This window comes from Hyunsoonleella sp. J2K-J805 (assembly GCF_057167125.1).
The window spans coordinates 230686-288356 of sequence record NZ_CM169901.1 but is presented as its reverse complement, the minus strand read 5'-3'; the positions used below and the strand labels follow the sequence as shown (position 1 = coordinate 288356).

Annotated in this window: 56 protein-coding genes and 1 tRNA gene (2 of these 57 only partly in view); 25 read left to right on the top strand and 32 right to left on the bottom strand. The window is 34.1% G+C overall.

Features of this window, described 5'->3' with window-relative positions:
* The 4 genes in view from AC1B0Z_RS01185 to ribB are tightly spaced (at most 21 nt apart) and all read left to right on the top strand, a layout consistent with a single transcriptional unit that may run on beyond the window.
* A protein-coding gene (locus AC1B0Z_RS01185) for a DNA translocase FtsK (protein ID WP_483793690.1) crosses the window boundary here: on the top strand, nucleotides 1-1882 show its 3' portion. 509 nt of this gene lie to the left of the window's left edge; only the last 1882 of its 2391 coding nucleotides appear in the window; its start codon lies off the left edge, out of view; it ends in the stop codon at nucleotides 1880-1882.
* A gap of 20 nt (nucleotides 1883-1902) precedes the next feature.
* Nucleotides 1903-2541: an outer membrane lipoprotein periplasmic chaperone LolA1 gene (gene lolA1, locus AC1B0Z_RS01180; protein WP_483793689.1), complete on the top strand. Its 639-nt coding sequence runs from the start codon at nucleotides 1903-1905 to the stop codon at nucleotides 2539-2541.
* Between the two features lie 14 nt (nucleotides 2542-2555).
* Nucleotides 2556-5021 (top strand): LptF/LptG family permease, encoded by a 2466-nt coding sequence (locus tag AC1B0Z_RS01175; protein ID WP_483793688.1) that lies wholly within the window; start codon nucleotides 2556-2558, stop codon nucleotides 5019-5021.
* Nucleotides 5022-5042: 21 nt separating this feature from the next.
* The gene (ribB, locus tag AC1B0Z_RS01170; protein ID WP_483793687.1) at nucleotides 5043-6203 is read left to right on the top strand and encodes a 3,4-dihydroxy-2-butanone-4-phosphate synthase; all 1161 of its coding nucleotides are present in this window, start codon (nucleotides 5043-5045) and stop codon (nucleotides 6201-6203) included.
* 64 nt (nucleotides 6204-6267) lie between these two features.
* Here the strand turns inward: ribB and AC1B0Z_RS01165 are convergent, their stop codons facing one another.
* The 6 genes from AC1B0Z_RS01165 to AC1B0Z_RS01140 form a co-directional block, all read right to left on the bottom strand.
* Nucleotides 6268-7392, bottom strand: coding sequence for a T9SS type A sorting domain-containing protein (locus AC1B0Z_RS01165; protein WP_483793686.1), 1125 nt, complete (start codon nucleotides 7390-7392; stop codon nucleotides 6268-6270).
* A 230-nt stretch (nucleotides 7393-7622) separates the two neighbouring features.
* Nucleotides 7623-9194, bottom strand: coding sequence for a glycoside hydrolase family 16 protein (locus tag AC1B0Z_RS01160; protein ID WP_483793685.1), 1572 nt, complete (start codon nucleotides 9192-9194; stop codon nucleotides 7623-7625).
* A gap of 88 nt (nucleotides 9195-9282) precedes the next feature.
* Nucleotides 9283-10191, bottom strand: coding sequence for a PorP/SprF family type IX secretion system membrane protein (locus AC1B0Z_RS01155; protein ID WP_483793684.1), 909 nt, complete (start codon nucleotides 10189-10191; stop codon nucleotides 9283-9285).
* A gap of 15 nt (nucleotides 10192-10206) precedes the next feature.
* Nucleotides 10207-12045 (bottom strand): T9SS type B sorting domain-containing protein, encoded by a 1839-nt coding sequence (locus AC1B0Z_RS01150; protein WP_483793683.1) that lies wholly within the window; start codon nucleotides 12043-12045, stop codon nucleotides 10207-10209.
* Between the two features lie 63 nt (nucleotides 12046-12108).
* On the bottom strand, nucleotides 12109-13305 hold the full coding sequence (locus AC1B0Z_RS01145) for a DegT/DnrJ/EryC1/StrS family aminotransferase (protein ID WP_483793681.1): 1197 nt from the start codon (nucleotides 13303-13305) through the stop codon (nucleotides 12109-12111).
* A gap of 165 nt (nucleotides 13306-13470) precedes the next feature.
* Complete coding sequence (locus AC1B0Z_RS01140; RefSeq protein WP_483793680.1) at nucleotides 13471-14103, bottom strand: NAD(P)H-dependent oxidoreductase; 633 nt, start codon at nucleotides 14101-14103, stop codon at nucleotides 13471-13473.
* Nucleotides 14104-14321: 218 nt separating this feature from the next.
* Here AC1B0Z_RS01140 and AC1B0Z_RS01135 point away from each other — a divergent pair.
* A tRNA-Ser gene (locus AC1B0Z_RS01135) sits at nucleotides 14322-14406 on the top strand.
* A 76-nt stretch (nucleotides 14407-14482) separates the two neighbouring features.
* On the opposite strand, the gene AC1B0Z_RS01130 is transcribed toward AC1B0Z_RS01135, so the two are convergent.
* The 5 genes from AC1B0Z_RS01130 to AC1B0Z_RS01110 all read right to left on the bottom strand — a co-directional run bounded on the left by AC1B0Z_RS01130 (nucleotide 14483) and on the right by AC1B0Z_RS01110 (nucleotide 18679).
* Nucleotides 14483-14758: a heavy-metal-associated domain-containing protein gene (locus tag AC1B0Z_RS01130; RefSeq protein ID WP_483793679.1), complete on the bottom strand. Its 276-nt coding sequence runs from the start codon at nucleotides 14756-14758 to the stop codon at nucleotides 14483-14485.
* A 95-nt stretch (nucleotides 14759-14853) separates the two neighbouring features.
* A complete protein-coding gene (locus tag AC1B0Z_RS01125) occupies nucleotides 14854-15558 on the bottom strand; it encodes a Crp/Fnr family transcriptional regulator (protein WP_483793678.1) in 705 nt (234 codons plus the stop codon).
* Between the two features lie 85 nt (nucleotides 15559-15643).
* On the bottom strand, nucleotides 15644-16333 hold the full coding sequence (locus tag AC1B0Z_RS01120; RefSeq protein ID WP_483793677.1) for a Crp/Fnr family transcriptional regulator: 690 nt from the start codon (nucleotides 16331-16333) through the stop codon (nucleotides 15644-15646).
* Between the two features lie 100 nt (nucleotides 16334-16433).
* Complete coding sequence (locus AC1B0Z_RS01115) at nucleotides 16434-17192, bottom strand: hypothetical protein (protein WP_483793675.1); 759 nt, start codon at nucleotides 17190-17192, stop codon at nucleotides 16434-16436.
* A gap of 272 nt (nucleotides 17193-17464) precedes the next feature.
* The gene (locus AC1B0Z_RS01110; RefSeq protein WP_483793673.1) at nucleotides 17465-18679 is read right to left on the bottom strand and encodes a peroxiredoxin family protein; all 1215 of its coding nucleotides are present in this window, start codon (nucleotides 18677-18679) and stop codon (nucleotides 17465-17467) included.
* A gap of 147 nt (nucleotides 18680-18826) precedes the next feature.
* Between AC1B0Z_RS01110 and pheT the strand changes: the two genes are divergently transcribed.
* The 3 genes from pheT to AC1B0Z_RS01095 all read left to right on the top strand — a co-directional run bounded on the left by pheT (nucleotide 18827) and on the right by AC1B0Z_RS01095 (nucleotide 22492).
* Nucleotides 18827-21256 (top strand): phenylalanine--tRNA ligase subunit beta, encoded by a 2430-nt coding sequence (gene pheT / locus AC1B0Z_RS01105; RefSeq protein ID WP_483793672.1) that lies wholly within the window; start codon nucleotides 18827-18829, stop codon nucleotides 21254-21256.
* 76 nt (nucleotides 21257-21332) lie between these two features.
* Nucleotides 21333-22193 (top strand): phosphatase PAP2 family protein, encoded by an 861-nt coding sequence (locus AC1B0Z_RS01100; protein ID WP_483793671.1) that lies wholly within the window; start codon nucleotides 21333-21335, stop codon nucleotides 22191-22193.
* 59 nt (nucleotides 22194-22252) lie between these two features.
* Entirely contained in the window at nucleotides 22253-22492 is a 240-nt protein-coding gene (locus AC1B0Z_RS01095) for a putative signal transducing protein (RefSeq protein WP_483793670.1), read from the top strand.
* On the opposite strand, the gene AC1B0Z_RS01090 is transcribed toward AC1B0Z_RS01095, so the two are convergent.
* Nucleotides 22493-24118 carry an ABC-F family ATP-binding cassette domain-containing protein gene (locus AC1B0Z_RS01090; RefSeq protein ID WP_483793668.1) on the bottom strand — a complete coding sequence of 542 codons (1626 nt, stop codon included), beginning with the start codon at nucleotides 24116-24118 and terminating at the stop codon, nucleotides 22493-22495.
* A 186-nt stretch (nucleotides 24119-24304) separates the two neighbouring features.
* Here AC1B0Z_RS01090 and AC1B0Z_RS01085 point away from each other — a divergent pair, with 186 nt between their 5' ends.
* The 3 genes from AC1B0Z_RS01085 (at nucleotide 24305) to trmD (ending at nucleotide 26780) form a co-directional block, all read left to right on the top strand.
* Nucleotides 24305-25714 carry a TlpA family protein disulfide reductase gene (locus AC1B0Z_RS01085; RefSeq protein WP_483793667.1) on the top strand — a complete coding sequence of 470 codons (1410 nt, stop codon included), beginning with the start codon at nucleotides 24305-24307 and terminating at the stop codon, nucleotides 25712-25714.
* 96 nt (nucleotides 25715-25810) lie between these two features.
* Nucleotides 25811-25993, top strand: a complete 183-nt coding sequence (locus AC1B0Z_RS01080; protein ID WP_483793666.1) for a hypothetical protein — start codon at nucleotides 25811-25813, stop codon at nucleotides 25991-25993.
* Nucleotides 25994-26102: 109 nt separating this feature from the next.
* Nucleotides 26103-26780, top strand: a complete 678-nt coding sequence (trmD, locus tag AC1B0Z_RS01075) for a tRNA (guanosine(37)-N1)-methyltransferase TrmD (RefSeq protein ID WP_483793665.1) — start codon at nucleotides 26103-26105, stop codon at nucleotides 26778-26780.
* Between the two features lie 63 nt (nucleotides 26781-26843).
* On the opposite strand, the gene AC1B0Z_RS01070 is transcribed toward trmD, so the two are convergent.
* Nucleotides 26844-28739 carry a M61 family metallopeptidase gene (locus AC1B0Z_RS01070; RefSeq protein WP_483793664.1) on the bottom strand — a complete coding sequence of 632 codons (1896 nt, stop codon included), beginning with the start codon at nucleotides 28737-28739 and terminating at the stop codon, nucleotides 26844-26846.
* Nucleotides 28740-28832: 93 nt separating this feature from the next.
* Between AC1B0Z_RS01070 and AC1B0Z_RS01065 the strand changes: the two genes are divergently transcribed.
* Genes AC1B0Z_RS01065 through AC1B0Z_RS01040 form a run of 6 tightly spaced genes read left to right on the top strand, consistent with a single transcriptional unit; the run spans nucleotide 28833 to nucleotide 34610 of the window.
* Nucleotides 28833-29840 carry a glycosyltransferase family 2 protein gene (locus AC1B0Z_RS01065; RefSeq protein ID WP_483793663.1) on the top strand — a complete coding sequence of 336 codons (1008 nt, stop codon included), beginning with the start codon at nucleotides 28833-28835 and terminating at the stop codon, nucleotides 29838-29840.
* 51 nt (nucleotides 29841-29891) lie between these two features.
* Complete coding sequence (locus AC1B0Z_RS01060; protein WP_483793661.1) at nucleotides 29892-31817, top strand: BatA domain-containing protein; 1926 nt, start codon at nucleotides 29892-29894, stop codon at nucleotides 31815-31817.
* Nucleotides 31814-33067 carry a dihydroorotase gene (locus AC1B0Z_RS01055; RefSeq protein ID WP_483793660.1) on the top strand — a complete coding sequence of 418 codons (1254 nt, stop codon included), beginning with the start codon at nucleotides 31814-31816 and terminating at the stop codon, nucleotides 33065-33067. Before AC1B0Z_RS01060 ends, AC1B0Z_RS01055 begins: the two co-directional genes overlap by 4 nt.
* A 1-nt stretch (nucleotide 33068) precedes the next feature.
* On the top strand, nucleotides 33069-33398 hold the full coding sequence (locus AC1B0Z_RS01050) for a hypothetical protein (protein ID WP_483793659.1): 330 nt from the start codon (nucleotides 33069-33071) through the stop codon (nucleotides 33396-33398).
* Nucleotides 33399-33403: 5 nt separating this feature from the next.
* Complete coding sequence (locus AC1B0Z_RS01045) at nucleotides 33404-34060, top strand: alpha/beta hydrolase (RefSeq protein ID WP_483793658.1); 657 nt, start codon at nucleotides 33404-33406, stop codon at nucleotides 34058-34060.
* 34 nt (nucleotides 34061-34094) lie between these two features.
* Nucleotides 34095-34610 carry a nuclear transport factor 2 family protein gene (locus AC1B0Z_RS01040; protein ID WP_483793657.1) on the top strand — a complete coding sequence of 172 codons (516 nt, stop codon included), beginning with the start codon at nucleotides 34095-34097 and terminating at the stop codon, nucleotides 34608-34610.
* A gap of 54 nt (nucleotides 34611-34664) precedes the next feature.
* Here AC1B0Z_RS01040 and AC1B0Z_RS01035 read toward each other — a convergent pair whose 3' ends face one another.
* The 13 genes from AC1B0Z_RS01035 to AC1B0Z_RS00975 form a co-directional block, all read right to left on the bottom strand.
* Nucleotides 34665-35369: a response regulator transcription factor gene (locus AC1B0Z_RS01035; protein WP_092580534.1), complete on the bottom strand. Its 705-nt coding sequence runs from the start codon at nucleotides 35367-35369 to the stop codon at nucleotides 34665-34667.
* Nucleotides 35370-35373: 4 nt separating this feature from the next.
* Complete coding sequence (locus AC1B0Z_RS01030; protein WP_483793656.1) at nucleotides 35374-36945, bottom strand: sensor histidine kinase; 1572 nt, start codon at nucleotides 36943-36945, stop codon at nucleotides 35374-35376.
* An 80-nt stretch (nucleotides 36946-37025) separates the two neighbouring features.
* Nucleotides 37026-37610: a dephospho-CoA kinase gene (coaE, locus tag AC1B0Z_RS01025; RefSeq protein ID WP_483793654.1), complete on the bottom strand. Its 585-nt coding sequence runs from the start codon at nucleotides 37608-37610 to the stop codon at nucleotides 37026-37028.
* Nucleotides 37607-38572 carry a CdaR family protein gene (locus AC1B0Z_RS01020; protein ID WP_483793653.1) on the bottom strand — a complete coding sequence of 322 codons (966 nt, stop codon included), beginning with the start codon at nucleotides 38570-38572 and terminating at the stop codon, nucleotides 37607-37609. Before AC1B0Z_RS01020 ends, coaE begins: the two co-directional genes overlap by 4 nt.
* Nucleotides 38569-39576, bottom strand: coding sequence for a glycosyltransferase family 2 protein (locus tag AC1B0Z_RS01015; RefSeq protein WP_483793652.1), 1008 nt, complete (start codon nucleotides 39574-39576; stop codon nucleotides 38569-38571). Before AC1B0Z_RS01015 ends, AC1B0Z_RS01020 begins: the two co-directional genes overlap by 4 nt.
* 83 nt (nucleotides 39577-39659) lie before the next feature.
* The gene (locus AC1B0Z_RS01010) at nucleotides 39660-40478 is read right to left on the bottom strand and encodes an enoyl-ACP reductase FabI (RefSeq protein WP_483793651.1); all 819 of its coding nucleotides are present in this window, start codon (nucleotides 40476-40478) and stop codon (nucleotides 39660-39662) included.
* A 74-nt stretch (nucleotides 40479-40552) separates the two neighbouring features.
* Nucleotides 40553-42205, bottom strand: coding sequence for a DNA repair protein RecN (gene recN / locus AC1B0Z_RS01005; protein ID WP_483793650.1), 1653 nt, complete (start codon nucleotides 42203-42205; stop codon nucleotides 40553-40555).
* Between the two features lie 54 nt (nucleotides 42206-42259).
* A complete protein-coding gene (porD, locus tag AC1B0Z_RS01000) occupies nucleotides 42260-43147 on the bottom strand; it encodes a type IX secretion system protein PorD (protein WP_483793649.1) in 888 nt (295 codons plus the stop codon).
* Nucleotides 43140-44351: a bifunctional phosphopantothenoylcysteine decarboxylase/phosphopantothenate--cysteine ligase CoaBC gene (gene coaBC / locus AC1B0Z_RS00995; RefSeq protein ID WP_483793648.1), complete on the bottom strand. Its 1212-nt coding sequence runs from the start codon at nucleotides 44349-44351 to the stop codon at nucleotides 43140-43142. Before coaBC ends, porD begins: the two co-directional genes overlap by 8 nt.
* Before the next feature lie 9 nt (nucleotides 44352-44360).
* Nucleotides 44361-44690, bottom strand: coding sequence for a DNA-directed RNA polymerase subunit omega (locus AC1B0Z_RS00990; RefSeq protein ID WP_207303298.1), 330 nt, complete (start codon nucleotides 44688-44690; stop codon nucleotides 44361-44363).
* A 9-nt stretch (nucleotides 44691-44699) separates the two neighbouring features.
* Nucleotides 44700-45527, bottom strand: coding sequence for an outer membrane protein assembly factor BamD (locus tag AC1B0Z_RS00985; RefSeq protein WP_483793647.1), 828 nt, complete (start codon nucleotides 45525-45527; stop codon nucleotides 44700-44702).
* A 132-nt stretch (nucleotides 45528-45659) separates the two neighbouring features.
* Entirely contained in the window at nucleotides 45660-46538 is an 879-nt protein-coding gene (dapA, locus tag AC1B0Z_RS00980; RefSeq protein ID WP_483793645.1) for a 4-hydroxy-tetrahydrodipicolinate synthase, read from the bottom strand.
* Between the two features lie 2 nt (nucleotides 46539-46540).
* On the bottom strand, nucleotides 46541-47059 hold the full coding sequence (locus AC1B0Z_RS00975; protein ID WP_483793643.1) for a DUF6913 domain-containing protein: 519 nt from the start codon (nucleotides 47057-47059) through the stop codon (nucleotides 46541-46543).
* A 168-nt stretch (nucleotides 47060-47227) separates the two neighbouring features.
* Between AC1B0Z_RS00975 and AC1B0Z_RS00970 the strand changes: the two genes are divergently transcribed.
* The 3 genes from AC1B0Z_RS00970 (at nucleotide 47228) to AC1B0Z_RS00960 (ending at nucleotide 49255) form a co-directional block, all read left to right on the top strand.
* Complete coding sequence (locus tag AC1B0Z_RS00970; protein ID WP_483793641.1) at nucleotides 47228-47887, top strand: 5'-nucleotidase C-terminal domain-containing protein; 660 nt, start codon at nucleotides 47228-47230, stop codon at nucleotides 47885-47887.
* 4 nt (nucleotides 47888-47891) lie between these two features.
* Nucleotides 47892-48806 carry a bifunctional metallophosphatase/5'-nucleotidase gene (locus AC1B0Z_RS00965; protein ID WP_483793639.1) on the top strand — a complete coding sequence of 305 codons (915 nt, stop codon included), beginning with the start codon at nucleotides 47892-47894 and terminating at the stop codon, nucleotides 48804-48806.
* A gap of 68 nt (nucleotides 48807-48874) precedes the next feature.
* The gene (locus AC1B0Z_RS00960) at nucleotides 48875-49255 is read left to right on the top strand and encodes a DoxX family membrane protein (protein WP_483793638.1); all 381 of its coding nucleotides are present in this window, start codon (nucleotides 48875-48877) and stop codon (nucleotides 49253-49255) included.
* Here the strand turns inward: AC1B0Z_RS00960 and AC1B0Z_RS00955 are convergent.
* The 4 genes from AC1B0Z_RS00955 to AC1B0Z_RS00940 all read right to left on the bottom strand — a co-directional run bounded on the left by AC1B0Z_RS00955 (nucleotide 49252) and on the right by AC1B0Z_RS00940 (nucleotide 53398).
* Nucleotides 49252-49956: a hypothetical protein gene (locus tag AC1B0Z_RS00955; protein ID WP_483793636.1), complete on the bottom strand. Its 705-nt coding sequence runs from the start codon at nucleotides 49954-49956 to the stop codon at nucleotides 49252-49254. The two genes, AC1B0Z_RS00960 and AC1B0Z_RS00955, sit on opposite strands and share 4 nt — an antisense overlap.
* An 81-nt stretch (nucleotides 49957-50037) precedes the next feature.
* The gene (gene ligA, locus AC1B0Z_RS00950) at nucleotides 50038-52041 is read right to left on the bottom strand and encodes an NAD-dependent DNA ligase LigA (RefSeq protein WP_483793635.1); all 2004 of its coding nucleotides are present in this window, start codon (nucleotides 52039-52041) and stop codon (nucleotides 50038-50040) included.
* Nucleotides 52041-52910 (bottom strand): peptide chain release factor N(5)-glutamine methyltransferase, encoded by an 870-nt coding sequence (prmC, locus tag AC1B0Z_RS00945; protein WP_483793634.1) that lies wholly within the window; start codon nucleotides 52908-52910, stop codon nucleotides 52041-52043. The genes ligA and prmC overlap by 1 nt, the downstream gene beginning before the upstream one ends.
* Nucleotides 52907-53398, bottom strand: a complete 492-nt coding sequence (locus AC1B0Z_RS00940) for a GNAT family N-acetyltransferase (protein WP_483793632.1) — start codon at nucleotides 53396-53398, stop codon at nucleotides 52907-52909. Before AC1B0Z_RS00940 ends, prmC begins: the two co-directional genes overlap by 4 nt.
* Nucleotides 53399-53450: 52 nt before the next feature.
* Between AC1B0Z_RS00940 and AC1B0Z_RS00935 the strand changes: the two genes are divergently transcribed.
* A complete protein-coding gene (locus AC1B0Z_RS00935; protein ID WP_483793630.1) occupies nucleotides 53451-53906 on the top strand; it encodes an LEA type 2 family protein in 456 nt (151 codons plus the stop codon).
* Here AC1B0Z_RS00935 and AC1B0Z_RS00930 read toward each other — a convergent pair.
* Nucleotides 53903-54052 carry a hypothetical protein gene (locus AC1B0Z_RS00930; RefSeq protein WP_483793629.1) on the bottom strand — a complete coding sequence of 50 codons (150 nt, stop codon included), beginning with the start codon at nucleotides 54050-54052 and terminating at the stop codon, nucleotides 53903-53905. The two genes, AC1B0Z_RS00935 and AC1B0Z_RS00930, sit on opposite strands and share 4 nt — an antisense overlap.
* Before the next feature lie 104 nt (nucleotides 54053-54156).
* Between AC1B0Z_RS00930 and ribD the strand changes: the two genes are divergently transcribed.
* From ribD to AC1B0Z_RS00915, 3 genes are read left to right on the top strand one after another with little or no spacing between them, the layout of a single operon-like run.
* Nucleotides 54157-55161, top strand: a complete 1005-nt coding sequence (gene ribD / locus AC1B0Z_RS00925; protein ID WP_483793628.1) for a bifunctional diaminohydroxyphosphoribosylaminopyrimidine deaminase/5-amino-6-(5-phosphoribosylamino)uracil reductase RibD — start codon at nucleotides 54157-54159, stop codon at nucleotides 55159-55161.
* Nucleotides 55154-55765: an HAD family hydrolase gene (locus tag AC1B0Z_RS00920; protein WP_483793627.1), complete on the top strand. Its 612-nt coding sequence runs from the start codon at nucleotides 55154-55156 to the stop codon at nucleotides 55763-55765. The genes ribD and AC1B0Z_RS00920 overlap by 8 nt, the downstream gene beginning before the upstream one ends.
* A 1-nt stretch (nucleotide 55766) precedes the next feature.
* Nucleotides 55767-56384, top strand: coding sequence for an IMPACT family protein (locus AC1B0Z_RS00915; protein WP_483793626.1), 618 nt, complete (start codon nucleotides 55767-55769; stop codon nucleotides 56382-56384).
* On the opposite strand, the gene AC1B0Z_RS00910 is transcribed toward AC1B0Z_RS00915, so the two are convergent.
* The gene (locus AC1B0Z_RS00910) at nucleotides 56381-56776 is read right to left on the bottom strand and encodes an acyl-CoA thioesterase (RefSeq protein ID WP_483793625.1); all 396 of its coding nucleotides are present in this window, start codon (nucleotides 56774-56776) and stop codon (nucleotides 56381-56383) included. The two genes, AC1B0Z_RS00915 and AC1B0Z_RS00910, sit on opposite strands and share 4 nt — an antisense overlap.
* 192 nt (nucleotides 56777-56968) lie before the next feature.
* On the opposite strand from AC1B0Z_RS00910, the gene dnaA reads away from it, so the two are divergent.
* Nucleotides 56969-57671, top strand: the 5' end (the start) of a protein-coding gene (gene dnaA, locus AC1B0Z_RS00905; RefSeq protein WP_483793624.1) for a chromosomal replication initiator protein DnaA. Its footprint extends 725 nt past the window's final position; 703 of the gene's 1428 nt are visible here — the first part of the coding sequence; it begins with the start codon at nucleotides 56969-56971; its stop codon lies off the right edge, out of view.

The following is a 57671-nucleotide window of genomic DNA, read 5'->3' as shown; positions in this document are numbered from 1 at the left end:
TTTAGGTTTTATCACTTATCTCGCCATGCGATTTAAGGTAACTTTTGAAAGTTTCAAACGTTTATTTTCATCTGCGAAAAAAGATATTAAGAATGAATTTTCAGGTATAAAAGAAGACACATTTGCGGTAGACAATAACCTATCGGATGAAGCAGAAGCTTTTAAAACAGCTTTTGATATTCAGATGGATGAGGCTCCAAAAGGCGAGCCTATAAAGAAGAAAGAGACGGCTGTAAAAGAAACTGCTCCTATGGAAGTAAAAGTTTCTAAACCAGAACCTGAAGAAGATCCAGAACTTGAAATAAAAGTTGAAACAGTTAAAGAAGAAATTACAGAAACAGATAATTTAGCGAATAAACTTGTTGAAGACTTTGGTTTATACGACCCAACTCTAGAATTAGGCAATTACCAATTCCCTCACATTGACTTATTAAAGAAGTATGATACTGAAGGTATTACTATAAATCAAGAAGAACTCGAAGAGAATAAGAATCGTATTGTTGATACGCTTAATAACTACAAAATAGGTATTGCCAGCATAAAAGCTACAATTGGACCAACGGTTACACTTTACGAAATAGTACCTGAAGCCGGTATCCGTATTTCAAAAATCAAAAATCTGGAAGACGATATTGCCCTTTCACTTTCGGCTTTAGGCATACGTATCATTGCACCCATTCCTGGAAAAGGCACCATTGGTATCGAAGTACCAAACAAAAATGCAACTATAGTTTCTATGCGCTCTGTAATCGCATCAAAGAAATTTCAGAATTCTGAAATGCAACTACCTATTGCATTAGGAAAAACAATTAGCAATGAAACGCTTGTTGTAGATTTAGCAAAAATGCCACACTTATTGATGGCAGGTGCAACGGGACAAGGTAAGTCTGTTGGTTTAAATGCCGTATTAACCTCATTGCTATATAAAAAGCACCCTGCAGAAGTAAAGTTCATTCTGGTAGATCCGAAAAAGGTGGAATTGACATTGTTCAATAAGATTGAACGTCATTATCTAGCAAAATTACCTGATAGCGAAGAGGCCATAATCACTGATAACACAAAGGTTATCAATACATTAAATTCGTTGTGTATTGAAATGGACAACCGTTATGAACTTCTTAAGAACGCTATGTGTAGAAATATTGCGGAGTACAACAAGAAGTTCAAAGCTCGTAAGTTAAACCCCAACGATGGGCATCAGTTCTTGCCTTACATCGTTTTGGTGGTAGATGAATTTGCCGATTTGATTATGACTGCTGGAAAAGAAGTGGAAACACCTATTGCACGTTTAGCACAATTGGCACGTGCTATTGGTATTCATTTAATTATAGCAACGCAACGACCCTCGGTAAATGTAATTACGGGTATTATCAAAGCGAATTTCCCTGCGCGAATTGCTTTTAGGGTAACTTCTAAGATAGATTCTAGAACTATTTTGGATGGTTCGGGAGCAGATCAATTGATTGGTCGCGGAGACATGTTATATACCCAAGGCAATGACATTACCCGTGTACAATGTGCTTTTGTTGATACACCCGAAGTAGAAAAAATAACGGATTATATTGGGTCTCAAAAAGCATATCCTGAAGCATATATGTTACCAGAGTATATTGGCGAAGAAAGTGGCACAAGTCTTGATATAGACATTGAAGACAGAGATAAATTGTTTAAAGATGCTGCTATTGTTATCGTTACTGCACAACAAGGTTCCGCTTCTTTATTACAGCGAAAACTAAAATTAGGGTATAATAGAGCAGGTCGTTTGATTGATCAGCTAGAAGCTGCAGGTATTGTAGGCCCTTTTGAAGGTAGCAAAGCACGACAAGTGCTAGTACCAGATTTAGCATCTCTTGATGAGCTATTAGAAAATGAAAATATGTAATTTTGTATTAAAGTAAAAAAATGAAAAAGTTAATCACCATAGTATGTATTGCATTTATCACCTTCGCTGGGTTTTCTCAAAACAAGGGGAAGATCTTGTTGAATGAAGTGTCTCAAAAGGTTAAAAACTATGATAATATTTCTATAGACTTTAAGTATATATTAGAAAATACGGATGAAAATATAAAGCAAGAAACTCGCGGAGATGTGGTTCTTGAAGACGAAAAATATAAATTAAACATTCTAGGTATTACACGTCTTTACGATGGAAAAACACTATACACCATTAGTCCAGAAGACGAAGAAGTAACTATAACAACACAAGCTGAAGATGATATAGATGCCATTACACCAAGTAAGATGTTGTCTTTTTATGAAGATGGTTATACCTACGCCATGGATATCGTTCAAAACATCAAAGGCAGAAAAATTCAATATGTCAAATTGACGCCTATCGATTCAAACTCTGAAATTGATTACATCCTTTTAGGCGTTGACGCTACAACTAAACACATCTACAATTTAATTCAAATAGGAAAAAATGGTACTAGAACGACTTTAATCGTTAATTCTTTCAAAACGAATGAACCATTATCGGAAACCTTATTTACCTTTGATGCAGATAAATATCAAGATTATTACATCAATAAAATTGATTAGGTAGTCGCATCCTTGTGAAAATTCTAGACCGCTACATACTAACAACATATCTTAGAACTTTTTTAAGTGTATTTGCAATTTTGCTGTTAATTTTTGTACTGCAAATGATATGGTTGTACATTAAAGAACTTGCAGGAAAAGATTTGGACTTAAGCACCATTATGAAGTTCATTGTATATGGGCTACCAAAACTAATACCGCTTGTATTACCGCTTACTATATTGCTTACCTCTATAATGGTGTTCGGAAATTTTGCTGAAAACTATGAGTTTGCCGCAATGAAATCTACCGGTATTTCTTTACAGCGTGCCATGGCCAGCCTAGGAGTATTTATCGTAGCACTTGGATTTGTAACGTTCTGGTTTTCAAATAATGTGATTCCGTGGGGAGAGTTTAATTTTTTTAATCTAAGAAAAAATTTAGCTAAGGTAAAACCGTCAATGGCAATAGCCGAAGGACAGTTTAACGAAATAGAATCTACACCTTATAACATTAAAGTAGCCAAGAAAACTGGAGATAAAGGTCAGTTTCTGGAAGATGTAATCATTCACAAAAAAGCTAGAGATGGTAGGCGGAATGCCACTACAATCACAGCAAAAACTGGTGAATTAATCAGTAGAGAAGATTCCAATGTCTTAAAACTAGTGCTGCACGACGGTAATTTTTACGAGGATGTATATCCTAAAAAGTTAAAAGACCGAAAAAAGTATCCTTTCGCCAAAAGCAGCTTTGAAGTTTACACCATGAATATCGATTTATCCAACCTTCAAACTGTTGATATTGACGATAAAAGCTATTCCAATAAATATAGTATGCTAAATGTTTCTGAACTGGACTATACTATTGATTCCCTTACCATAAAACATGAAAAAACCATGCAGGACTTCGGCGAAGTTATGTATCAAAGATCCACCATTAATAAATCTTTAAAACCTGCTGTAGAGGTTCCTGCTACTGATGAATTGAAAGAAAAAGGTAAAAGTGCAACCAAAATAGTAAAAGACAGTACCAAAATTCAAAAAAACACCGTTCCTATAGATTCTATCTACACTGGCAAATTGCAGGATTTATTTAGTACGAAGAAAAACTCTCAATTTGTAAATAGTGCCATCAGTTATATTAATAGCATAGATCAACTTATTAAAAATAAAAAATCCTCACTTGAACCAAGAAAAAAATTGTATAACAGGCATATTATTTCATTTCATGAAAAACTAGCACTTCCATTTGCTTGTATCATTCTGTTTTTTGTTGGAGCTCCACTTGGAGCATTAATTCGTAAAGGAGGCATAGGTTTACCGATGGTAATTGCCATTTTGTTGTTTTTAACCTATCATTTTATTGGCATTTTTGCGATGAACAGTGCTAAAAATGGAAGTTTCAACCCTATTTTGGCTAGTTGGTTTTCTACGTTAATCATGTTGCCTCTTGGTGTTTATTTAACCAAAAAAGCAACGGCAGATAGAGGCTTATTCGAAACGGAAGGTGTTTTAGAGCCTATTAAGAAACTATTTGGTATCAAGAAGAAGGATATTGAAATTGACACGTCCATTTTTGAAGATGAAACTGAGGAATACAAAACGTTACGATCCTATGATGAGAAAGAGTTAATAAAAGTTATTAAGAACTACAGGCAATATGGATATTCTAGGACACATAGAAACACTGCGGTTTCAATTTTAAATTCTAGGGGAATTTCAAACCAGCAGCTTAAATTTAGCGGAAACTTTGATAATCAAAAATTTGAGGAGGGTATTCGTCTTAAATATAAATTTGATGAGGATTCTAAATTAGCGTTTATACTATACGCCATTGCTTTCCCTTTAATTATTAGTGGATTAATCTTAGAAAATAATAAGTACCCTTTGGTTGGTAAAACATTATTTATAGTTGGTATTGTAGTTGGTATTATTTATTTGTTTGCACTTGTTAAATCCTTTATAAGCAGTTCTAACTTAAATAAGCATCTTAGAAAGGAATCAGGAACAAATGCCATTGTATACCTACTATTCGGTTTACCATTATATTTCATTTTTTATCTCTATCAGAAAAAAGCGACCAGTGAAGCCTTGTATTTAAATCCAAAAAAGACGTTTAACATTGCAACTGAAAATGAGGTTGCAGTACCTCATTTTGATTTAGAAAAAGTCTCTCCGAAACTAAAAGATTACAAAGACCATTCTTCATTTGCAATTATTTTATTTACCGCAGGAGCTATTCTGCTCTTATTAAATTTCGTCTTTAAAAACAACAAATTACCTTCTCTGGAGTCGGCATCAATTCAACTATGTATAGTTGCCTTTTCGCTTTATGTTATTTACTACATCAAGTCCATCCTAAATATTTATGCTTTATATAAAGCCGCTGAATTAGATGATAAAAAACCAAACATCATTCTACTTACACTAGGAATGCCAATTTATATGATTACCTACTTTTTTCTAAAAGGAAAGATCAAAAAAGATATAACGCATATATAAATTAAGCAATATCTTTGCAATATGATAGCAGAATCTATGTCTACAGAAAATACTACCAAGTTTAAGTTAAATACCATCCATGATACTATTGAAGATATTAGAAATGGAAAGGTTATTATTGTTGTAGATGACCAAAACAGAGAAAATGAAGGCGATTTTGTAGCCGCAGCTGAAAAGGTAACTCCAGAAATGATAAACTTCATGGCTACCCACGGAAGAGGTTTAATTTGCGCCCCACTTACGGAAAACAGATGCAAGGATCTTGAGTTAAACATGATGGTAAATAATAATACCGACCCAATGGAAACTGCATTTACAGTATCTGTGGATTTAAGGGGCAATGGCGTTACCACAGGGATTTCTGCAAGTGACAGAGCAAAAACCATAAAGGCTCTTATAGATAATGAAACAAAGCCCTTTGAACTGGCAAGACCAGGGCATATTTTCCCGCTAGTTGCTAAAGAAGGGGGTGTTTTGCGACGAACGGGACATACTGAAGCAGCTATTGATTTTGCAAGATTGGCTGGTTTAGAGCCTGCTGGAGTAATTGTTGAAATTATGAACGAAGATGGTTCTATGGCGCGTTTACCCCAACTTATTGAGGTAGCAAAAAAGTTTGATCTTAAGATTGTTTCTATTGAAGATTTAGTGGCCTATCGTATGCAACATGACTCCCTAATCGAAAAAATGGAAGATTTTGAAATTCATACCCGATTTGGGGATTTCAGGCTACGTGCATACAAGCAAACCACCAATAATCAAATACATATTGCACTTACCAAAGGGCAATGGAAAAATAACGAACCTGTGTTAACAAGGATAAATTCAACCCTAATAAATAATGATATCCTAGGCACACTTACCAATAGCGTTGACGAACAATTAAACGCTATGTTTAAAACTGTAAACGATTTTGGAAAAGGCGCCATCATTTTTATTAATCAAGAAATACAGGCTACTAATATTTTAAATCGTTTAGATTTTTTAAAGAACAATCAAAAAGAAAATGAAGTTTTAAAAGCCCCAAGAATAAACATGGATACTCGAGATTTTGGTATTGGCGCACAAATTCTTCATGATTTAGATATACATAAGCTTAGGCTAATTTCTAATAGTGAAAAAACAAAACGTGTTGGTATGATTGGTTATGGATTGGAGATTGTGGAATACGTAACATATTAAAAAGAGGAGCGTAAACTATAGTTGACAACTCCCCTTTTCTCCCGATTAATAGCCTCTTTAATTTTTATTCAACAACTATACGTTTGGTTGTTGTAGCTTTATTACCATAAGCCTTCAATAGATAAATACCACCACTTAGGCTTTCTACATTCAATTGTTCGGTATTTGAGGTTTCCAAAACTTTATAACCTAAAACATTGTACAATTCAAATTTGTCTATCGAAATATTCGATGAAATATTAATAATTTCAGTTGCTGGGTTTGGATACACCCTAAAACTTTCATTTTCAAACGATTCTGTACTTAAAGATTCCGCTACTGAAAACGACCTTTCTTCTTTATAATATGGTTCCCATTCATTGGAGGGTACATCCCATGACTCCAAAGTATAAACATTCCTATTTCCATTTGCATCATAATCGCTTGTATCCCTGTCTTCGTTTATCCAATCCATTCCGGATTTAATTTGGGTAAGCAATTCCGTTTCTAATCCATTTTCATAAGTAAAAAAACTTCTTTCTGATTCTTCCCAGGTACTACCATTGTACTCTTCAGATAAAGTTTCAGAAATCATCCCCATGTTATACGTCGCTTGTACCCTTTCATAAGCACTCCAGCCGCCATTATCCCATTCATAAAATGTGGCATTTTCAGGGTTTCCGGGAGACATATACACGATAACCAATTGCTCATCGTTCACCCATTGATTTGTATTTGTATCCCAATTTTGGCTAGTTTGTTTACCGAAATCAGAACCAGAATACTCAGAGTACACCTCCTTAAAACTATTTACATAATCATTCTGTATAGAATTGAAGGTTTTATGGGTTTCCTCAGTAAGATTACCTGATGTATCATAAGCATATTCTACTAATGTAGAGTTTAGCCATTGGCTGGTAACACTATTCCATGCTTGTCTCTCATCAGAAATTATATCATTATTACCGTTATACATCTTTATATTTTGATAGGTTAAAATCATTCCAGGCACGGCATAACCTGTAATCTTAGTTTCTTTGGCGCCTCCATTGTCATAGGTGTAAACCTCATGTAATTCCAGCTCCCAGCCGTCTGCAGCAATATTCCATGTGAAAATATCTTTTGTATCAGTCTTGTATGTTTGGGCAATACCTTTAAAAGTATGGCAAAACATTAAAATAAAAAGTGTAGCATGTAAAATTCGTTTCATAGTTAATAGCTTTTAAGTTATACATTGACATCGTTCACCTAACGATATGTCATCATTGTTTTGTACTAAAAATGAACTTTTGATTCCTTTTAGCTAGCTATTAATCAAAAAGAGAGAAAATAACATTGTAGAAAATGAAACAGTATTACTGTTTTAAGACTTGAGACAGTGAAAATTAAACATTTTATTTAAGAAAGTGCCTTTACATATTCACTTTTTTAAAAGTACATCTATTGTTTAATAATTCTTTTGGATACAAAGCCTTTGTCAGAATATAATTTTAAGAAATACATACCTGTTTTTAAACTAGACATATCCAATGTGTTATTTACATTTTGCTTTTCCAAAATAATTTTCCCTAAACTATCAAATACTTTTACATCTTTAATATTTATCTTGGAATTGATAAACAATGTATCCCTTACTGGATTTGGGTAAATCTGTAGGCTATTGATATTGTGCTCTTCAAGACTTAAAGAAGTATTTTGAAAAATCCTTACATAATCAATTACCATACTGCTTTCGATAAAGCTGGGATCAATGCCTCCAGAAACACCCCCCATAGCTACATTTAGTAGTAAATATTGCTCTAAACCAAAAGGCCAAGTACTAGCATTTTTCACTGGCGGATTATACGTGTAATAAGCGACATTATCAACTAAAAATGTTATTTGATTTGGGGACCAATTCACTGAGAATACATGAAAATTGGTAGTAACATCACTCAACAATTGTTTTGCGGTATTTACAGTTGCCCCAAAACTGGAAGGTGTGTGTATAGCACACGATGTTTCATTTGTAACATCGTACAAGCCATGTTCCATTATATCAATTTCCCCACAATTTGGCCATGTCGTGGTACCGACCCCTTGCGTTTGCCAATAGCCGCCGGTTTCATTAATATTTTTTCCTAGTGTCCAAATGGCAGGCCATGTGCCATCAGTTCCTGCGGGTAATTTTGCTCTAACATCTACTCTACCATATGTAAAAGCAAATTTAGAATTTAGTCTTGCAGAAGTATAGGGCAATGTGACCCCATTTTGTGTAAAATTTTCCTTTTTGGCAACAATATTTAAAAATCCGTTTTCAATATAAGTGTTGTCTATCCTATCTGTATAATGCTGTTCTTCATTATTGTACCATCTGCCTCCATTAGGCCCAAAGGTTTGATGATGCCATTTTGAAGCATCTATCGCTTCGGGAGTTGTACTATCAAATTCATCGGACCATACCAAATCTGAATAAACTACGTCCAGCGCATTTGGATCTGTAGGTGTGGAACCATCATCTATATCATCAAGAAAATAGGTTCCTGAAGAAGTAATCCCTCCATCTATAAAAATTGCAACCCTGTTGTAAGTACCAGAAGCATTTATAGATGTACCATCCGAACTTAAGAGCGCATTTGAAAAATCAAAAACAATATCATTTTTCCAACCAGAATTTACGGTATTCATGCGAACTTCTACATCTGGATTAGCCCCCATTTCTAGCTTCAAGGTGATTTGATGTGAATTCGCGTCGAATTGATAAAAATCTAAAGTTATTGCCTTTTGAACATCCAAGTCTATAGGATTAGATAGGTCTAAATAAAACCCTTCCCAAATATCTGAACCAGTATTGGTAAACTCACCAACCGCATTAGAAGCATCAACAGGATCCTGTTGTTTAGCAAAACTACTACTGCCAAATGGCACGAAATTATCTTGACCAGCAGAAAAATCTAAAGGCATTTGTTGCGAAAACGCATATTGAGAAATAAAAAAAATTATACTAAATGAAATAAAAGTAAAATAGCGCATAGTTTTAATTTAAAAACCAAAGCTATTGCTTAATTGAGTCAACACATAAAATTATGCCACTACAAAAACCATACAGGTATCTAAACCACTAAAAAAATCTTGGTGAGAGTATTTTTCGGCTAAAATTCAAATCGAATTGAAGAAAAATTTCATGTGATGAAGGCCCTGAATAACTAATATCCGAGACCACATAATCATAAGCATACCCCATTCTGATATTTGGAAGTATAGGGAAGTTAACTAATGCGCTTACTGCATCTTGATATCTGTAAGACGCACCTAACTCCAACTTATCAAAAAATAAAAAATTAGCATTGATATCAAAAGATACTGGCGACTCCAATGTTGATTTTACCATAAATGATGGCTTGAATTTAGTTGTATTAGCAATTTGAAAAACGTATCCTGCTGTAACGAAATAATGCAACGCTTCAGAGCCCAATTGTACGCCATTTTCATCCAAATGCACACTTCTAATCATATTTGGCATCGAAACACCTACATAATAATCTCTACTATATAAAAATGCCCCAGCCCCCAAATTCAATGTGTTTTCATTTATGTTTTCGGAGAAAAAAGGATCGTTGGCATCCTGAACACCAATAGTCGCTAATCCTATATCATGCACCGTAACACCTCCTTTTACTCCTAAGGCTAAATTAAGATTGTCATTTACATATATTGTGTACGATATATCTGTATAAACATTATTCTCCTTCACGGGGCCATGTTGGTCTGATATTGCAGAAACGCCTAATCCAATTTGATTTCCAATAAGACCATGACCAGAAATAGTAAATGTTTTGGGCGCTCCTGGAAATCCGGCCCATTGGTTTCTATACAGCGTTGTGATTTGAAGAAATTCTTTTGATCCGGTATATGCAGGATTAATTATGGCTTGATTATACATATATTGCGTATACTGAGGATCTTGTTGCGCATTTATAGTTTTTATACCAACTACAAAAAAGACAAGGAAAATAGCAATATATTTCATTCTGCGGTTAGATTACTAATAGTTTAAGTAAAGCCAACCCGTAACTGGATCGGAATATTTAGGATCGTTTAGGTGCAGTACATAATAATACGTTCCTACTGGAAGCAGGCTTCCTTTATTTATGCCTCTGTTTGCAACACCATCCCAAGGATTTTCATTACGCCCTTCGAAAACTAATGTTCCGTTTCTATTGAAAATTTTAATTTCTAAATTCTCAAAAATATCATAGACTTCATCTGGCGAAAAATCATCGTTCTTTCCATCATCGTTGGGTGAAACACCTTCTTGGTCTATACTAGTAAAACAATTATTTATAGTTAAGGGTATTTCAATTGGTTCTATACAAATCCCATTATCAAGAGTAACATAAACAGATTGGGGATATGTTATATTAGTATAACTTTCAGGATTAGAAATAGGATTGATAAAGGCGTCTAAATCCTCTAAGGTCTCGTAGTAAGTGTATAAAATATTTGGTTCTTCGCTAATTACGCCTTCAACTGAGGTTAAATCAAAACTAGAAGTATTATTACCTTCATCACATGCGTCTAGAACCGGTATATTAGTTATAACTGGGGCATTAATTAGTGCTACTGATTCAACAGTTTCATTATTAGCTTCATTGGTTTCCTGCACGATTCCGTTGCCCGTGCCATCGTCATCCACCACTACAAATAATTCAAAATTATTGGGTACTACATCAGGAACTGTTAAGCGAATAACATCGCTTTCTGATGCTCCAATATCCAGTACAGTTCTTGTTGCACTTTGTCCTATTAGCGTTTCATTAGCGTAAAACGCAATTGGCGTTCCTGAAGGTAAAACTTCCGTAGCATTAAAATTATTGATAGCATATGCGACAAAAATGTCTCTAGCGTCACAAGTGACAGATATATTATTTATTGTTGGTGTCGCATCTGGCAATTGACTATTTAATACCGTAACAATATTATTTATTATGATTAAATCTGCTCTGAACACCCCGTTCAATGGATCATTGGCTCCTGTGGTTAATGTAATTGTGGCCTCTGTATCTCCAATATTTATAATATCTTCTATGTTATAAACATCTAAATCCATGTTATACAATGTATCAGACCCTGTATACGAGTTTGTACCATTAAACGCATTATCTCTTGGATTCAAGGGTAAATCTTCTAACACTGTACCTTGAAAAATGAGTGATTCTCCAAAATTTAAACTTCTATCGCCTTCCCAAGCTAAAAATCCAATTTTGGCATTGTCATTATCAATAACATTTAAATTAGTAATATTTATATCAATACGCTGCTTTTGCCGGTTAATAATCTCCAAACCATGAAATAAGTTCACTTGATTAAGAGGTAATGCTTCCTCTTCGTAAATAATAAAAATAGACCAGCCCGCAAAATTTGTTCTGTTATTACAGTAGCCTGGATTTGACGCTAAAACATCGATAATACTTAAGTTTTCAACGGTATAACTTCCATTTCCAGTCATCATTACCTGTTCAGTTATGTTCTTAAAGCATGAAAAATAAATAAGGTCGCCGTTAAGCGCATCGTCATAAATAACGTTGAGTGTGTCATCTGCTTCAATGTCTACGCCGTTAAGTGTTATTGATGTGTCTCCACTTCCAGAACCAGCCCAATATATAAAGGCTTCTTTTATTTTTTGAGTAGCGGGCATATTTAAATCTGCACTAGAAGAAGGCAATATATTACAAAATGTCTCTGGATTATTTTCTGCAGGATTTAAAGTATTACCAATAGCCGTGTAACTAAAACGACCATAGTATTGCTGAAATACATCAATATTTTGGGTAAATACTCTAGTTACACTAAATAATACAACTAAAATATACCACTTTTTCATTACAATACTATTTGTCCATCTGAGATTTGAATACTACAATTTAGTGAAAAAAGAATATTACAATTAAGAAATAGCACTCTTAATAATAGCTGTCATCTTGTCTGCTCGTTCCCTAACCTGTTCTTCCGTCCAAGACAATTTAATCAAACAAGATATATTTCTACCTATGTAGTAATCAGATTTTGAAAAATCTTGATGTTTTAAATTTGATAATCCTTCTTTAATGGCATCGCTTATTGGATATAGCGATTTTAATTCTTTAAGATGTTCCCATCTTTTAACGTAATGCCAGTTATTATTGTAATAATTCCAACAGGCATCTACACCATTTTCGCCAAACGCTTTACTTACCTTTGTTGCGATTTCCAAATTTGGTAAAAAGAAATTTAAAAAAGCACAGCTTTCCACACCACCTTCTGGGACAGTTCTAAAGGTGACTTCAGGAATTTGGGATAACGCTTCCCTAAGGATATTGAAGTTTTTTCTTTGAATCCTTAAAAACTCCGGTAACCGTTTTGCTTGTGCCAAACCAACGGCCGCATGCAGTTCTGAAATCCTAAAATTATACCCCAAAAACGGATGTTTTTCTGCGCCTCTATCATTCCCAATGTGATCGTGACCATGATCACTATAGTGGTCGGCATTCAAATAATAATCTTCATTATTTGTTATTACTGCTCCTCCTTCTCCGCAGGTAATGGTTTTTACAAAATCGAATGAAAAACAACCCAAATCACCAATACTGCCTAAAGGTTTTCCTTTATATGTGCCTCCTATAGCCTGACATGCGTCTTCTACGACTAGTAAGTTATGCTTATCTGCAACAGTTTGGATAGACTCCATATTTGCCATGCTACCACACATTTGCACTACCATAATGGCCTTTGTTTTTGGAGTTATTGCCTTTTCGATAGCTTCTGCATTTAAACACAATGTATCATCTACATCTACCAAAACAGGAATGGCCCCAAGCATCATTATCGCCTCAAAACTGGCTACAAATGTAAAAGATGGCATTAAAACCTCATCTCCCGCTCCAACACCAGCAGATGCCAATGCTACTGAGACAGCTGCAGTTCCGCTAGAAACCAATTGCACATATTTAGTCTCAAATGTATTTTGAAGTTCTTTTTCGAGTTCTTTAGCTTTCCAATGGCCGTTTCGCATACCATCAAAACCATAGCGCATAATAACGCCATTATCTAATACATCATTTACTTCTTTTCTTTCTAGATCTCCGAATAATTCAAATCCTGGCATATGAGTTTATTTTATCTGTTTGGGTTTCGCGTTAGGGATTGTGCTTCGAGAACCTCAGCAACCAAGTCATTTGTTGAAGCTCCTCCACGAAGGAGAGAGCGACTGCCGAAAGCCCGACCCACTTGCCCTGAGCAACTCGAAGGGTGTGGGTAACGCCCAAATAATTTATAATTCTATTACGGCTTCGTCAATAGGTTTTCTAACTTTTTTTAACTCTGAAAACATATCATCCCCGGCTCTATAACCTACCGGCAGTAGCAATACTGTTTTTAGTCGTTGTTGTTTTAACTCTAAAATCTCATCGTATTTTGGAGGTATAAAGCCTTCCATTGGACATGCATCTATAGCTTCCATGGCGCACACGGTCATTAAGTTTCCAAGTGCAATGTATGCTTGGTTGGTAGACCACTTTTGGCGTTCCACTATTGACATTTTGGCCATCATATCAATCAATCCATCACGATAAGGTTTTAATATGGTTTCAGGGGTTTCCCTGATATCTTTTATGTTGTCGTAATATTGGTTAACATCAATGTTTAAAATATTTTCCTGTATGCAAATGACCAAAAGATGCGATGCATCCAGTACTTGTTTTTGTTTGTATGAGTGCTCTACAAGCTTAGATCTTAAAACTCTATCCTTGATAATCAGCATTTTTATGGTTTGCAAACCGTAAGAGGTAGCCGTTAAATTAAATGCTTGTTTAAGAATATTGAGCTTGTCCTCTGGCAATGTTTTATTGCTATCAAACTTCTTGGTAGCATATCGCCATTGTAACTGTTTAATTGTATTTGACATCAACAATTTATTTTGTGCAAAAATAAGGTTTGTAATGCTTTTTTTTATAAAATGCTTAATAAAATAAATAGATTGAGGCGCGGTTGCCATCTAAATGAAAAAATTGATGTTTTATTTGAAAGAATTAAAAAAGGGTTCTATATTTGCACCCGCCTACGCAATGCCTTTGGCATCGTTTCGGCGGGCAAGCCTGCTTAAAGGCACAAGCATTAAACACTGGAGAAATGGCAGAGTGGTCGAATGCGGCAGTCTTGAAAACTGTTGAGGGTCACACCTCCGGGGGTTCGAATCCCTCTTTCTCCGCAACAAAAAAACCTTCGCTTTCGGTGAAGGTTTTTTTATTCCAAAAATTAATTGTGACAAAATTACATAAGTGATATCACTTATCTGCCATAGACATTTCTTCTAAAGAGACTTTCACACATTTCAAACCTTGTTCAATAATACTGGGGTCTTTAGTGATTGGATAGCCCAGTTTTTTCAGTTTCATGCGCAAACCCTCAATGGCATTATGGGTTTTAAAATCAAAACTTATACTTCTTGTTTCTAAATCGACTTCTAAATTTGAGATACCTTCCACTTTTTGGATCTCTTCATCCAAAAAACTTTTACAATTTTCACATTGTAGACTATCAATAACCACAGTGGTTCTCATAAGTATAAACCTTTTTACGATGTAAACTTATGAAGTAATTAAAAGAAAGAATGTGATATTTATCAGGTTTTGAAAAAAAGATAAAAATCTAAACATCAAAAATCATCTATAAACCGTTCTAGAGCATTAACATCTATGATTCCAACTTTTTTTCCAGATAGTTTTAGGAAGCCTTCCCGCTTTAGCCATGATAAATTTCGAATGCAGGACTCTAGCGCAGTACCCACAACACTTGCCAAGTCCTCTCTAGTTAAGTTTAGGTTTAAATACCCTTCTTCATCCTCACCATAATGCTCGCTTAGATATAATAAAGCTTGTGCTATTCGTTGTTTTACGTTTTTTTGGGAAAGACTTAAAATAATATTGTTGGAATCTTTGAGATCGTTAACCATAGTTTTTAGTACATCCATAGTAAACTTTGGGTTAGACTTTAATGGTTTAACAATACGCTCTTTTGGAATAAAACAAACTTCCATATCGTTAACTGCGGTAGCCTTTACATCTACTTGCTCCTCTGCAATAACTGAGCGCTGACCTATCACCTCGCCTTTTGCGGCCAACTTTACAATTTGGTCTTTACCATTAGAGCTTAACTTAGAGAGTTTTGAAACACCGTCACGAATACAGAATACACCATTTAGCTTTTCGCCTTCCTCAAAAATAGTTTCTCCTTTTTTTATTTTTTTGGTGATTTTGGCATCAGATACCTCTTTAAGCTCTTGCTTACTCATGGCGCGCAAATTATTAAACTGTCTAACGATACAGTTTTCACAACGTTTTTCTCTGTTGTCGTATGCCATGTTGGGTAGTATACTTATGATTTAGATGTATAAATATACACGATGGAAAAAAAATACAACCTATAAAATTATAGGTTCTTTGAAGTTATGAGGCTTTTACAATGGTATTCAATTGCTTAAGGGATAATATTTTTATTTTTTCCCTGTCGACTTTCAAGTACTTTTTTTGTTTGAACTTTGACAGAAGGGTGATTACGTACTCGCTTGTAGTGCCTAATATATTTGCAAAATCTTGACGTTTTAACGAAACCTTAATCCAACCATCATTATCCACACCATATTTTTTGGCAAGATATAGCAATAATCCTGCTAGTTGTCTTTGTACTGATTTATAGTTTTGAAAATATTGAATTTTCTCTATATCCTCTGCCATTTCGTTTACGAACCCCCTTATCACATCATTGGAAAACTTAATATTATCTTGCATAGTATCAATTACGGTTATTCTATCCAAGGAGCATAATACAGTATCCGTAATTGCCGTTGCCGTAACCAAAGCGCCCTTGTTGGCAATAATAGCATGCCTACCCATTAGATCGCCTTTTCCTAATAGTTTGGTAATATGTTCTTTTCCGTTTTCATCAATTAAAGAGAATTTGCAGGCTCCTTTGCAAATACAAAACAGTTTATGCAACTTCTCATCTTGATAAAAAACAATATCCCCTTTGGAAATATTAAACATATTACCTGTTTTTTTAAATGCTTCATTCTCTTTAGAGGTTACACTTTTAAGAAAATTAAACTGCTTTCCAACACAAAGGTCGTTCTTGGACATGATATGAGTATTTATCTCACACAAAGATACCCTTAATTATTGGCTTAAAAAGTGATATTTATCACGTTTTCAAGACGTTTTATTATCGGTGTTAAAACGGTTATTTACTTTTAAAAAAAGCTTCCCCTTTTACCAACCAAGAAAACCCAAAGGCTTCAACAGCTATGGCTTCCATCCAAAAGGTTAAATTATTCGCGTCGTAAATAGGTTTAAAGTCTGTATCAAAAGACCCTGCCAGAATTGCAAGTAAACTAAACACCATAATTACACCACAAATTCTGTATACCACATTTTGGTTTTTTACCTTGTTTGGTGTACAACTTTCTGGTTTAAATTCCAGCTTATCTTTATTTTCTTTGGTAAAAATAAATAAACTCATAATGGCCAAACTCCCTAAAAATATAGCGGCACTGATATAGTGAAAAACATTTCTAAATGAATTGTCTTCTATGTGGGCGATATTTACAGAATCACATATATCACAACAATTTTGAGTTATGGGATTGGTAGGAAAAAGCAATAGCAGTAACGCGCCAATAGCTGCAGTCGTAGACCAAAAGAAACCGCCTTTTCCTTTTTTGTAGACCAGAAGAAAAATTGCTATAAGGCTTACCACGATTATAAATATGACATTGGAACGTGTAAAATAATAATGACTAATTGAGGGTAACACTTTAAAGTGTTGATTTACAATTATTAAAAATAGCCATAGTAACAATGGCAACAGCATTCCTAAAACACCTATTATTCTGCTCAGGGTTTTTGCACTTTGCAACCAAATATTGTCCTCGGGTTCCTGAAAATCTATATGAAACATCTTGGATATTTTATCCATTATATTCATCTCTTGCTTTTCCATGCACTATAAATTAACTACGACAAGTTAATAAATTGGTCTTAATAATATCGCAGGGGTTTTCTGGAGAAGTGCAGATTTAAAGACAAAAAACTCAACCTTAGTCTTAGATTGAGCTTAATTACTGATAGTTTGGTTTGATTGATGAAGAAAAAACCTATAGTTTTAATTATTAGCAAATTACAGGCTATTTCAATATGCTAATGTTAGCGCTTTGTTAAATAAACGGTAAATAATGTTAATTAACAGTTTTAACATTTACTAGTGAATTGAAACTATTCAGCTAATAGTTCATTAATAAAAAGATTAAATTCTTCCTTAAACTCAATGAATTTTTGTCCAGTGGCAGGTCCGTTAAACCCTGTATGAATTTTTCTGACCTTACCATTCTTATCAACAAAAATTGTAGTAGGGTAAGACAACACATGGTTAAGCATAGGTAACTTTTCTTGTGCTCTTGCTTTACTGGAAGAACCATATTGTGCTAATAAAACGGGGTAATTAATTCCTGTTTTGTCCTTCAGCCGTTTTATGTTGTTAAATGCCTTTTCCTTGGAATTCACATATTCAAAAGCTAAAGCAATAATCTCTAAGTCTTTATCCTCATTGGCGTTATAATATTCTGCATAAAACTCGCTTTCATCCAAACAATTGGGGCACCATGTGCCCATAATTTGAATTATAACTACTTTATCCTTAAACCTTTCGTCATCTAAGGAAACCATATTTCCGCTGTTATCAGGAAATGAAAACTCTATCTTCTCGTATCCTTCTTTCAAATAAGTTAGCGTATTGGCATCAGGTAGCTCATAATCATCATTACGCTTTGCTACAAAAGATTCTTTCCAATGATTCCCGGAATAGAACATTCCCGCCATTGTGCTGTCATTTACTTTAGCTGTAAACAAAAAGGCATGCGCACCATCAAATGTAGATAACCTTAGCTGATTACCATTTAAAACACCTTCCAGATAACGATAATCTCCGGTTGTAGTTCGAAATGTACCTGTCACCTTATTAGCATACTGTTTAAAAACACCTTTGGCTATATATTTATCTTCTTCAGAATTTGGACTGAAAACAGTCTCCCATCCGCCTTCAATATTGTATCTGGAAATGCTATCAACTGCATCAAACCTAGTGTCATTCTTTTTTGCACTAAAATCCATCACCCTGTTCAAATTTTCCTTAATGAAACTTCCCCGTAACGCACTGTCCTTGATTTCAGCTACTATATAACCTTCAAAAACTGGCGTTTGTATGTACACTGAATCATTATTATATGTAACATTATTTACTTCAATAATCTCCTCAGCATTGAAAATTCTCAATTCATTTTCAGACACAACTTCAAAAACAAAAGGCAGGTTCAAAGTATCATTAACTTTCAGTTCGGCCCTATATTTCGAAGGTTCCAATTTTTTAATGCTCACCTCTTCTTTACAAGAAAAAACAAGGATTATAAGTAAGGATATATATTTATATTTCATTTGGAAGTATGGCTACGAATTAGAACAATTTTTGGCAAGATACTGAACAACTTTCAAACAATTATTTTCGCCATACAAAATAAGGGGCATTATTTGAATACTAGCTTCAAAGAATTATCTTTGCCTCCTCTAATAGGATAACGATTTATGAAGATTTCTTATAACTGGTTGAAGCAATTTATTGATATTGAATGGACGCCAGAACAAACCAGCGAGCTATTAACCGATTTAGGATTAGAAGTTGAAGGATTGGAAAAATACCAATCTGTAAAGGGCGGTTTAGATGGCGTTGTTGTTGGGAAGGTTTTAACTTGTGAGAAACACCCAAATGCCGATAAACTGAAAGTAACCACAGTAGATTTAGGTGGTGATACTCCATTGCAAATAGTTTGTGGCGCACCCAATGTAGCAGCAGGCCAAAAAGTACCAGTTGCCACGATTGGCACAACTTTATATACCGAAGAAGGAGAGGCATGGAAAATTAAGAAAGGAAAAATTAGAGGAGAAGAGAGTCATGGGATGATTTGTGCTGAAGACGAACTTGGTCTTGGCACATCACATGATGGTATTATGGTTTTAGATGAAAAACTAAAAGTTGGCACGCCTGCTGCCGACGTTTTTGAAATAGAAAATGATACGGTTTTTGAAATTGGCTTAACCCCAAACAGAGCGGATGCCATGAGCCATTACGGTACCGCACGCGATCTTAAAGCAGGGTTACTTCAAAAAGAAGTGAAAGTAGAGTTGATAACACCATCCGTTAGTGCTTTTAACGTTGAAAACAGAACATTAAAAATAGATGTCGATGTTATCGATAAAGAACTGGCACCTCGCTATTGTGGTGTTACCATTTCTGGAATTAAAGTGACGGATTCTCCGCAATGGTTACAACATAGGCTTAAAGCTATTGGACTTAGCCCAATAAACAATGTGGTAGATGCCACAAATTATGTATTACACGAACTGGGGCAACCCTTACACGCCTTTGATGCTGGCAAGATTGAAGGTGATAAAATTGAAGTAAAAACATTAAAAAAAGGCACTAAGTTTATAACTCTTGACGGTGTTGAAAGAGAATTACACGACGAAGATTTAATGATTTGCGATGCTGAAAAACCAATGTGTATTGCAGGTGTTTTTGGTGGTATTGAATCTGGTGTAACTGAAAAAACAAGGAGTATATTTTTAGAAAGCGCATATTTTGACCCTGTAAGCATAAGAAAAACGGCCAAACACCATGGTTTGAATACAGACGCATCATTCCGTTTTGAGCGGGGCATTGATCCAAATATTACTGAATATGCATTAAAACGTGCTGCACTTTTAATTCAAGAATTAGCGGGTGGAGATATTACAAGTGACATTGTGGATATCTACCCAAAAAAGATTGAAGATTTTCAAGTACGCCTGAGTTTCGAAAACGCTAAAAAAATAATAGGTGAGGAAATTCCAAAAGAAACTATTAAACGCATACTAACGTCTCTTGACATTAAAGTAAACAATGTCACAGAAACTGGTTTAGGACTGACCGTACCTGCTTTTAGGAATGATGTACTAAGGGAAGCAGATGTTATTGAGGAGATACTTAGGGTTTATGGTTATAACAATATCAACATCTCTAACAAACTAAATGCCTCAATATCCAGTATGTCTCGTTTTGAGGATTTTAAAGTCCAGAATACTATTGGCAACCAATTGGCCGGACAAGGTTTTTTCGAAATTCTATCAAACTCATTGACTACTCCTGATTATACTAGCTTAAGTGAGCAACTAAAAACCGATCATAATATCGAAATGCTTAACCCGTTGAGCAATGAACTTTCAGTTTTAAGACAATCCTTAGTATTTTCAGGGCTTGAAGCAATATCATATAACATCAATAGAAAACGACACGATTTAAAGCTCTTTGAATTCGGAAAAACATACCATAACTTTTCCGAAGACAAAGAGGAACATAAACATTTAACTGTTTTCGCAACTGGCAATCAGTACGCTGAAAGCTGGAATACTAATTCAAAACTTAAAAGTGACTTTTTCTTTCTAAAAGGGTTTGTAAGTGCTATTCTTGAACGCTTGGGTATTGCAAGATATAACGAATCGCCTATTAAAAATGATTTATTCAGTGAAGGTGTTTCGTTTAGTTTAGGAAAAATAAAGCTTGTGGACTTTGGTTTAATAACCAAAACTGTGCTAAAGCATTTTGACATTTCTCAGGAAGTGGTTTGCGCTGATTTTAATTGGGATACCATTTTAGATATAATTAAGAGAAATAAAATTGTATTTAAATCCATACCCAAATATCCTAAAGTACGCAGAGACTTTGCATTATTGATAGATGATAATATTTTATTCAAAGATTTATATAAAATAGCAAAACAAACTGAAAGACAATTACTTAAAGAAGTAAATCTATTTGATGTTTATCAAGGTAAAAACTTACCAAAAGGCAAAAAAAGTTATGCGGTTAGTTTTATTCTTCAAGATGAAAATAAAACACTTACCGATAAGCAAATTGACAAAATAATGGCAAAGCTTCAAATTAATTTCGAGAAACAGTTTGGGGCTGAATTGAGATAAAATAATCTTGCCAAATTGATACTTTTGCTTACGAGTTCTTTTTTTGATTCCTTTTAATTTTTTTACTGTAAGAGCCATGAGTTTTTTGAAGCCTTTTGTCTATTTTTTTATAGTAGGTATATTTACTAGCATTAGTGCTCAATCTCCTAGAGGTAATGATGCTTTAACCCTTAAGGATGACCAATCTATACCACAACTTTTAAAACACGACATTAAACAAACACTAAAAAGTGTTGGGCACAGTTTTACAAGGCCGTTGCATTGGAAGGGTAAAGACTTTGGTAAACTAGGTGGCTTTATCGTTGGTACGGTAGCCTTATCTAGCTTAGATAAAGAGACAAACCGTTTTTTTGCTAGAAATAAAGAAGATTTTCCAAAGGGTATAAGAGATTTTGGTTGGTATTTTGGGAGTCCACAAAACTATTTTATTGCAAATGCAGGATTGTATGGCTTTGGTTTAGCTACTAAAAATGAAAAAATCAGAAAAACAAGTGTACTTATCATTTCATCATCTATTACTAGTGGGGCTATAAACAGCTTATTAAAAGGGAGTGTTGGGCGTTCAAGACCAAATCATACAGGCGACCCTTTTAATTTTAGACTGTTCTCTTCTGAGCCAGGATACCACTCTTTTCCATCAGGACATACCACTTTATCTATTACCATGTCTCATGCTATTGCTAAACAGTTTAATAATACGTGGGTAAAAGTTGGTATATACAGTATTGGCGCCATTGCTCCTATTTCTCGATTAGTTGATGGCGCTCATTGGCTTACGGATATTTCTTTTTCCGCCGCATTAAGTATTATCGTGGTAGATGGTATTGATAAATTTCTCTTCAACTCTAAAGCCTACAATTATAGCAAAGCACATGCTAAAATATCTTGGAATTTAAAGCTATCTAATAACCAAATCGGTATTGTCGGAACGTTTTAAACCTTTTAAATCTCGATTTTTTTTTGTAACTTTAAGTGAAATCTTTTAACCTTTTGGCTATGGAAGTATCTAATTATATTAAAGTTTTTTCTGGAAACTTCATTCAAGTTCAACGTGTTTTTAACGCATTAGAACAAGAAAATATTTGTGCCATAATTAAAGACGAGTCTGAATCTGGAAGACTAGCAGGCTTTGGTGCCAGTATTCAAGGCTTTCAAGAAATTCATGTGCATAAGGATGAATTGGATAAAGTTACGCCAATTCTAAATCGTCTTCTCTCTGAAATAGAAGAAGCATAATTAAGCGGTTACCGCATACATTTTATCGCGTAACTCCTTTATTTTAGCATCCTGCATGTAATCATCAAATGTTGTGTATCGATCGATAACACCGTTTGGTGTCAACTCCACAACGCGGTTTGCAACCGTTTGCGCAAACTCATGATCGTGCGTAGTAAACAATACGGTTCCTTTAAAGTTTTTTAATGAATTATTAAAAGCCGTAATACTTTCAAGATCTAAATGGTTAGTTGGTTCATCTAGCATCAACACATTGGCTCTTATCATCATCATTCTACTTAACATACAGCGTACTTTTTCTCCCCCAGAAAGCACATTACACTTTTTTAAGGCCTCTTCCCCACTAAAAATCATTTTACCTAAAAACCCACGAATATAGACTTCCTCTCGTTCTTCTTCGGTTTGTGCCCATTGACGTAACCAATCTACAAGTGATAAATCGCTTTGAAAATATTCACCGTTATCCAATGGCAAGTAAGATTGTGTAGTAGTTACACCCCAAGCATATTTCCCCGCATCTGCTGATTCTTTACCATTTATAATTTGATAAAATGCCGTAGTGGCTCTGGAATCTCTTGAAAACACAACAACCTTATCTCCTTTTGCTAAATTTAAATCTATGTTGTTAAATAAAGTTTCGCCATCTAACGAAGCAGTTAAACCTTCAATATTTAAAATTTGGTCCCCAGCCTCACGTTCACGCTCAAAAATTATGGCCGGATAGCGACGGCTTGAAGGTTTAATATCAGAGATGTTCAATTTATCAATCATCTTTTTTCTACTTGTAGCCTGCTTACTCTTGGCAACGTTGGCAGAAAAACGGCGGATAAATTCCTCTAACTCCTTTTTCTTCTCCTCAGCTTTTTTATTCTGTTGTGCGCGTTGTTTGGCGGCTAATTGAGAAGACTCATACCAAAACGTATAGTTCCCAGAATAGTGCGTAATCTTTCCAAAATCAATATCAGAAATATGTGTACAAACAGCATCTAAAAAGTGACGGTCGTGAGATACAACAATCACACAATTTTCATAATTAGCCAAGAAATTCTCTAACCAAGAAATGGTTTCATAATCGAGGTCGTTGGTTGGCTCATCCATAATGAGCACATCAGGATTCCCAAAAAGTGCCTGCGCCAAAAGCACTCGAACTTTTTGCTTGCCATCTAAATCGGCCATTAGGCTATAATGTAAATCTTCTTTAATCCCTAAATTAGATAGTAATGCAGCGGCATCACTTTCAGCATTCCAACCATTCATTTCCTCAAACTGCACCTGCAATTCTCCAATTTTTTCAGCATTCTCATCTGAGTAGTCCGCGTAAAGCGCATCTATTTCAGTCTTAATTTTAAACAATGGCTTATTACCCATTAAAACCGTTTCTAAAACGTTATGCGTATCATACAAATTATGATTTTGCTCTAGAACCGACATACGCTTGCCTGTTTCCAAACTTACATTACCTGAAGTTGGCTCTTGCTTTCTGGAAAGGATCCTTAAAAATGTAGATTTCCCAGAACCATTGGCACCAATAATACCATAGCAATTACCAGTAGTAAACGATGTATTTACCTCATCAAATAAAACACGTTTTCCAAATTGCACCGAGAGGTTTGAAACTGATAGCATAACCTTATCTTAAAATTTTTGCAAAAGTAAAAAAATCTAAGCGTTAGTAAAGTATAATAAATTTAATTTTTAGCGCTTCACTAGAGATATGGTAACATTTAACAACGCCTTAACAGCCTGTTACTAGTGCAAAACATATTTTTGTATTGGCAGATTATTACGTCTGCTTTTTTTGAAGAGGGATTTATGAAAATATACTTATACATAGTATGTATTGCTTTTGCTTTAATTAGTTGTGGTACGGATTCTTGTAACTACGCGATACTTGGAGGCGAAATAATTAATAAGAACACAGACTATGTGGTTCTTTATGATTCCAAGGAGGTTTTAGATACTGTAAAACTTGACGGCAACAGTCGTTTTTCATACAAAATAGAAGGCTTGACTTCTGGATTTTATACATTCCGTCATGGTGGTGAAATTCAGATGGTACTTTTGGAACCCGGAGACAGCCTTATGTTTCGTTTAAACACTTTTGATTTTGACGAATCGCTAGTATATACTGGTAAAGGTGCCAAAAAGAACAATTATTTAATCAATGATTTTCTTCAGAGTGAAAAAGAGGAAAAGGAGGTTTTTAAATTATGCCAATTAGAACCGAAATCCTTCGAAAAGGAAATAGATTCTATCAGATCAAAAAAAATAAAGAAGCTTAAACAATTTCAGGAAAAGCATAATACCTCTGAGCTGTTTAACAAAATAGCCCAGGCTAATATTGATTACGATTATTATTCCAGTAAAGAGGTATATCCATTTGTGCATTATGGGAGGAATAAGAAAAAAATAATTGAGGCTTTACCTTCAGATTTTTACAGTTATCGTGAACACATAAACTATAATGACGATTTTTTTAAGGATTATTTTAATTACACTTCATTCCTTAAACGAAGCTTTAATAATATAGCTCTGGAAACCCATGTTAAGCATGCAAAATCGCCTTACCAAATTTGGACAAACTATTGCTACAATCTTGAAAAAATGAAGGTGGTAGACAGTTTGGTACAAAATAAAGATATCAAAAATCAATTGCTCTATCATTATGCTATGTCTTTCTTATCAAAGAGTAGAAAAGTTGAAGATAACGAGAAAGTGATAAATTATTTCCTTTCAAAAAGCTCAGATAAAAATCATAATGATTTGATTGTTGCTTACAACTCCTCTATGAACAAGCTTAAACCAGGAGAGTTATTTCCAGATATTCATGTGCGAAACCTAAGAAATGATCTGGTCAACATGAATTCGATAATTAACAAACCTACTGTTGTTTATTTTTGGTCTCATCTATATAAAGATTATTTTGATACCACACACAAACGTGTAAGAGAACTAACTTTAAAATATCCTGAAGTGGAATTTATCTCTGTGAATATTGACGATTACAGCAAAGAACGGTGGGCATCAACCATAAAAAATAAAAGGAATGCGCTGCAACACGAATATATTTTTGAAGAGCCCGAAATATCCAGACAAAAATTAGCTGTTTATCCACTTACGAAGGTAATTTTAGTCAGTGACGAAAGTAAGATCGTTAATGGTCATGCCAACATGTTTTCTAATGGGTTTGAAGAAGAAATTCTGGGTTTATTAAATCTTTAAACTGACAAATTTTCATTCGTTTAGTCAAACTTTGTTTGGAATATTTTTTGATACAGAACATTCAGTTTTATAGTTTAATCTTAAATATTTTAAATTATGGAAGGAACATCTGTTAAGGTCAATTTTATTGGCAAAGAAGGAAACAAGTACTTCATTAAGTTTCCTGATCTAAAAATTCCTGTTTCAGTAAACAAAAACTTGTACCAAAAAATGTTAAACAGCGATATGTATGAGTTTGTGAATTTACCAAGCCAACACTCTAAAGTAAATTCAGCATAGTTTTCAATATTTAAACAGAGATTAAAAGTAGAAGGTTGTCTCATTACAAGGCAACCTTTAGTGTTTTATTAAGGAACAATTCAATTATATTTGCTGTAACATTTAAATTATGCGCATAGATATTATTACCGTATTACCAGAACTGCTAAAAAGTCCGTTTGAAGCATCTATTTTAAAGCGCGCTATAACAGCAAATTTGGTAGAAATTCATTTTCACAATCTTCGCGATTATGCCACTGATAATTATAAATCGATAGACGATACACAATTTGGTGGTGGAGCAGGTATGGTAATGATGGTAGAACCTATACATAAATGTATTTCAAACCTCAAATCGCTACGCGATTATGATGAAGTAATTTATATGACACCTGATGGAGCAACCCTTAATCAGGGTATAGCGAATCAAATTAGCATTAAAGAGAACATTATCATTCTTTGTGGGCATTATAAAGGTGTAGACCAACGTGTTCGTGATCATTTAATTACCAAAGAAATTTCCATAGGAGATTTTGTACTTTCTGGTGGAGAACTTGCAGCAGCGGTATTGTGTGATGCTATAATTCGATTGATCCCTGGTGTTTTAGGCAATGAAACTTCGGCCCTAACCGACTCGTTTCAGGATAATCTATTAGCACCTCCTATCTATACAAAACCTAGAGAATATAATGGCTGGAAAGTTCCAGAACTATTGTTTAGCGGCAACTTACCTAAAATTGAGGAATGGCGTGAGGAACAGGCGTATAAGCGCACTAAAGAGCGTCGTCCTGATCTCCTAGAGGATTAGTGAAAACAAAAAAGCGATTAAATCAAAATGAAATAATCGCTTTTTGTATAATTTAAAATAAATCTATCCTTTCATCCATGCTTTTCTAAGAGCAACCTGCTTCTCGGTAGCATCTTCTTTTTCAATTAAACCTATACCAGTTGTATAACCCTGAGTTGTAGTAGTTTTAATTACAATTTCTTCACCGTTTCTGTTCAGTTTTACCTCAATGTCCTTTCCTGGTTTCCACATAAACACTTCTTGGAGTACTTGATTAGCATTCATCAAGGTTAGTTGGGTACCATTGATGGTTTCAATAACGTCATTAGCTTGTATACCTTGCTCCGCCCAAAAACTGTTTTGTAACGCTACTGCAGTAAAAAAAATAGTGCCTTTTTGTCCGTCACCGCTAACTATAGGCATATTGTTCATCATAATGTAGTTGGCCTTGATTTTTGTGTCTCCTATTTCCAGCCCTACTTTTTCAAAAAAGTCCTCATACTTTATTGGTAAATCACCAACAACATGTGTATTTAAAAACTCTCCAACTGATGGGTATGTCATTTCTGTTATTTCAGAAATTAATTTATCATCTTCAAAAGGTTTGTTTTTTCCGTACTTATTTGACAATTCCTTCATTAGTGATAAAATACCTCTATTGCCATTACTTACTTCACGCATCAAAATATCAATACACATTCCAATTAATGCTCCTTTTTGATATACATTAATATATTGATCTTTATATGGCGCTTTAAGCACATTTTCACTCATAATGGTAAAACTCATAGCGTCATCATAAGCCTTTGATGCCTGTATTTTACCCATGATCTTATTATAAAAATCTTCTTTTTCAACGAGACCTTGATCTATTTGGAATAATGTTGCGAAATACTCTGTAACACCTTCATACATCCACAGATGCTTAGAAAAGGTTGGATTGTTATAATCGAAATAATGTACATCCTCAGAGTGCACACTCAAAGGTGTTACAATGTGAAAAAACTCATGAGACACCACATCAATCATACTTTCAGCCAAAGCAGATTCGTCCATTGCTTCTGGTAAAACTACAACAGTTGATGTATGGTGCTCCAACGCCCCAAACCCTTTTGGGGAGTCTTCCTTTCCTTCTGATAGGTACAGATAAATATCATATCGGGGCGTAGCATTAATATCTCCCAAATATGCTTTTTGAGCTTTCATCATCTTAAAAACAGTTTCTTTTAATGATGCCGCCGTATGGACTTTGTTTGGCGAATACACGCTTAAAACTATTTTTATATCTCCAACTTGAAATTCCTCAACATCCAAGTTACCGTACATCATTGGGTTATCTGTAATATCAAAATATCGTGGGGCTATATAGCTAGATGTCATATACTTACCATCATCACTTGTGCTTGAAGATGTATTCTGCAATGCAGAAGTACGCGCAAAATCTGCAGGAGCAGTAACATCCAATTTATATTGATTGCTCTTAAGTGAATCGAAATACCCAATAAAACCATGTAAATTCAACACATAATTTTCTGGCTCAATGTTAGTGCCTGATGGAGAAAATGGCTGTTCCTCTCCTATGCCTCCTCTGGTCTCAATATCATAGGTATCGTTAACCATGTAAGTAATTTTATCAAGTGATTTTGCGTTTTGTATCGTCCAAGAATTATCGTCAACTTTATTGGCTGGAATTTCATTTCCATCGTAATCAATAGCTTTGAAGTCTTCAACATATTTTCCAAAATCGCTTACGGAATACGTACCTTGAACTACCCGCGGCAATCTGTAGGTTACGGTTTCAACAGTAAAACGCCCAGGGTTTATTACAACAGGGGCTTTATCATCCACAACATTTGATAAATCAATCTGCGCATCAATTGGTAAATTAACAGCCAAATCATTTACCTTACCTTTTCCTGCACCACAACCAAATAGCATTGCACTTAGGCAAATTGACGCTATAAAAACTCTAATATTCATTTGTAAATTTTTAAATTAAAAAGTGAATCCAAAAATAATATTATGTGCTACCATGTTTTCCCAAGGTTTTGTTAAAAGATACTATATTCGCTCATGCAACAGCCACTAGTAAGCATATTAACACCATTTAAGAATACTGAAAACTTTTTAGCAGAATGCTTAAATTCTATTCTAGAGCAGACCTATACGAACTGGGAATTACTCATAATAGACGACCATTCTACGGACGATAGTTATAGTTTAGTTGAAACATTTGCAACAGCAGATCGCCGCATAAAACTTTTAAAAAATAATGGAAACGGTATTATTGATGCTTTGAAACTGGCTTTTAAAAACAGTTCTGGCGCTTTGATAACACGCATGGATAGTGATGATATTATGTTGCCAAATAAGCTTGAAGTTTTAGCTTATAATTTATTGACCCATGGAAAAAACCATGTGGCTATTGGCTTGGTTGAATATTTTAATGATAATGGTGTTGGCCCTGGTTACAAAAGCTATGAAGTTTGGCTTAATACGCTTACCAAATTAGGCAATAACTACAGCGAAATATATAAAGAATGTGTTATTCCCTCACCGTGTTGGATGCTATACAGAGAAGATCTTGAAGCCTGTGGTGCATTTTATCCTGATATTTATCCAGAGGATTATGACCTAACATTCCGATTTTATAAAAATGATTATTCATGTATCCCTTGTAACACTGTAATCCACAAATGGCGTGATTACAGTACCAGAACTTCTAGAACCCATATACATTATGCTCAAAATCATTTTACAGCTTTAAAAGTGAAACATTTCTTAGATATTGATTACAATCCTTCTAAAAACCTAGTGATTTGGGGCGCAGGTACAAAAGGGAAACTAATGGCTAGTATATTTATTGTGCGTCATATTCCTTTTGAATGGATTTGCGATAACCCAAATAAAATTGGAAAAGAAATTTATGGCAAGCGTATGCTTAATTTTGATGCATTAGCCGAGATTGAAAATCCACAAAGTTTGATAACAGTTGCTAATAAGGACGCCCAAAAAGAAATCAAAACATATTTAAATAAATTGGATTTAGAACCGTTTAAGGACTATATTTTCTTTTGTTAGACATAATTAGAATCAAAAAAAATACGTAGGTTTGATAAACTAAAAAAATAAATGCAGTTTAAATACCCCGAACTTCTTTACGCTTTATTTTTACTGGTTATTCCTATAATAGTTCATTTATTTCAACTTCGAAAATTTAAAAAAGTACCCTTCACAAATGTCGCTTTTTTAAAGAATGTAGTGATACAAACCCGTAAAAGTTCACAGTTAAAAAAGTGGTTAACGCTTATAACCAGATTGTTGCTATTTGCTGCTATTATTTTTGCTTTTGCACAACCTTTTTATTCTAAAAACAACACCCTCAACAAAAAGACCGAAACAGTTGTATATTTAGATAACTCCTTTAGTATGCAGGCAAAAGGCGACAGAGGTGTTCTATTAAAACGAGCGATTCAAGACTTGCTACTCAATGTGCCAGAAGATGAAAATTTATCCATTTTCACAAATTCTGAAACCTATAAAAATACAACCTTAGGGGCTATCAAAAATAGCTTATTGCAACTGGAATATGCCCCTAAAAGCGTGTCTTTTAAAACTGCGCTATTAAAAAGTAAAAATTTATTTAGCAAAGACGTAAAAACTGCAAAAAACCTGATTTTTATTTCAGATTTTCAGAATCAAGATGAAATGTTCAATCCTGAAAAAGATTCCCTAATAACGTTACATGCTGTAAAATTAGAGCCTATTAATACTCAAAACGTTGCAATAGACTCCGCTTATATCTCAAAATCAAATCCAGTCAAATTAGAGCTAACCGTTATTGTAACAAATAGCGGAAATCCTATTGAAAATCTACCGGTTTCACTTCTTAATAATACTAGTTTAATTGCGAAAACCTCTACACAAATTGACAAAGAAGCAAAAGTTACATTTGATTTACCTATAAACGAACTCATCAATGGTGAAATAAAAATTAATGATACACACTTATCGTTTGACAATAGGCTCTTCTTTAACATCAATACTCCAGAAAAGATTAATGTTTTAGCAATCAGTAATACAGATTCAAATTTTCTAGAACGTATTTATACCGAAGATGAATTTGTATTGATGACTTATAGTTTAAAAAACTTGGACTATAATCGGATAAACAATCAAAACCTAATTATACTTAACGAGCTTAAAACTATACCAAATTCCCTTAGTACAGTTTTAAGCACCTTTACCAATAATGGCGGTACAGTTTTAATTATTCCTGCTAAAAATGCAACTATCGATTCTTACAATGAATTTTTGTCTAATTATAGGCAAGGTTTTAAAAACGAAGTGACATCAGCAAAGCGTATTACCACCATAAATTATAGCCATCCACTATACAATAATGGTGTTTTTGAAAAACGAGTTACTAACTTTCAATATCCAAAAATTAATTCCTTTTACAGTTTAAATTCTAGGGCTGCAGCTCCCATTCTCTCCTTTGAAGATGGAACGCCTTTTTTAATAAGCAGTAATAAAATGTATCTTTTTACGGGACCATTAAATACTCAAAATTCAAATTTTAAAAGTTCACCCTTAATCGTCCCAACCTTATACAACATTGCGAAGCGCAGCTTTAAAATCCCTAAATTATATTACAATATTGGAGCACAAAATAGCTTTGAGGTAAAAGTGAGTTTACAGCAGGACGAAGTACTAACCTTACATCTCAATAGTGAGAGCATCATCCCGAGACAACAAAACTTTAATAATAAAGTAATGGTAACCACTGATGAACTTCCAAAACGTGATGGTATCTATCAGGTTAAAAACAATGAGTCTATTGTTAAGAATGTAAGCTTTAATTTCAACAGAAAGGAAAGTGGGTTAACGTATCAAAATGTTAATAATCTAGAATTTGTTGAAACCAGCAGTACCATAAGCGAGTTGTTTGATACTTTAAAAAGTGAGACCAAAGTTAATGCCTTGTGGAAATGGTTTGTTATTTTTGCACTAATTCTGTTACTTACAGAAATGCTCATCTTAAAATATTTTGAATGAACATACTCATAAAATCCGCCACAATACTTGATGCGAAAAGTGATTTTCATAACACAACTCAAGATATTTTAATTGAAGACGGATTAATTACCAAAATAGATTCTAAACTAAAAAATCCAGAAAACTATCAGGAAATTGCTTTTGAAAACCTCCATGTTTCCCAAGGGTGGTTTGATAGCAGTGTGTCTTTTGCAGAACCAGGTTTTGAAGAGCGGGAAAATATTGCCAATGGAATTAAAACTGCGGCGCTATCTGGGTTTACTGCGGTAGCACTAAATCCAAATACAAATCCGATAATCGATACTAGTGCTGATGTATCCTTTATCATATCGAAAAGTGCAAACAGCGCGGTTAATGTCTTACCAATTGGTGCATTAACAAGACATAGCAAAGGCGAAGATTTAGCTGAATTATATGATATGATGAATGCTGGCGCCGTGGCATTTTACGATTACAAATCGCCTATTTCAAATCCTAATCTTTTAAAGATTGCTTTGCAATACGCTAGCAATTTTGGAGGCTTGGTTTGTTCATTTCCTCAGGAAAGTAAGATTTCTGGACTTGGTGTTATGAACGAAAATATTACAAGTACAGCATTAGGATTAAAGGGAAATCCTGCGCTTGCAGAAGAGCTACAAGTAGCAAGAGATTTATTTTTATTGGAATATACAGGAGGAAAATTACATATTCCTACGATTTCTACCGCAAAAAGTGTAACATTAATTAGAGAAGCCAAAGCGAAAGGACTAGATATAAGCTGTAGTGTTGCCATACATAACCTTTATTTTACAGATGACGCGTTAAAAGGTTTTGATACTAATTTTAAAGTGAAACCACCATTACGCCTTCAAGAAGATATAGATGCTTTGATAGATGCTGTGAAAGATGGCACCATTGATATGGTAACAAGCGATCATAATCCTTTGGATATTGAGTTAAAAAAGATTGAATTTGATCACGCAGAATATGGCACCATTGGTTTAGAAAGTGCTTTTGGCGCATTACAACAAAAATTCACCTTAAAAAAGACCATAGACATCCTTACCAAAGGAAAACAAAGATTTGGCTTAGACCAATCGCCAATACAAATTGGAAACAAAATAAATGCTACGTTATTCAATCCAAATATAAAATATACATTTTCAAAAGAACATATACTTTCAAAATCGCACAATTCAATTTTTAAAGGAGAACGTTTAAAGGGAAGTGTTTATGGCGTTATTTCTAATAATATTTTAGCTTTAAAGTAAAATGACACAACAAGATATTCAAGAAGGTAAAGTGCTCTCAGTTGTTAGCTATTTAGGAATTATCGGTATCATTATCGCTTATTTTATGAATAACGATAAGAAAAATCCTTTTATAAGCTTCAATGTAAGACAATCTTTAGGATTATGGATTGTATTCCATCTATTTGCATTTGTTGCCAGTTCTTTTGATAGCTGGATGGTTACTTCGGCATTCTATTTATGTTTTGCTATTCTTATCATATACGCCTTAATTAATGCAGTTGGTGGTAAAGTGCAAACAGTGCCATTGGTTGGCGACTTTTTTCAAAGAATTTTTTCAAGCGTAGGTTAATAAATATGCTACACACATCCTTGTCTTTAGATTACGTTATGCGTCCTTCAAATATAGAAGAAAGGGCACCTTTACTCATCATGTTACATGGTTATGGAAGTGATGAAAACGACTTGTTCTCTTTTGCTAATGAATTACCTGAGGAAATTTTAATAGTTTCCGCCAAAGCGCCTTACAGCATGCAACCTTTTGGCAACGCTTGGTACGCCATTAATTTTGATGCCGAAAAAGGAAAATGGAATGACAACTTGCAAGCTAAACAATCGGTGGACTTGATTGCTAGATTTATTGATGAAATCGTTGCAAAATATGGTGCTGCAAAAAATAACGTTACACTTTTAGGTTTTAGCCAAGGCTCAATTTTGAGCTATGCAGTGGCTTTAACTTATCCTCAGAAGGTTAAAAACGTAGTAGCTCTAAGCGGTTATATTAATCAAGATATTTTACCTGAAGATTTAAATAAACAGGACTTCTCGCATTTAAACTTTTATTGTTCCCATGGCAGTGTAGATCAGGTAATCCCACCTGACTGGGCGAGACAAACACAACCTTTTCTAAACGCATTGCAAATAAAAAATGTGTATTCTGAGTTTCCTGTTGGGCATGGCGTTGCACCACAAAACTTTTACGAGTTTAAGGAATGGCTTCAAAAGCGCATCTAAAATTTTCTTACCTTTTATTTTTATTACGCTTGGCATGAAGCCTTTATATTCTTTTTTTGTGTGTCTTTTTTTGCTTGCAACACATGCTGTTAAAGCGCAAAATCATGAAACTCTAAAATCCATAAATTCAGAAGCCTGGAGTAGTTTCACAAAGGCTTATGAAACTCTTGACTTTAATTTATTTGCTAGTATTCATAGTGATAGCTTAATTCGCATTAGTGGGAATTCAAAGCACGTTAAAAACAAAAAAGAATACATTGAAGGCTATAAAAGTTGGTGGAAAGATGCATCATTAAATCAAACTATTTCATTTCGGTTTTTTGAACGCATTCAAAATGGAGAGAAAGCATCAGAGCGCGGGATTTATAAATTAACCCAAAATGCTAAAACGTCAGAAGAAAAGTCGTATTACGGTAAATTTCATGTCATTCATGTAAAAGAAAATGGCGTATGGAAGATTTTAGTGGATTATGATTCAAATGAAAATGACTCGATTAATAGCAGTTCCTATCAAAGTGCTTTCTCAATAGATGATTTTTCTAAGTTTTAAAAACAAAAAAATCCAGCTTTTGCTGGATTTCTATTTATCAATTATAGAATCTTTCTAGCTATTCACCACTAATCTGAAGCCTTCACCGTGAATATTTAAAATTTCAACTTTTTCATCTGGCTTTAAATACTTACGTAACTTCGCAATATACACATCCATACTTCTAGATGTGAAATAGTTGTCATCTCGCCATATTTTTGTCAGAGCCAATTCTCGTGGCATTAAATCATTTTCATGTAACGCCAATAAACGCAACAATTCATTCTCTTTTGGGGACAATTTTACTGGCTCTCCCCCATCAAATCTTAAAAAACGCAATTTAGAGTTTAAGTGAAAACGTCCTATTTCGAATTCAAATTGTTTACTGTCTGCGATGGTCTCAGTAGCTTTACGCTGCATGATAGCCTTTATCTTCATTAGCAATACTTCGCTGTCAAAAGGTTTGTTTAAATAATCATCCGCTCCAACTTTGTAACCTTTTAGTACATCTTCCTTCATGGCCTTTGCAGTTAAAAATACAATAGGCACATCTGTATTCTTTTCACGTATTTCTTTAGCAAGCGTAAACCCGTCTTTATAAGGCATCATCACATCTAAAATGCATAAATCGTAATCGTCCTTCTTAAATTTTTCAAAGCCCTCCATACCATTCTTTGCATGCACCACGTCATAATCATTCATCATTAAATAATCCCTTAGAACAGTCCCAAAATTTGGGTCATCTTCTACTAATAAAATTTTCTTATTTTGTTCTTCCATAATTTTATGATATTACCGGAAGTTTTATTGTAAATGTACTTCCTTTACCTTTTTCACTTTCTACTGATACAAAGCCTTGGTGATCATCAACGATTCGCTTTACATAAGCTAAACCTAAACCATGACCTTTTACGTTATGTATATCTCCCGTATGTTCCCGATAAAATTTTTCGAAAACACGTTTGGCAGCAGTCTTACTCATGCCACTACCCTGATCTTGTATTTTTAATATAATATTAGTGCCAACATTTTCTGTAAAAACGTCTATTTTAGGTGCGTCCGGTGAATATTTAATGGCATTGTCCAACATATTCACTATTACATTTGTAAAATGCGTGTCATTTGCTAAAACCGATGTCCGTTCTGCCTCTAAATGTATTTTTATATACCCTTGCCTATCTTCTACAATCAATTCTACATGAGTTACTGCATCTTCTATTAGGTCGTGCAAATCAACCCTATCCTTACTAATATTTAGTTCATTTTTCTCTAGTTTAGATATTCTCAATACGTTTTCAACCTGAGCGTGCATTCGCTTATTTTCCTCCCTTATCATATCAAGATAACGTATTACTTTATCCTTACTATCAATGATTTTAGGATTTTTTATCGCATCTAACGCTAAATTAATTGTGGCGATAGGCGTTTTAAACTCATGTGTCATATTATTGATAAAATCTGTTTTAATCTGTGAAATTTTACGTTGTTTTATCAATTGAAATAGAGCACTTGAATATGCTATAATTATGATAGATGTAAACACAATTGATAATAAAACCATTCCTAATATTGAGGAAAAGATAAACTTATTATCCCCTGGAAAATTTACTAAAAGCTTGTAATTACTCTGATTGTTCTCATCGTAAAAAATAGGCACACTAAAGGTTGATGCTTCCGTTCTTTCAAATTCGTCACTGTAAAGTTTGGTTGCCAAATCTCTACTGTAAACTGCAAATTCAAAATCGATATCAATACTATTTTGTTGCAGTTTTGACCTTAGCATTTCTTCTAATTCATCTGTAGAAACACGCTCATAAACTGGCCTTTGTTTTGCTAACGCTCTAAAATTCTTTTCGAAAGAATTTCTTTGAGCTTCACTTAGCACACCACTGTGCACAATATTTAAAATAGGAGATTTGTCAATATCGATATCTGAAGATTCAGAACCCTCGATAACTTGCATCTCAGAATTTCCTATAATTCGTTTGATATCAATACTATCTAAACCAATGTCAAAGAGCGAAGAAGATAACTTATAGTTCTCTTCTAAAACATCACTTTTATAAATAAGCATGTCTTTCGTGCTGTTATTTCTTTGATAAATAAACAACTGTGAAACAGCAGCTGAGTCTATCTTTTTTTCACTGTCCAACTTTTGAAAACGCTCAAAATAATTATCAAGTTCTTTCTTCTCAATAGCATTGGACACATAACTTAAAGCACTTTTTACATTAAATTTAAAACGCTCCTTTTCGTTTTCGTAAGCATCATTTATAAAATATGCCTGAACAAAAATAATTCCTATAAGTGACAGACTCATTAATATGACCGATAGGACAAATACTTTTTTGCTCATTACCCAAAATTAACATTTTAACATTTAGCCAACTTATCATTTAACCTTACATTAACAAAAATGTTGAAATCTAAAACTTATTATATTTTTTGAAGAATTTGTTGGTGAATATTTTGCACCTGAAGTCTTGTGTCATCTAGGTTTTTATTGACAATTACAAAATCTGAGTGTTTTATTTTTTTACGATCACTCCATTGATTTTTCATTATTGCCTTAATTTTTTCTTTTGTGGTATTATCTCGTTTCAAAAGGCGCTCTATCCTCAGTGATTTTGGTGCAGTAACGGTAATAATTAAATTGCATTGTGCATTACCCCCATTTTCAAATAGAATTGCCACTTCCTTAATTACATAAGGCGTATCCTGTTTAACCATCCACTTTTCAAAATGACGTGCCACTTTAGGGTGCACAATAGCGTTCATTTTCTCTAGGTAAGATTTATCATTAAAAATGATATTTGCAATATATTCCTTATTGAGCTTGTCATCAACATAAGCATTTTCTCCTAATAAGGCTTTTAATTTTCGTTTTATTACTTTAGAACGATTCATCAATTTTTTGGCCTCAACGTCAGCTATATAAACGGGAACCCCGAGAGCCTTAAACTCTTTAGCTACTGTAGTTTTACCACTACCAATACCTCCTGTTAAGCCAACAATTATCATTTCAAAATTATAAATTCTATTTGCTGTTGATTGAGTTTTGCATACTTTACCCCGTCTGGTGTATGTACTAATTCAGGAATAAGAATATATTGATTTTCGTTAACTTTATTAAAATCACAACTTACCTTAAAATCGTTGGGTTTTATAGTATTAAAATTATCCAAACTGGTATAATAGGATACTTTTACTTCCTTTGGGAAATACTTAATCGATATATCCTGTGGCACGTTAATAATCTTGACGGGAATGGTTACCGTGCCTTCCGTGAATTTTTTAACGTTGGCTGTAAACTTCACTTCATTAACCGAAAACTTTAAGTCTTTTGAATATTCAGGAAAAACTAATTTAGTGGTTTGTGATATATCAGTTTTTACTTGTTTTAGCGACACCTTTTGTGCGTTTATATGATTGATGCTTTGAACCACATCATGGGGACCTATGATGACCAATGAATCTGGAATAGTAGTGTAATTATCTAAAATATCAAATCCTGGTGCAAACGATATGTCCGTTTCAATATGAATGGGTACTTTCTTTACAAGATTAGTGTCATATTTAAACACTAGTGTGTCTGGATTAATTCCTAACAATTTCACATTATTTTGAAATGGTTTTTTCTCGTTGAGATAAGATATCGATTTGGTATATACATAAGTATTTTGCTTTTTATAAACTTCATTTGAAAAATCAATACTCACATTAGGTGATTGAAAGTAATATTTTAACCAATTAAAACCGTGGGTTTTGAGTGTGACCGACAATTTTTGTGTGGAATCTTTCAAGATTACTTCATCATCAGGCACGTTTATTTTTTTGATGTTTAATGCTATGGTGTTGGTATATTCCTTTGATAGTTTAGTGAAAATTAAAATTATAAAAGCCGAAATGAGAAACAATAAAAACACATTAAGTCTTTTATTCTTAATGGAAGTTAATAATTCTGATTTTATTGCTTTTATCATTTCAACTTAAAAAAAAGTTTTGGATAGTGCGTTTCAGGGTCTTTATTTAAAAGATGAATAGCTATGGTTGATTCTAAAAACCCTAAACCATAACCCAAAAACTGAATACAAATTGCCCATAGCGCCATTAGTGATACCTTTAGGCTTTTTGTGATGTATAGAGCAATAATAAAAGTAATTGCAAAATACAGAAAGTACAAAATGAGCAACCAACTAAACCCGAAAATTGCCAATATTATGGAAACATCAAAACCTATAATGAAAATTGTAGGAAACCAATAAGTAAGCCTTTTTGTTTGCGGGTGCCATTTATTTAAAATGGGACGCACCAAACCAAATTTGCGAACCTGTTGTTTAAATTTACTCCATGAAATACGCCGCTTGTGGTACACAATAGCTTCTGGAATCAATTTTGTTTCAAACCCCAAATCCCATAATCGTATGGACAAATCTGGGTCTTCCCCAGGATGTATTTGCCCAAAGCCTTTTGAAGCTTGAAAGGCTTTTTTTGAAAGTCCCATATTAAAACTTCTCGGTTGGAATTTATCAACAGCATTTTTATTACCCCTTATGCCTCCAGTGGTAATAAATGAGGTCATGGCAAAATTAATGGCTTTTTGCAAATCACTAAACGATTCATGTGCAGCATCTGGTCCACCAAAACAATCTACAAAGGTTTCTTTTAAACTTTTATCAACTGCATCCAGATAGTTCTCCGGCAATATCACATCGCTATCCAAAATGATAAAATAGTTGCCCTTTGCATGTTGCATCCCGTAGTTTCTGGAATCGCCAGGTCCTGTGTTTTCCTTAAAAAAATAAGAAATATTTAAATCATTTTGATACTTATCAATTATCGCCTCAGAAGTTTGAGTAGACCCATCTTCAACTATTACAATTTCATACTTCAGATTAGTTGTCATACCCTTAAAACTATTCAAGAGTTCATCAACTTCCTCAGGTCGATTATAAACTGGTATAATAAATGAGTATTGCAATTGCATAGAACAAAAGTAACTATTCCTAACAAAAAAGACCTGTCAGCTTTCAAAAACCTGACAGGTCAAATTTTATATAATTATGTTAACTATTCTTCTCCAGTAAATGTGCTCATTACTGCATCACTTACGCCCATATTGCTAAAACCACCATCATTATAAAGATTTTGTAACGTTACTCGTTTTGTTAAATCGCTAAACAATGTCACTGTATAATTTGCGCAATCCATAGCTGTAGCATTACCTAAAGGCGACATCTTTTCAGCATAAGAAATAAAGCCATCAAAACCTTTTACGCCACTACCAGCAGTTGTTGGCGTTGGTGATTGAGAAATGGTATTTACACGTACTTTTTTATCTCTACCAAAAAAATATCCAAAGCTACGTGCAATACTCTCTAAATAGGCTTTATTATCTGCCATATCGTTATAATCAGGAAATACACGTTGTGCTGCCATATATGTAAGTGCCACGATACTTCCCCATTCATTCATCGCATCAGCTTTATAAAGCGTTTGCATTACTTTGTGAAAAGACATGGCAGAAACATCAGTCCCTTTTTGTGTCCAGCTATAATTTTGATCGGTGTAATGCTTTCCTTTTCTAACATTGATGGACATACCTATAGAATGCAATATAAAATCTATTTTCCCACCTAAAATCTCCATCGATTTTTCAACTAAATTTTGTAAATCTTCTTCTGAAGTAGCATCTGCAGGAATTATTTCAGAACCAGTCTTTTCCGCTAATTCATTTATTTGCCCCATTCGCATTGCAACAGGCGCATTGGTTAGCACAAATTGTCCGCCTTCCTCATGCACTCTTTCAGCTGTTTTCCAAGCGATTGAGTTTGAATCTAAAGCCCCAAAAATGATTCCCTTTTTCCCTTTTAATAAATTATAAGCCATAATATAGTCAGTTAATTTTATCTAATTTTTCGTGTCAAAAGTACTAAACTTTCAACTTTAATCTGGAATGTTTTTTAATTAAGTAATTCCTTAGCGTGAGCAATTGCCGAAGTTGACAACTCCGTACCACCTAACATTTGCGCAATTTCTACAATACGGTCGTCATGGTTTAATTTAACCAATTTAGTTTGTGTTACATTATCCACATCCTCCTTATATACTTTAAAATGAGAGTGCCCTTTAGCTGCAATTTGCGGTAAATGAGTAATGGAAAATACCTGCATGTTTTTACTCATTTGTAACATGATATCCGCCATTTTATTTGAAATTTCTCCAGAAACCCCTGTATCAATCTCATCAAACATAATTGTTGGCAACTGCGTATAATCTGACAGTATAAGCTTAATTGCCAGCATAATACGAGATAATTCGCCTCCAGAAGCTGCCTTTTTTAAAGCGTTAAAACTGCCTCCCTTGTTCGCAGAAAATAAAAATGACAGCTCATCTTTGCCATTTGAAAAATAATTTTCAGCAGATGACAATTCTATATTAAACTGCGCGTTTGGCATGCCCAAATCTGAAAGTATCGCTTGTAATTGCGCTATCAAATCAGGAATAGCTTTGTTTCTTTTAGAACTAATGGTTTTAGCCACGGCATCAAGTTTTTCGGCAGACTTTGAGATGGCCTCTATTTTATTTTGAATAGTTTCATCTAAATTCTCTGTAATTCCGACTTTTTCAGTTAGAGCCTCTCTTACTTCAATCAATTCTAAAACTGTTGATACCTGATGTTTCTGAAGCAGATTGTTTAATGTTTGAAGCTTCGTATTTACGGTTTCCAAACGCATAGGGTCGGCTTCAATATCGCTTTGTTTCGCATCAACTTCACTAAATACATCATCAATTTCAATTAAGCTACTATTCACACGCTCATATAGCTCTTCATATTTAGATGATAGCTCGGACAGTTTTGAGAGGCTACTTTTTAAATTGGCCATTATTGCTATAACCCCAATTTGTTCATCACCTAATAACTGATAAGCTTCAGATAGATGAGCTTTAATGTCTTCAATATTATTTAAGGTCTCATATTCCTCTTCTAAAGATTCTAGCTCACCTTCTACCAAATTTGCTTCAACTAATTCATTTAATAAGAAGGCATTATAATCATATTCCTTAATAGCATCTGCTTTAAGGGCATTAAGTTGTTCTAAATCAACATTTAACTGTTTATAGTTTATCAGCTCCACCGCATATAATTCAAGTTCTTTTTCATTTTTCGCCAACGCATCAATCACTTGAAACTGAAAATTATTTTGTGTTAGCTGTAGTGTTTGGTGCTGACTATGCACATCTATTAATCGCTCTCCAAGCAGCTGTAAACTATTTAAGTTAACAGGAGAATCATTTACAAAAGCTCTCGATTTTCCCGATGGCAAAATCTCTCTTCTGATAATAGTTTGAGATTCATAATCTAAATCTTCCGTTTGAAATAACGCCTTTAAATTGTAGTTTGAAATATTAAAAACAGCCTCTATGATACACTTTGCATTTTTGTCTTTTAGGCTACTTAAATCTGCACGTTTACCTAATATTAAAGATAAACCACCCAACAAAATAGATTTTCCCGCTCCAGTTTCTCCAGTAATTATGGTAAAGCCATCGTTAAAACTAACCTGAAGATGGTCAATTAATGCATAGTTTTTTATGGTTAGCGATGTGAGCATTTTGTAAAAATAGGTAAATTGTAGATGAATAGATTCCTGCTTTTAAAGGAATTCTTAAAACTTAATGTTTCGCCATTTACTGGAATGCATTGGTGCCACTTTCTGCAAAACATCTTTAAGATTAGCAATGTTTACCTGTGGGCCATCTGTAAATATTTGTTCTATTTCATCTGCCTTAGCGTCAAAAAATGTTCTTAGTAAAAATGAATTTGGGCGCCTGCTATTCATAGCATTGAATTTTGATAAGCTTGATGCTATCTTTTCCTTTCCTTTTTTGGTGTCATTACTCATGTCATCCAGACCAAGCCTATGATAATCGTAAATTACATTTCTAAATTCCTTAAATGTAGTGGAGAGCACATTGTCAATAAGTATAAATCTACTTTGCAACCCATCTTCCAGCTTCCACCCTTTAAAGTTTTCTTGCTGAGAGTAATTTAATATTGTTTGGGCCTGTTTGTAATACTCTTGTCCGCCATTTTGCTCATAAGAATCGGCATCTAGTGCTAAAATCATATACACATGAAAGGCTAAAACTGATATTAAGTTTGATGTATACTGTGTCGGATTATAGATTAAATTCTGAAACTCTAAGTACCTAAATGTAAAATCCTTATCGTTAAAATTATAAATCGGCGAACTATAAGAAGAATCGTAAATAGGTCTAGACGATTGTACCTGTATGCTCGCATTAAAAAACTCGCCGCTATATTCATTAATAATAATATTCATACTGCAACTGATGAGTTCTTGTGGCGCAAAAGTTTTATCCGTCCATTTCGTATTATTGATAAATTCGGTTAGTTGCTTTTCTAAATTCTTAAAAATCTGCAAGTTTTCGTTGCCCGTTTGTTGCGCATTTACAACTACAGTACAGTTCAATTCTTGGGAAAAGCCAAGTGAACTTAGGAAAAATATTAAAATGAATATTAAGTTACGCATCTACTTGTTTTACAATTTCGTTTAATAAATCTTTCGCTACTTCGGTTTTAGACTTTAATTCAAACTCTGTTACGTTATTTTTATTATCTATAAAAGTAACTTTGTTAGTGTTTCCTTTAAAACCTGCGCCTTTATCTTGTAACGAATTTAAAACAATTAAATTTAAGTTTTTCTTTTTTAGCTTTTGCTTTGCGTTCTCTAATTCGTTGTTGGTTTCAAGAGCAAACCCCACTAAAAATTGCTGTTGCTTAATCTCTCCTAGAGAAGCAAGAATATCTTTAGTGCGCTCTAAATCTAAAGTTAATGTATCAGATTTCTTTTTAATTTTTTGGGTTGCTACCTCTTTAGGCCTAAAATCAGCTACAGCAGCAGAAAGTATAGCTACGTTAACATCCTTAAAGTACTTATGCACTTCTCGATACATATCTTCAGCACTGGTAACTGGTATAATATTTATAAGGTTATGAGAAACATGTTGATGCGTAGGCCCTGTAATCAACACCACCTCAGCTCCCAAATTTGCCGATGCCTTGGCAATTTCAAAACCCATTTTCCCACTGGAATGGTTTCCTATAAATCGTACTGGATCAATTGCTTCATATGTTGGACCCGCTGTAATCAGTACTTTTTTGCCCTTTAGAGGAAGTTTCTCTAGGATATCATTTTCTATAAAAGCAACGATATCTTCAGGTTCTGCCATTCTACCTTCACCTACCAAACCACTAGCCAACTCTCCACTTGTTGAAGGAATCATAATATTGCCATAAGATTCTAAAGTTTTAAACGAATTCTTAGTGGATTCATGTTTGTACATATCTAAATCCATCGCAGGTGCAAAATATACTGGACACTTTGCAGATAAATATGTGGCTAACAATAAATTATCCGAAGTTCCATGTGCCATTTTGGATAAAGTATTTGCCGTTGCTGGTGCAATAACAAATAAGTCTGCCCAAAGGCCTAAATCTACGTGATTATTCCATACGGCGTTATCGTCATCTTCATTAGTAAAAGAAGAATGTACTGGATTTTTTGAAAGCGTGGAAAGTGTAAGCGGGGTTATAAAATCTTTTGAAGCAGGTGTCATTACAACCTTAACATTTGCTCCCGATTTTATAAATAAACGTACTAACGAAGCAGTTTTATAAGCGGCAATACCTGCAGTAATGCCTAACAGTATGTTTTTGCCGCTTAGGATACTCATAAATTGTGATTACTGAGCGTCTTCTTCCTCAGTATGTCTAAAGTAAATTTTATCTGTAAGCCATTCTTGAACAGCTAAAGCATGAGGCTTCGGTAATTTTTCATAAAATTTTGATACCTCAATTTGCTCCTTGTTTTCAAAGATTTCTTCCAAGCTATCATTGTAAGTTGCAAATTCTTCTAACTTATCAATCAATTCCTTCTTAATCTCTGTGTTAATTTGCTCCGCTCTTCTTGAAATAATAGAAATTGCCTCGTAAATGTTTTCTGTTGGTTCATCTACTTGATTTCTGTCATACGTTACCGTGTTTACCGGAGCAGTAGTTTTCTTTAAATCCATCATTATATATTAACTTTTAGCACTGTAAGTTTCTAATTCTTTATCTATTTTTGCTGCCATGTCTTCCGCTTCTGCAATATACTTAGAATTTGCATAAGCCTTTTTAAAGACATTAAAATATTCTTTTGCTTGTTCTAATCTGTTTTTCTTCAACCTAACAACTCCTTCGGCAGTTCGCTTGAGCTCTATACTATTAATAGCAAGTTCATATGCCGCATCAAAGCGATAAAACAAAGCGTCTTCACGTAAAACCGATCCAGGAAACTCGAATATAAAATTATCAAATGATCGTATTGAAGCTTTATAATCTGAAATATGATCATATTGCTTCGCTATTTCAAACGCTTTTTTCTCCAATTTAAAATCCAATTCTTTAACTAGCGTGTTTGCCTCTGCAACATATTGCGAATTTGGATATAAATTAATAAATTCTTGAAGCTTTTCAATGGCGTCCTTAGTTTCCTTCTGGTCTTTTGAATACCTTGGTGACAGCATGTAATAGCTTTTTGCACTTAAAAACGCAGCTTCTTCCTTCTTTTCACTTTTAGGGTAACTGGCCACGAAACGTTCAAACTGATAACCTGACACATAATAGTCTTTCATTTCAAAGAAAGATTTTGAGTATAAGTACATTAACTTTTGTGCTTGTGGTTTACCCTTATATTTAGGAACAATTTGTTGAAAAATTCTATTGGCCTTCTCATACTTACCTTCTTGAAAAAGCGAATCACCTGTTTTAAATTTCAGAGCAGTATCCTCAGATTTTAAAACCTTTTGATATTCACTGCATGAACTTAAAGTGCAGATAAGAACAATTATACCGAAAACGTATCTCATAAATTTAAACAAGTTGCAAAATTACACTTATTAAACGTAATTTAAAAATATTATTTTACAGCTAAAATAATTCTTCAAACCTTGTAGCTATCAGGTTTAAGTTATATTTAACTTTTGGAAGATTTTAAGTTCCTAAAACGTCTTTACAAAGTTTGATATTTTTGCTTTTAACGCTTCTGAAGCTGGCACCAATGGTAATCTTACCGCAGACTCACATAAATTTAATGCCTCAAAAACAGCTTTAATGCCTGCTGGATTATTTTCTTCAAAAATATAGTCTATAACATCCATTAAACGGAAGTGGTATTTATAGGCAGCTTTGGTATCCCCTTTTAATCCTAATCGTATCATTTCTGAAAACTCCTTTGGAAAGGCCTGACCTATTACTGAGATAACACCCGAACCACCTGCAAGTGTAACACCCAGAGCTAAATCGTCATCTCCAGAGATTACCAAGAAATCATTTGGCTTGTTTTTCAAAATTTGCAAATATTGATACGTACTGTTACCGGCTTCTTTCACTCCGATGATGTTATCAAAGTCATTTCCCAGACGAACAATAGTATCTGGCTCAATATTTTTAGAAGTGCGCCCAGGAACATTGTACAACAAAATATCTACAGAACTAGCCTCTGCAATTGCCTTAAAATGCTGGTATATGCCTTCCTGTGTTGGTTTTGTATAATATGGAGACACCGAAAGAATCGCATCAATTTCACTTAAATCCGTAGTCTGTATTTCCTCGATAATAGCAGCAGTGTTATTACCTCCAATTCCTAAAACCAGTGGTAATCTACCTTTGTTTGCTTCAATTACAGCAGCGGTGATATCCTTTTTCTCTTGTTTGGTTATGGTTACACTTTCGGCCGTTGTGCCAGATATTACAAAATACTCCACACCATTTTCAATATTGTACTCAACAATCTTATTAAGCGCAGCATAATCTACACTTAAGTCTGCTTTAAAAGGTGTAACCAATGCAACTCCAGTTCCAAGAAACTTATTATTCATTTTTAAATTTTATTTAATACCATTAAATATTTAACCACTTCATCGCTAAATATATCAACCTCCTTAATCTTAGTTTTTATAATGAGGTCATTTAACCGAGCATCACTCTGCAAAATTCCGATTTTAAATTGAGATTTAGACGCTGCTGTTAATAATTTTAATTCCAAATGCCCTTGAGTGTAATAACTAATCAAAACATCAAAAGGCTCATCAAGAAACGTTTGCAACTCTACATTTTTAACCTCTCCCTTCCAGCCAAAATCTTTTTCATTAAAGCAGGCATCCCAAGAATTACCGTGGCTTTTTAAATCAGTAGTATATGCTATTACCTTAATTTTATTTGCATGAACCTTCATGCGGGAAGCCAAAACATTAAACGCATTAAAATCTTCAATTTCATCAAAATTTAAAATAACACCTAGGCTTTTAATTTTAGTATTACCAACGTTAACTTTACGTTCGGATAATAATTTATTCAAATACTTTTTATTTGATTTTGCCTTAAAAGCTTTTAAAAACATTTAAATTTACACTTTGCGCAAAGGTAGCAAAAGTACACTCAAAAAATAATCAAATTTAAGATGGTAAATTTTACCAAATCAAAACTAAGCTTATGCTTACTGGTCTTGCTTCTGATAATTAGTTGTAAAACTGAGAAACTGCATTTAAACAAAATTGAGGGCAAGCGTTTGGATATCAACAAGGATGTTTCGCCAAATCCTGATGTTGAGGCATTTATTGCGCCATATAAAAATCGAATTGAGAGTGATTTAGATAGTGTTTTGGCCGTTGCCGTTGATACCTATTCTAAAAATGATGGAGAACTAAACACTGCCATTGGAAATTTAATGGCCGATATTGTACAATCTGAAGGAAATGGCATTTTCCATAAAAGAACTGGTAAAAACATTGATGTTGTTATCCTAAACCACGGCGGTATCCGTGCAGAAATTCCCAAGGGACCTGTGAGTGCCAGAACCGCTTATAATGTTATGCCATTTGAAAACGAAATTGTTGTTGTTGGGCTTAAAGGAAAACAGATAGATGGGGCTATTAATTATTTAGTAAGCAGAAAAAGAGCAAATCCTATTGCTGGACTTAAAATTGCAGTTGATAAGGATTTTAATTTGATTAGTGCTGCGATTAACAATGAAGCAATCGATGCAAACAAGATATACTATTTTGCCACCAGCGATTATTTGTACAACAGAGGCGACAATATGAACTTCTTCCAACCAAATGAGGGCGTTTATGAATTAGACTATAAAATAAGAAACGTAATTATTGATTATTTTAAAAAGACAGACACTATTAATCCTGTAATCGATGACAGGTTTATTGTAAAGTAAGAATATGAGAAGAAGAGATTTTATTCAAAAGGTATCTGCTGGCACAACAACTTTGGCTGCTGCTGGTAGTTTTGGGCTTCAGTCTTTTACCTCAAAACCTACTAAAATTACCATATTACATACCAACGATGTACACAGCCATATTGACCCGTTTGGCCCAGATGAAGGCAGAAATGCTAATAAAGGAGGTGTTGCAAGGCGTGCTTCTTTAATTGAAAGTATCAGAAAACAAAACCCTAATACACTATTGCTTGATGCTGGCGATATTTTTCAAGGCACACCTTACTTTAATTATTATGGAGGTGAATTGGAATTTAAACTAATGAGCCGGCTAGAATATGATTTAGCCACTATCGGCAATCACGATTTTGATAATGGCATAGAAGGATTATATGCCCAATTACCTCATGCCGAATTTGGTTTTGTTTCAGCCAATTATGATTTCTCTAATACCATTATGGACACCCACGTAAAGCCCTATCAGGTTTTTAAAAAAGACGGTATTAAAATAGGTGTATTTGGTTTGGGTATTGAGCTTGACGGACTGGTTGAGAAAAAGCTTTACAAAGAGACCAAGTATTTAGATCCTATTGAAATTACCCAGGAAATGACGCGCATTCTGAAGCACGAAAAGCGATGCGACTTGATTATATGTTTATCTCATTTGGGATATAATTATAGAAATAATCCTAACAAAGTAAGTGACTTGAAACTAGCTGAAGCCACAAAGGATATCGATTTAATTATTGGAGGCCATACACATACATTTTTACCAAAACCTACCATTGTAAAGAATCTTGATGGGAAAAACGTATTGGTAAATCAAGTAGGATGCTATGGGCTTTACCTCGGTCAGATAGATTTTTATTTTGATACGGATAAAAACAAAACTGCCAATGGCGCTTCGATTATAGTTTAGTTTTTTCTTAAAGTTTTGATAAGTTTTGGTAATTGTTGCGTCTAAAACCTTATCAAGCCAAAACTATTATGAAAAAATACGCCCCCTTAGCATTACGCATTATAGTTGCAGTAATCTTAATTCAAACACTTCGATTTAAATTTCTAGGGCACGAAGATAGCATCTACATTTTTGAAACTGTAGGCTTGGAGCCACACGGAAGAATAGGCATTGGTATTGCAGAATTAATTGCAGGTATACTATTGATATTCAGAAAAACAGCATGGGCGGGCGCACTTTTAACCTTAGGCATCATTGGTGGAGCCATAATAATGCACCTTACTACATTGGGCATTGACGTAAAGGGTGATGGTGGTTTACTATTCGGGACGGCATTAGTTACCTTTTTATTGTCTGTAGTAATTGCCTTTATTAATAGAAATGAAATTCCGTTTATTAAAAAAGCTTAATTAAGTACTTTGTCATGTTTTCTGTACTTTAATTTTGCCTGTTCATATAAGAAATAAAAGCCTACAAGTCCCAATGATATCGTAAAGAAATTAAGAAGGTTTTGATGTGAGACGTATAAATATGCTATATTGATTACCTCAGCAAAAACAATGCATATCGCACCTACTAATATGTAAAATGCTTTTCTGCTATCCTTATAAAAATAATTTAAAAGTGCCAAGGAGAGTATCATTAGCATAGAAACGTTGTATACTATTTCTAAAATGTATTCCGCACCTAAATCTAAATAGGAATTTACAATCTGTAAAAGGACATAAGCTATATAGGAATTTAAGATAAATAATACTATGATAGAAAAAAGATAGTGCTTCAAAATATAGCTAAGAGATAAATTTCTGCCTATTTCAATAGTTAAGGCTATATATGCAAGAATATACAAGCCATTACCTATAAAATAATCAATATGATAGGATAATTGATCAGAAAAGATCACCATTAAATCTGATATTGAATATAGCACCAGAAATAAAACGAAATACAGCGATCGTTTTTCAACATTACAGAAATACGCTATTGTGATAATAGGTAAAATCAACGCACTAACACCTTCTGCGTACAACAGATTGCCTGAGAACAAAAAATACACAAATAGTGCATAAATTGAACCTACCATACATGCTAAAACTTTGGGGCTACACATAATAATGGTTAATAGCTTTAAAGCAAATATAACCAAAAAAATGCAATTAATCGGTAAAAAAATACTTTTTATCGTTAATACCTATATTTTATTTATTATTTGTAGGAATTCAACCTCTGAAATCAATTGAATTCCCAGAGCGTCTGCTTTATTCTTTTTACTTGGCCCCATTTTATCACCAGCAACCACAAAACTAGTTTTTGAAGATATAGAACTGCTTACCTTTCCGCCATTGTCCTCAATGAGTTTTTTTAATTCTGTTCTAGAAACATGTTCAAACACTCCAGAAACGACGATAGATTGCCCTTTTAGGATATCTGTTTGACCTTCCAATTCCTCTGAAGATATTTCCAACTGCACGTCAAATTGCTTTAATCGATTTATGATATTGATATTTTCCTCTGAAGCAAAAAACAGTTTTACACTTTCCGCTATTTTTACCCCAATTTCATCAACATTTTCTAAATCCTCTTGAGATGCGTTAATTAAATTATCAACGGATTTATAATGTTTTGCCAGTTTTTTTGCAACCGTTTCCCCTACATAGCGAATACCAATGGCATATAACACCCTTTCAAAAGGAATATTTTTAGAGGCTTCAATCCCATTAACTAAGTTTTCAGCACTTTTCTCAGCCATACGTTCCAAAGGAATAACTTGCTCTTTGGTCAATTCATACAAATCTGAATAATTTGAAATTAACCCCTCATTCACCAAAAGCGCCACCGTTTCTCCACCTAAACCTTCAATATCCATGGCTTTTCTAGAAATATAATGTTGAATTCTACCAATAATTTGTGGATTACAGCCATTATAATTAGGGCAATAGTGTTTGGCATCGCCTTCAGTCCTTACCAGTTCCGTATTACACTCAGGGCAATGCGTTATATATCGCGTGGGTTGTGAATCCGCAGGGCGCTGGGTAATATCGATGCCTATAATCTTTGGAATGATCTCCCCTCCTTTTTCCACAAAAACAGTATCCCTTTCGCGTATATCCAACTTTTCAATTTGGTCTGCGTTATGAATAGAGGCACGTTTTACCGTTGTTCCAGCCAACTCAACAGGCTCTAGATTTGCCACTGGTGTAATCGCACCTGTACGCCCAACCTGATAGGTTATTTGGTTTAATACTGTAGACACCTGTTCTGCCTTAAACTTATAAGCCATGGCCCAACGCGGTGCTTTGGCGGTATATCCCAACTCTTCTTGCTGTTGCAAACTATTAACCTTTACCACTACACCATCGGTTTCATAAGGCAATTCATGACGTTTCGTATCCCAATGGTTTACAAACTCCAAGACTTCATCAACATTTTTTGCTAGAATAGCTACATCTGGCACTTTAAATCCCCATGAGCGGGCCTTCTCCAAACTTTCAAATTGGGTTGAAATTGGTAAGTTTCTCCCCTTTAAACCGTATAATAAACACTCTAGTGGGCGTTTAGCCACTTCGGCACTATCTTGCAGTTTAAGGCTTCCAGATGCTGTGTTTCTTGGATTTCTATAAGGCTCTTCTCCATTGGCAATACGCTCTTCATTCATCTTATTGAAACCCTCAAAAGGCAGTACAATTTCTCCTCTAATTTCAAATTTATCGGGATAATCTCCCTTAAGTTGTAACGGTACAGATTTAATGGTTTTTACATTTGCAGTAACATCATCCCCTTGAAATCCATCGCCTCGAGTAACAGCCTTTACCAATTTACCGTTTTCATAGGTTAAACTCATGGAGGCACCGTCATACTTTAGCTCGCAAGTATAATTGACTTCGCCATCTACGATTTTTTTGATGCGCTTTTCCCAATCCCATACATCTTCTTTGGAATAGGAATTATCCAGGGAATACATGCGGTATTCATGCTTCACCGTTTCAAAATTCTTTGTAACGGCTCCACCTACGCGTTGGGTGGGCGAATTTGCATCATAAAATTCTGGATGCTTTGCTTCCAGTTCTTTAAGTGCTTTCAGCTTAACATCAAACTCATAATCTGAAATTGTAGGGTTATCAAGCACATAATAATTATAATTGTGCGCTCTAAGTTCTTCTTTTAGTTGATTTATTTTATTCTGAATATCTTCCATTAGTTAAGTTCTGCTTTTACCATTCTATCCTTACCAAAAGCATCTTGTTTTAAAACTATATTTTTATAATTGAATTTCTCCAAAAACAAGACAGTTTCCTGTCCTAAGTATTCATTTATTTCGAAAAACAATAGTCCCTTTGTCCTCAATGCTTTTTTAGCAAATTTAGCAATAGCATTATAAAACAATAGCGGGTTGTCATCCTCAACAAATAAGGCTAAATGCGGTTCATAATCTAAAACATTTGGCTTCATCAATTGTTTTTCTTTTGCTCTCACATAAGGTGGATTAGACACAATTACATCAAATTTATCACCGTTAAAATACGCTTCAAAAGCCTCTTCATTTATAATATCTCCTTCAATAAATTCAATATTTACTGAATTATATTTTGCGTTCTCTTTAGCTATCTTTAGAGCATTTTTACTGAAATCAAAACCATAAACTTTAGCTCCTAGTAAGTTTTTGGCCAATGAAATTGCAATACAGCCGCTTCCAGTGCCAATATCTAAAATATTAATGTCGGTAGTTGTTTCGCTTCGTTTTGAATGCCAATTTAAAATCCATTCAACCAATTCTTCAGTTTCAGGGCGTGGAATCAAAACATCATCATTCACTTTAAATCGCAGACCGTAGAATTCGGTTTCCCCTAATATATACTGAATTGGTTTTTGCTGTTTCAGAAGCTCTAATGCTTCTAAGATTAAAGCTTCATCTTTTACTTCTTTCTCAGGATACATTGCTAAATCAATCCGCTTTACACCATAAAACTTTTCAGAAATGAGATAAAAGAAGGTATCTATTTCCTCCTTCGGAAATATCTTGTGCAAAACGTTATGAAATTCATTTTTTATTTGAGCTAACTTCATAAATTTTTTATCATCCAAACCCCACAGGAAAAATGGCCTGTATTTCCTAGAGGCGCATCTAAATGAGTAAAACCGTAACTCTCATAAATATGTATGGCAGCTTTCAATTGCGGTGCAGACTCTAAATAACATGTTTCATAGCCCAAATCTTTTGCCGCTTTTAAACAGGTTTCAAACATCAACCTACCATAACCTGCTCCACGAACCTTAGGTGAAAAGTACATTTTTTGAATTTCGCAGATATTACCCTCAAAATCCCTAAGAGGCTTCACTCCTGCCCCTCCCAAAATTTCTCCGTTCCTTTCTACTACATAATACACATCATGGTCATTTTGATACGATTCAAACATAGCCTTTGTTTCAGGATCTGCATAGGCTGTACCCTCTAAAGGAATCTTAAATTCATGAAAACAATTACGAATCACTGCTTCCAACTGCGGATTGTCCTGTGGCTGAATTTCTCGAATAACTGTAGTATCTTTACGCACTTTAACTGGTCTTTTCTAAAAGTGAAGATACAGCAATTCTTAAAAAAATAATATGAAACGTGCTTTATTATTATTAACAATATGGTGTACTTTTTTCAACTGCAAAGTGAACGAGAAACCTCTATTTGTAAATCTTGAAAATATAAAGGTTGAAGAATCTACATCTAAATACATCATTTTATCTGCGGATGCACTTTTTATGAATCCAAACGATATTGGTGGTGAACTTAAAACCGACGAAATTAAGATTTATGTGAATGATAATGAGGTTGGTTATGTCTCAACTGAAAGTTTTAAAGTACCTGCAAAAGAAGAATTTAGCATTCCGCTTAAAGCAATCGTTCCTGTTGATAGCTTGATAAGCGGTAAAAGTATCGGCGGGCTTATTGGTAGTTTATTTAGCAAAAAAATGAAAGTACAATACAAAGGCGATATTATATATAAAACACTAGGGTTTTCGTATACGTATGACGTTGATGAAACTGAAGAAGTGGAAATTAAACTTTAATCATTCTTTTTGAAAAACACCTTTTTAATTTGATAAGCAATATCAGAAACTAAATAAACCAGTCCAATGCCGATTCCAAAAATTCCAGAAAACTTAGCTTTTCCATAATGAATAGAACTAGAGTCATACGGTGTGTCAAAACTCATTTTGTATCCAAGAATAATTAGAAAGACACAAAAAGGATAAGCTAACAATCGAATTAAAAAGTTTTTAAGCATAAACAAAAATAAACAATCGTAATTATTCAATTTTGAATCGTCACAACCACTACATAAAACGCTGTATTGCAATCGCCAAAAACGGCTTGGGCTTAACGAGACCAAACCCAATGGTAGGATGTGTTATTGTTGCCAATAACAAAGTTATAAGTGAAGGCTTCACCAGTGTTTACGGTGGTAATCATGCTGAGGTTAATGCAATTGAAGCGGTAAAAGATAAATCTGCTTTAAAACAGGCCACACTTTATGTAACCTTAGAACCTTGCTCCCATTTTGGAAAAACACCACCTTGTAGTGATTTGATAATAAAACACAGCATTCCTAAAGTGGTAATTGGCTGTATCGATGACAACCAACAAGTAGCTGGAAAAGGTATTAAAAGATTAATTGAGGCCGGTATTGATGTTACAGTTGGCGTTTTAGAAGATGAATGTAAGCTACACCATAAGCGCTTTTTTACGTTTCATAATAAAAAACGACCCTATATTATTTTGAAATGGGCCGAAACTCAAGACGGTTTTATAGCACCAAAATCTAAAGCAAAACAAGAGCCTGTTTGGATTACAAACGAATATTCAAGGCTATTGGTTCATAAATGGCGTGCCGAGGAACAGGCCATTTTAGTAGGCACAAATACTGCGCTAGAGGACAATCCTAACTTAACTATTAGGAATTGGACAGGGAAAAACCCTGTAAGAGTAGTGATTGATAAAAGTAATAAATTAGAAAAAAATCTAAACATTTTTAATGCAGAAGCAAATACTATTGTGATTGACAAAGCTATTGTAGATTTTTCAAAACCTATCGGAAAGCAAATATGTAAAGTGCTGTTTGAAAAAAGTATAAATTCTGTAATAATCGAAGGTGGTGCAAAAACACTACAAACCTTTATTGATGAAAAGCTATGGGATGAGGCGCGCATTTTTGTTGGGACTTCTAATTTAAAAAATGGCGTAAAAGCCCCTAAAATATCAGGAACACTCATATCTCAAACTGAAATAGAAAACGATCTTTTAAATATTTATAAAAATGATTGATACCATTATATTCGACTTTGGGAATGTATTTATCAATCTTGATATTGAAAGTGGATATAAAACATCCCTTGAACAACTTAGAATAAGCGCACTGTCAAACGACATCATAAACATCAACAAACTATACGAAACAGGAGAAGTTTCAACAGAGAAATTCATTGATTTTTATGCTGGAAAATTCCCTCACCTGACTAAAAACCAACTAATAAGCTTATGGAATATCATTTTAAAAGATTTCCCGAGACACCGTTTGGAGTTTTTAAAAAATTTAAAAGCGCAAAACCGATACAACCTGATTTTACTGAGCAATACAAACGAGCTTCACATTGATTGGATAAAAAACAACATTTCATTTTATGACGATTTCAAAAACTGTTTTGACGCGTTTTATCTATCACACGAAATACATTTAAGAAAACCAAATAGTGATATTTTTGAGTTTGTTATAAACGAACAAAAACTTCAACCAGATAGATGTTTATTCATTGATGATAATGAAGATAATGTTACCACCGCAAAAGAACTAAGTATTAAAACATGGCATATTACACCTTATGTAGAAGATGTAGCAGATTTGTTTTTAATCCAAAAACAACTCTTTTAGTTTGGAGCTTAATGACACATATAAGACGATTGTTTCCCCAACCGAGGATATGCTTTTTAAAGAAAAGAACAGTAAATTTTATGGCTACGCTTACCCTGTTACAAATGAAGATGATGTAAAAAAACATTTAACGGTTGTAAAAAAACAGCACCATACTGCAAGACATTGGTGTTATGCATATAAAATTGGCATTGAGCAACATAGTTTTAGAGTAAATGACGATGGCGAACCTAGTAATTCTGCTGGAATGCCCATTTATGGTCAAATACTGTCTTTTGAGGTTACTAATATACTCGTTATAGTTGTTCGGTACTTTGGTGGCGTGAAATTAGGCATTGGTGGTTTGATACAGGCTTACAAAACTACTTCGCAACTAACTTTGGAATCTTCAAAAATTATTGAGAAAACCATTAATGTTCAGTTTCAGATTATATTTGAATACAAAGAGATGAATAAAGTGATGCGCATAATCAAGGAAAGGCAATTGCAAATCATCAACCAACAATTAGAACTAAATTGCGCGATAACCATTTCAGTTAGAAAAAGTGAATCTGAGAAAATATTCGAGGTTTTCAATTCAGCCTACAGAGTATCTATTGAAAAAATAGAACAATCCTAGGTAATCGCTTCCATAATATATTTAGGCGGTCTAGTTGGTCTATTCGTTTTCATATCGATAAAAACTAAAGTAGTGTTTGCCGTGGTTAAAATTTCACCAGCTTCATTCGTAATTTCATACTCAAATTCAATCTTAGCAGTAGGCTTGTTTTTAAGTTGAGTTTTTACATTAATTAGATCGTCGTAACCTGCTGATTTTTTATAATTTATATTTAAGGAAACTACTGGCAACATTATACCATCTTCTTCCATTTTTTTGTAGGAAATCCCAAGTTTACGCAACCATTCAATTCTCCCCATTTCTAAGTATAGTGCATAATTGCCGTGATATACTACTCCCATTTGGTCAGTTTCACCATATCTCACTCTTATTTGTATTTGATCGAATTTCATGACTTTATATCAATATTTTTTTGTAGTTTCGGCTAGTGCTTAAACTTGAGGAAAAATTTCTGAAAATTCAACTCGATTTGATTTTTTTTTTTAGAATTTTGTTCACATATTTGCCACACAATAAATGGGGGATTTAAAGAGGTATTCTTCTCTTTAAATAATTACTAACTAAAAATCAAACATCTTAACTAAATGAGTACGACTGCGCAATCGGTTTGGAGTAACTGTCTCAATTTTATAAAGGATAACATCCAACCGCAAGCCTATAAAACTTGGTTTGAACCCATTGTTGCAGTAAAGCTTCAAGATAACGCTTTAAGTATTCAAGTTCCCAGTAAATTTTTCTATGAATGGCTCGAGGAGCATTACGTTAAAATTTTAAAAGTTGCCCTCACAAAAGAGTTAGGAGAAACCGCCAAATTAGTTTACATCATTAAGATGGAAAACACATACGGCAACAAACAGCCCTTTACTGAAAAAATCCCAAGTTCTAATAGAACCCCAGTAAAGTCTCAAGAAGTTGATATTCCACTTAACAATAAAAGTCCTGAACTAAAAAATCCATTTGTAATTCCTGGAATTAGAAATGTAAAGATTGAATCGCAGCTAAATCCTAACTATAGTTTTGAAAACTTTTTAGAAGGAGACTCAAATAGATTGGCAAGAAGCGCAGGTTTAGCCGTTGCTGCAAAACCTGGAGGTACTTCTTTTAATCCTTTGTTAATTTTTGGTGGCGTTGGTTTAGGTAAAACACATTTAGCACACGCCATTGGCGTTGACATTAAAGATAAATACCCTGAAAAAACAGTACTATATATCTCGGCAGAGAAATTTACACAACAATACATTGATTCTGTAAAGAAGAACAATCGAAACGATTTTATTCACTTTTATC

Coding starts and splice junctions, on each gene's coding strand:
- AC1B0Z_RS01010 (WP_483793651.1), bottom strand. CDS start 40,478: ATGGCTTATAATTTATTAAAAGGGAAAAAGGGAATCATTTTTGGGGCT.
- pheT (WP_483793672.1), top strand. CDS start 18,827: ATGAAGATTTCTTATAACTGGTTGAAGCAATTTATTGATATTGAATGG.
- AC1B0Z_RS01155 (WP_483793684.1), bottom strand. CDS start 10,191: ATGAAATATATTGCTATTTTCCTTGTCTTTTTTGTAGTTGGTATAAAA.
- AC1B0Z_RS00985 (WP_483793647.1), bottom strand. CDS start 45,527: ATGAGATACGTTTTCGGTATAATTGTTCTTATCTGCACTTTAAGTTCA.
- AC1B0Z_RS01070 (WP_483793664.1), bottom strand. CDS start 28,739: ATGAATATTAGAGTTTTTATAGCGTCAATTTGCCTAAGTGCAATGCTA.
- AC1B0Z_RS00910 (WP_483793625.1), bottom strand. CDS start 56,776: ATGAAATTCGATCAAATACAAATAAGAGTGAGATATGGTGAAACTGAC.
- AC1B0Z_RS01150 (WP_483793683.1), bottom strand. CDS start 12,045: ATGAAAAAGTGGTATATTTTAGTTGTATTATTTAGTGTAACTAGAGTA.
- AC1B0Z_RS01090 (WP_483793668.1), bottom strand. CDS start 24,118: ATGCTATCAGTTTCAAACCTCTCGGTGCAATTTGGAAAACGTGTTTTA.
- AC1B0Z_RS01045 (WP_483793658.1), top strand. CDS start 33,404: ATGCTACACACATCCTTGTCTTTAGATTACGTTATGCGTCCTTCAAAT.
- trmD (WP_483793665.1), top strand. CDS start 26,103: ATGCGCATAGATATTATTACCGTATTACCAGAACTGCTAAAAAGTCCG.
- AC1B0Z_RS01040 (WP_483793657.1), top strand. CDS start 34,095: ATGAAGCCTTTATATTCTTTTTTTGTGTGTCTTTTTTTGCTTGCAACA.
- AC1B0Z_RS01030 (WP_483793656.1), bottom strand. CDS start 36,945: ATGAGCAAAAAAGTATTTGTCCTATCGGTCATATTAATGAGTCTGTCA.
- lolA1 (WP_483793689.1), top strand. CDS start 1,903: ATGAAAAAGTTAATCACCATAGTATGTATTGCATTTATCACCTTCGCT.
- AC1B0Z_RS01085 (WP_483793667.1), top strand. CDS start 24,305: ATGAAAATATACTTATACATAGTATGTATTGCTTTTGCTTTAATTAGT.
- AC1B0Z_RS01035 (WP_092580534.1), bottom strand. CDS start 35,369: ATGGAAGAACAAAATAAGAAAATTTTATTAGTAGAAGATGACCCAAAT.
- AC1B0Z_RS00935 (WP_483793630.1), top strand. CDS start 53,451: ATGAAACGTGCTTTATTATTATTAACAATATGGTGTACTTTTTTCAAC.
- coaE (WP_483793654.1), bottom strand. CDS start 37,610: ATGATAATTGTTGGCTTAACAGGAGGTATTGGTAGTGGTAAAACTACA.
- AC1B0Z_RS01115 (WP_483793675.1), bottom strand. CDS start 17,192: ATGGAAAAGCAAGAGATGAATATAATGGATAAAATATCCAAGATGTTT.
- AC1B0Z_RS00920 (WP_483793627.1), top strand. CDS start 55,154: ATGATTGATACCATTATATTCGACTTTGGGAATGTATTTATCAATCTT.
- AC1B0Z_RS01145 (WP_483793681.1), bottom strand. CDS start 13,305: ATGCCAGGATTTGAATTATTCGGAGATCTAGAAAGAAAAGAAGTAAAT.
- AC1B0Z_RS00955 (WP_483793636.1), bottom strand. CDS start 49,956: ATGTGTAGCCCCAAAGTTTTAGCATGTATGGTAGGTTCAATTTATGCA.
- AC1B0Z_RS00965 (WP_483793639.1), top strand. CDS start 47,892: ATGAGAAGAAGAGATTTTATTCAAAAGGTATCTGCTGGCACAACAACT.
- dapA (WP_483793645.1), bottom strand. CDS start 46,538: ATGAATAATAAGTTTCTTGGAACTGGAGTTGCATTGGTTACACCTTTT.
- AC1B0Z_RS01110 (WP_483793673.1), bottom strand. CDS start 18,679: ATGAAATATAAATATATATCCTTACTTATAATCCTTGTTTTTTCTTGT.
- ribB (WP_483793687.1), top strand. CDS start 5,043: ATGATAGCAGAATCTATGTCTACAGAAAATACTACCAAGTTTAAGTTA.
- AC1B0Z_RS01120 (WP_483793677.1), bottom strand. CDS start 16,333: ATGTCCAAGAACGACCTTTGTGTTGGAAAGCAGTTTAATTTTCTTAAA.
- AC1B0Z_RS01100 (WP_483793671.1), top strand. CDS start 21,333: ATGAGTTTTTTGAAGCCTTTTGTCTATTTTTTTATAGTAGGTATATTT.
- ligA (WP_483793635.1), bottom strand. CDS start 52,041: ATGGAAGATATTCAGAATAAAATAAATCAACTAAAAGAAGAACTTAGA.
- AC1B0Z_RS01055 (WP_483793660.1), top strand. CDS start 31,814: ATGAACATACTCATAAAATCCGCCACAATACTTGATGCGAAAAGTGAT.
- AC1B0Z_RS01160 (WP_483793685.1), bottom strand. CDS start 9,194: ATGCGCTATTTTACTTTTATTTCATTTAGTATAATTTTTTTTATTTCT.
- AC1B0Z_RS00930 (WP_483793629.1), bottom strand. CDS start 54,052: ATGAGTTTTGACACACCGTATGACTCTAGTTCTATTCATTATGGAAAA.
- recN (WP_483793650.1), bottom strand. CDS start 42,205: ATGCTCACATCGCTAACCATAAAAAACTATGCATTAATTGACCATCTT.
- AC1B0Z_RS01060 (WP_483793661.1), top strand. CDS start 29,892: ATGCAGTTTAAATACCCCGAACTTCTTTACGCTTTATTTTTACTGGTT.
- AC1B0Z_RS00990 (WP_207303298.1), bottom strand. CDS start 44,690: ATGGATTTAAAGAAAACTACTGCTCCGGTAAACACGGTAACGTATGAC.
- coaBC (WP_483793648.1), bottom strand. CDS start 44,351: ATGAGTATCCTAAGCGGCAAAAACATACTGTTAGGCATTACTGCAGGT.
- prmC (WP_483793634.1), bottom strand. CDS start 52,910: ATGAAGTTAGCTCAAATAAAAAATGAATTTCATAACGTTTTGCACAAG.
- AC1B0Z_RS01095 (WP_483793670.1), top strand. CDS start 22,253: ATGGAAGTATCTAATTATATTAAAGTTTTTTCTGGAAACTTCATTCAA.
- porD (WP_483793649.1), bottom strand. CDS start 43,147: ATGCGTAACTTAATATTCATTTTAATATTTTTCCTAAGTTCACTTGGC.
- AC1B0Z_RS00960 (WP_483793638.1), top strand. CDS start 48,875: ATGAAAAAATACGCCCCCTTAGCATTACGCATTATAGTTGCAGTAATC.
- AC1B0Z_RS01080 (WP_483793666.1), top strand. CDS start 25,811: ATGGAAGGAACATCTGTTAAGGTCAATTTTATTGGCAAAGAAGGAAAC.
- AC1B0Z_RS01125 (WP_483793678.1), bottom strand. CDS start 15,558: ATGGCATACGACAACAGAGAAAAACGTTGTGAAAACTGTATCGTTAGA.
- AC1B0Z_RS01065 (WP_483793663.1), top strand. CDS start 28,833: ATGCAACAGCCACTAGTAAGCATATTAACACCATTTAAGAATACTGAA.
- AC1B0Z_RS01140 (WP_483793680.1), bottom strand. CDS start 14,103: ATGTCAAATACAATTAAACAGTTACAATGGCGATATGCTACCAAGAAG.
- AC1B0Z_RS01165 (WP_483793686.1), bottom strand. CDS start 7,392: ATGAAACGAATTTTACATGCTACACTTTTTATTTTAATGTTTTGCCAT.
- AC1B0Z_RS00975 (WP_483793643.1), bottom strand. CDS start 47,059: ATGTTTTTAAAAGCTTTTAAGGCAAAATCAAATAAAAAGTATTTGAAT.
- AC1B0Z_RS01130 (WP_483793679.1), bottom strand. CDS start 14,758: ATGAGAACCACTGTGGTTATTGATAGTCTACAATGTGAAAATTGTAAA.
- AC1B0Z_RS01020 (WP_483793653.1), bottom strand. CDS start 38,572: ATGATAAAAGCAATAAAATCAGAATTATTAACTTCCATTAAGAATAAA.
- AC1B0Z_RS01015 (WP_483793652.1), bottom strand. CDS start 39,576: ATGCAATTGCAATACTCATTTATTATACCAGTTTATAATCGACCTGAG.
- AC1B0Z_RS01050 (WP_483793659.1), top strand. CDS start 33,069: ATGACACAACAAGATATTCAAGAAGGTAAAGTGCTCTCAGTTGTTAGC.